The organism is Cloacibacterium normanense (assembly GCF_003860565.1).
Taxonomy (GTDB): domain Bacteria; phylum Bacteroidota; class Bacteroidia; order Flavobacteriales; family Weeksellaceae; genus Cloacibacterium; species Cloacibacterium normanense.
In genome coordinates, this window is record NZ_CP034157.1 from 1,556,385 (window position 1) to 1,614,055 (window position 57,671).

Genomic DNA, 57,671 nt, shown 5'->3' on the forward strand with positions numbered 1-57,671 from the left:
CTCAATTTCAAAAATTAATTGATTTAATTGCGAAAGAACAACCCGATTTTTTCATTACGATGGAGAGTAACTCGGATTGGGAAAAAGCAATGCGAGTAGTAGAAAAAGATTATCCATTTTCTGAAAAAGTGACTTTAGAAAACACTTACGGAATGCATTTTTACTCAAAATTGGAAATTCTAGAAGTAAAAACGCATTATTTTGTTGCCGATGATTTGCCGAGTATTGAAGCAAAATTAAAAACCAAAGATGGATATGAATTTGTATTTTTTGGTGTTCATCCTCCTCCACCAAGTCCTACTGAAGAAAAAACGTCTAAAGAAAGAGATGGCGATTTATTAAGCATTGCCAAAAAAGTGAAAAGTTATAAAATTCCCGTTTTGGTTTCGGGAGATTTCAATAATGTAGCTTGGGCATATTCTTCGCAATTATTTAGAAAAACCAGCGAACTCATAGATGCGAGAATTGGAAGAGGAATTTTCGCCACTTTTCATGCCAAACATTGGTTTTTTAGAGTTCCGCTTGATTTATTATATCACAGCAAAGAGATTTTTGTGAAAAAAATTTTCACTTATCCTAGCATTGGTTCAGACCATTTTCCATTGGGATTCAGTTTTTTTATTGACCGTGAAAATGATGAACAAAAAGAGGAAATTAAAACTTTAGAAAATGGCGAGATTCACGAAGTAAACCAACTGATTGAAGAAGGCAAAAAAGAAAAAAGCGACAACCGAGAGGAAGTCGCTACAGAAGATGAAATCTAATCACATTTTTTTCTTCTAGTATCAATGATATATTGAATTTTCCATTCATTATTGATTTTCGCGAGTTGAAAACTGTTTACTCCGCAATGCGAAAAATTACCTTTATAATAAAACTGATACGGAACCCAAACCGAAGCCATATTTCCATCAACCAAAATTTTAGAAATGGTGAATCTTTCGTCTAAATCGCCAGTTTGAGATGCGCCAACTTGTTTGGCAAAATCTTCTACTTTATCCGTTCTTATTTCTTGATTTTTCCCAAAAGTCTGCATAATAGCTGAACCTGAAAAAGCGTTTTTCACTCCAAGAGAATCAGCAGATTTCATTGCATTGAAAAGGGTTTCAATCGGCTTTACGATTTCTTTTTCTGATGCGTTTTGAGCAAAAGAAAAACTGGAAATCAGGAGAAAGAAGATTTTTTTCATGTCAAAAATATTACATATTATTTTTATATAAACGCAAAGAAGATAAAAATTTAAATCTATTTTAAGGAAGCATAGAAGCGAAATAATTCGCTTGAAGCTTACGCTTAAAAATTCGCAAAGCGAAAAAACTTTGCTTTCTTTGTTTGATTGTTGTTAAAATAAAACTTTGCGTTTCAGAAACATTTGTTCATAAATCACAAAAATTTCTTAAAAATTCAATAAATAAGTCTTTTGAGATTTTGAAAAGTTACATTTCGTAAAATTCTAAAGGCAAATCATCTGGATCTGCGATGAAAAAGAATTTTTTCTCAGTAAATTCATCTATTTTGATTTCTTCACAATTCACTCCTTTTTGCAATAGTTCTGTTCGTTTTTCTTCCACATTTTCAACTGCAAAAGCCAAATGTCTCAAACCACAACTTTCTGGCCTGGAAGGTCTTTTTGGCGGATTCGGAAATGAAAATAATTCAATAACATAATCATCACCAATCGCCAAATCTAGTTTGTAAGATTGTCTTTCTTCTCGGTAAATTTCTCTGATAATATTCAGTCCTAAAACTTCCGTGTAAAACTTTTTAGAAACCTCATAATCAGAGCAAATAATAGCAATATGATGTATTTTCATGACTTTAAATTTATCTTACTTTTTCAGCAACTTTCGTTCCGAATAATTCTATACTTTTCATCATCACCTCGTGATTAGGCGCGCCAACATCCATGTGAGCGATATATCTGGTTAAGCCAAACATTTCTTTCACCATATTGATTTTTTCAGCTACTTCATCAGAATTTCCAATAAATAGAGCGCCTTCTTTGCTTCTGCCGCCATCATATTGCATTTTGGTGTAAGCAGACCAACCTCTAGAACTGCCAATTCTGTTCATTTGAGCGGCATAATTTTCAAAATATCCATCAATTACCTCAGGATTTTCGCTGACTAAAGTGTGAGAGTGAATCCCAATTTGCATTTCTTCTGGATTGTGACCATGTCTCAGATATTCTTTTTTGTAAAAATCAATCAAAGGTTTAAACTGTCTTGGCAAACCTAATCTAGCAGCTCTTAAAACCGATTCTGGAGTTCCGCCAACTGCAATCCAAACTGGTAATTTTCCGTTGTTCGTTGCTCTAGGATAAACCGTTTGATTTTCCATAGGAGCACGAAGTTTGCCTTTCCAAGTTACGTTTTCTTGAGTATTTATTTTAAGTAATAAATCTAATTTTTCTTCAAAAAGTTCGTGATAATCATCTAAATCATAACCAAAAAGCGGAAAAGATTCAATGAAACTTCCTCTACCTACGCCAATTTCGGCTCTTCCACCAGAAATTAAATCCAAAGTAGAAAAATCTTGATACACTTTTACGGGTTCTGCTGAACTTAAAACAGTAACCGCGCTCATTAACTTAATATTTTTAGTGATAGAAGCAGCTGCAGAAAGCACCATTTCTGGGAAGAAACCACATAATCTGGACGGTGATGTTCACCCAAAGCAAATACATCAATTCCTAACTCATCTGCCAGTCTTATTTCCGCTAAAATTTCCTGTAATTTTTGTTGAGGATCAGCAAATTTTCTGGTTTCCTTATCGAAAGCCAAATCGCCAAACATTCCAACTCCTATTTCGAATTTTTTCATTTTCTAAATTTTCTTCAAAATTACCATTTTTGAGAAACGAATGAATTGATGTAAGGTAAGAAATGGATTTTTATGGTCTATAAATTTTCAAGAATACTTCCAAAAACATAAACAATAAAAGCAAATATTATCAATGATTTTGAATATTTTAGATTCTTATTAAAAATAGAAATTAAACTCAAAACAGAAACAAATGTCCATAAAATTCCCAAAACTAAATTATAAATAGTATAATTTTTGGCACTTTCATATTGCCACAATCCTGCAACGGGACCTTCTGCTCCAAAAGGATAATTTTCTACATTTTTTAAAATTCCCACTTCATAAAATTCTAACCATGAAGCAAGAGAAAAAATTAAACTTAAAATAAGTATAAAAATCAAAACAAATAAAAGTGGGCTATTTTTCATTTAGAAATTAAGATTTCTTTTAAAAACTTCCAGCTTCCAGCATCATTCTTCCAACAAATTAAAACCTCATCACATCTTTTACTACTCCTCCTTTTTGGGTATGAGGCAATAATTCTGCAGAGATAAAATCTTTTATAACTGTTGTGTTTTCGTTTTCTGGAAAAAGCAAATGAACATTTGCTCCTGCATCTAGCGTAAAAAATAATGGATGGCCTGTTTCTTTTCGGAAATTCCAGAGTTTATTAATGACTTCTAGTGTTCCCGTTTTCATTAAAATAAAAGCCGGTTCGCTCATCATCATCATCGCATGAAGCGTTAATGCTTCGTGTTCTACCAACGTAATAAATTTTTCAAGATTTCCCGTTTTCAGAATTTCCTTCAGAGGAACAAAATTATCTCTCGCCTCTTGGAAACGTCTTTCTGCGTAAGGATTTGTATTCATCAAACCGTGACCAACTGTAGAACTCACCGATTTTTCGCCTTCGTGAATAAGTAAAACCCAATCATTGAAATTCTTAAAAATCGGATGAATTTCCTCATCAGGATATTTTACAGCGTATAAATCAGAACTACCTTCTACTTCATCCGTTTTTCCCCAAACTACAAGTCCGTTGTACAAACTTCTGCAAGCACTTCCGCTTCCTAAACGCGCTAAAAAAGAGGTTTTCTTTACATCAATTTCTGTATTGGTAAATACTTTATCCAACTCCATCAAACAACTTGCAATCGCTCCAAAACCAGAAGCAGAGCTTGCAATTCCTGAACTGTGCGGAAATGTATTTTCGGTTTTAATAATGTATTTCCCTTTGAGAATCCAAGGCAAATATTGTTCAATATTTTTAAAATATTTTTCGATTTTTTCTGCAAATTTCACTTCTTCATTTCCTGCCAAAAAAGTCTGAACAGAAAAAGGTTCATCAGCAAAAATCTCCATTGAAGTTTGGGTATTGCAATGATTCAAAGTATATGAAATACTCGGATTTGCAGGAATTTGGTTGGCATATTTTCCCCAATATTTGATTAACGCAATGTTGGATGGACAAGTTGCAGAAACAACTTGATTAGATATATTGAAATGTTGATTTCCTAAAAATTGATTTTCCATAATTATTAACGCAATGACGCAAATTAATTTTTAAATAATGTATTTTTTTAAGGCGCAAGAAAATCAAAGATTTTCAAACTTCCAGCTTCTAACTCCCTACTTCCTTTCTCTTTAAATAATTTTCTAAATGAAAAGCTAAACTTTCTTCCACAGTAATGAATTGATAATTAAGCTTATCTTTTATTTTTTTATTTGATATTTTATTGAATTCGGTAACCGATTGTACGTTTACTTTATTCGCCATTTTGAGCGGAGAAATAAGCCAACCTAAAATCGTATTCAAGAAAACGCCAACTTTTAATAAATTATTTGGAACAATTTTAACGGTTGGTTTTCCTAGTTTTTGTTTGATAAAATTGGCAACGTCTTGGTATTTTTTATTTTCAGAAATTAAGATAAATCTTTCGCCAAAAATATTTTTTTCCATCAATTCAATGGAAATCTGAGCCACATCTCGAACATCTACGTAAGAAGTTCCTCCAGAAAATGTATAATCATTTTTTTCAAACTCCATAAAGAGGGTTCCGCTGCTTTCTTTCCAATTGCCAGAACCTATAATTAAACCAGGATTTACAATTACCGTGTTTAAACCTTCTGCTGAAGCTCTCCAAACTTCCATTTCCGAAAAATGTTTAGAAATTGCATACGCAGAATGGTCGATTTTCGGGTTAAAATCAGAACTTTCGTCTAATTCTCCGTTTTCATTCAATCCATCTAAAACCGCGATAGAACTTACAAAAAGGAATTTCTTCACCGAAGAATTTTGACAAGCAAATAGAAGTTGTTTGGTGCCTTCAATATTAGTTTGATACATTTTTTTTTCATCTTTAGGATGAAAACTCACTTTAGCGGCACAATGATAAACCTCTTCTACTCCATTTAAGGCGTTTTGTAGCGAATGAATATCCTCGAAATCTACTTCTATCCATTCTATGGAATCAAAATATTCATTAGGAGTTTCTGTATAAAATTGAAATGATTTTCTAACCTCCTGCAGATTGCTGGATTTTCTTTTTGTAGCGCGTACTGTTTTGCCACGTTTTAGCAGTTCTAAAACGATTACTCTTCCGAGAATTCCTGTTGCACCTGTAACTAATATCATTTTTATGAAGGGTGATGGATGTTAGATGATGGATGATTTTGGAAAATATTCCTTGCAAAAATAACATTTATAATTGCAAAAACAATTAATCCAATCCCAATAAACAAATAATCTTTTAAAGGTAAATTTTTAAATTCTGGATTTTGAATTTTATCTGTTAGCGCCCAAAAATAAATCCCAAATAAAAAAAGATTAAAAAAGATTGAGATTATTATTGTAATTTTTGCAATCTTTCTCATTGTTGATACACTTTTTTATACAAAATAAAATTTAACATTGTAATAAACACCAAAATTAACCCAGAAACTAAAAATTCTATTGGATTTAAACTTTTCATTTCATTAAATCTGTAAAAAACTGCAATTAAATAGAATATAAATAAGACTGAATTAACAATAACCGAACAGAAAAAAAATGTCTGAAATATTATTTTTAAAAGTGGCTTCATTTAGAAAATATTTATTTTCAATAAAAAATTTATTAAATCCTAAAGATAGAAAGATTTATAGAAATTTAAAGAATTTTAATTTTGCAATTTAGACGATAAAGTTTGTTATTTTTGCAAAAAGCAAAAGATATGTCTGAAATTCTAAAAAATCCACATAAAAAATTTTATTTCTTTTTAATTCTCATCACTTTGGTGAATCTTTTACAGGCATATTTTACTGAAATCACTTTAGACGAAGCCTATTACTTTCAATATGCTAGAGAATTAGACTGGGGATATTATGACCATCCACCGATGGTTGCATTGGTCATTAAGATTTCGCAGCTCTTTTTTGATGGAAATCTGGGAGTAAGATTTTTAACCGTTTTATTATTTTCTGGAAATTTATTTCTCATTTGGAAATACCTTTTGCCTCAAGATAAAGCCTCTTATGTAAATGAATTTATCATTCTATCACTAGGCTTAGTCATGATGAATGCTTATTCCTTCATCACCACGCCAGATGTTCCTTTGCTATTTTTCGGGACAATATTTTTTATTTTGTATAAAAGATTTACCGAAAAACAAAATTTCTGGAACGCAGTTTTATTAGGAATTTCTGTAGCATTGCTTTTTTACAGTAAATATCAAGCGGTTTTATTGGTGTTTTTCGTGGTGATTTCTAACTTAAAAATGCTGACAAAACCTTACATTTATCTTGCAGGAATTGTAACTTCTCTATTGATGATTCCGCATTTAATGTGGCATATTCAGCATGATTTCCCGACGTTTCAATATCATTTAGTAGACCGTTCAGAAAAGTTTAAAATCAAATATTTCCTAGAATATCTACCGAATCAGTTTGCGGTTTTCAATCCGTTTATTTTAGTTCCTTTTGTGATTTTACTTTTTAAAAATAAATACCAAAATCTTCAAGAAAAAGCCTATTATTTTGTAAGTGTAGGTTTCTTGGTTTTCTTTGCTTTAACCAGTCTTAGAGGACATGTAGAACCACACTGGACAGTTATTGCATCTATTCCTATGGTGATTTTATTTTTACAATTTATCAAAGAAAAACCATCTTGGCAAAAATATGCGCGCACTATCGTTTTAGGTTCACTGGTTTTGGTTTTCACCACCAGAGTTTTATTGCTCACAGACCTTTTACCTAAAAAACTAGAATTCACAGGTAAAGAACAGAAATACAAAGCTTTAGCTGAAAAAATAGGAAAAACTCCCGTTTTATTTACTGGTTCATTCCAATCGACTTCTTTGTACAACTATTTTACAGGAAATGAATCTTCAACTCTAGGTTCTTTAAATGTGAAAAAAACACAATTTGACATTTGGAAAAGAGAACAAAACTATTTTGGAAAAAGAGTTTTTGTAGAAAAACCAAACACACCAAGATCTCAAAAAATCATTGATGAAAACAATATTAATTTCAATGGTTTTTATGTAGAACATTTCCAAACGCCCAACCGATTAAAAATAGAATTTGAGCTTCCTTCCGAACAACTCAAAAACAATCAAATTATCCCGATTACGATTTATAATCTTACCAAAAATGCTGTTGATTTCAATCATCCTGAAATTCCAGTGACCATTACTGCTGTATTTTTGGCGCATAGAGAAACAACGGATATTCCTACAGAAATTGAAAAAATGCCAACCGTTTTAAAACCTGGCGAAAGTTTCAAAACTCAGATTAAAATCAACACGCAAAACCTAAAAGCTGGCGATTACAATTTCGGCATTACCACCAATTGTATTTTGGGAAATGCTTATAATTCGAAATTTGTAAAAGCAACGGTAAATTAAGTCAAAAACTCTTTTACCGCTTGATTGAAATCTTTTGGATTTTCGGCTTGAAGCCAGTGTCCTGCATTAGCAATAGAAACCAATTGATATTTCGGGAATTGTTGGCGCATCAATAATTCATCTTGCGGAAGAATATAATGAGATTTTGCACCTGCTAAAAACAAGGTTTCGCCCTCGAATTTTCCAAATTTTATGGCATTGGCAACGAAATCATTGTATTTTTCTGCCAAAGTATTGATATTAAAACGCCAATTGAGTTTTTTATCTTCCGTCCAATACAAGTTTTTAGTCAAAAACTGAATTACAAATTTCTCTGGAATATACTGAGATAAAACATTTTCTACGTCTTGTCTTGATTTTACTTCATCAAAATTTACCGATTGAAGCGCTTTGATAATTCCTTGATGATGTGGAGGATACGCTTTCGGAGCAATATCTGCTACAATCAGTTTTTCAACTTTTTCAGGATAAGAAATTGCGAAAGTCATCACCGCTTTTCCACCGAGAGAATGCCCGAGAAGATTGGCTTTTTCAATGCCGTGAAAGTTCATATAATTGAGAATGTCATCTGCCAAAACTTGATGATTCATCTCATCTGAATGGAAACTTTTCCCGTGATTTCTCAAGTCAATTAAATGAGTTGGAAACAATTCTCCAAACTCTTTTCCGAAACTTCCCCAATTATCTAGCATCCCGAAAAGTCCATGAAAGACAAGCAATGGCGTTCCTTTTTTTTCTTGTCCGTATATTTTTGAATGTAAAATTTGCATATTTTTTTCACGCAAAGTGCGCAAGGATTTTTTATTTATTTCTAAAGCTCGCAAAGAAAAATCAATTTTTAGAATACAATTTTTCTCGCTGATTTTGCTGATTGAGCAGATTTCTATTTTTTCAAAATTAAGGAATCTATTTTATTTGAAATTTCGTTGTGGTAAAATCTAATTCCGTTGATGTGAGGTTTGTCAATTTCAAAAAATTCTTTGGGTTGATTAGCATTTTTAAAAATTTGTTTGCCCAACTTAAAATTTACCACTCTATCTTCTTTGCTATGAACTATTAAAATTGGTTTTTTGAAATTTTTCAAATTTTGTCTGTTGTTGTAATTATTACTAATTATTAAACCTCCAATTACCTGAAAGTCAATTATTAACAAAAAAATTGCACAAAAAACTACTATTACAAAAGTTAGAAAAAGTTTATTGAGTTTCATGTTACAAATATAAAAAACCTCGTTTCAAATTGAATGAAACGAGGCAATAAAAAGTAAAAATGTAATTATTTTGTAGAATTAATTTTAGCTTCTAGGTCTCTCCAATCATAGATATGGAAGACCTTGCCATTGGTCATTGCTACAAAAATTCCCTTTGGAAATTGAGCATTGAGATTGACCGCACTAACATCTGAACCATCACTTTCTAAGGTAGAAACTGGTATTTCGGCTATCCTTCCTTTTGCAGGGTTTTCCCTTAAATAAACATTAAACATATTGGCTTGCTGATTAGAAACCAAAATATAGCCAGTCTTTTCTGAAGTGGGATAGATAGAAATTCCTTCTATATCTTCTTTGAAATCTCCCTTTCCGAAAAGCAAAAGTTCATCATTTCCTTTATTAGGGTCAGCATAGTATTGATGTACCGCAAAACCTTCATCAGAATAATAAATATATCCTAAAGCATCATCTACAGCAATACTCTCTATTTCTTTACCTCCATTGAAATTTCCGAATTTTCTTACCAATTCTCCAGTAATTTTCCCTTCTTTTTCTACCAATTTATATTGCCAAAGATAGCTTCCTGATGGACCAGTTTTTCTACCAACTATGGCATATATTTCTTGGGTTTCAGGATTTTTATACAGAGAAATTCCCATTGGACTTCTTTGCTGTTCGCCGTCAAAAACACTAAATTCTCCTACTTCTTTTAATTCTGGAAGACTATATAGTTTCACCTTGTTGGTTTCTCTTTCGGTAAGAGCGGCAATATCAATATTTTGACCATTTAAAACAAATCCGTAGCGCAAATCTACATTGTTTGGGCGCTTTAGATTTGGTACTTTATTCACAATTTTACCGGTGATATCAAAGGCAAAAAGGCCGCCATTAGTGTCTTTATCTGTTCCTATGATGATGCTTTTGGAGGCGTCTGTTGGGTGAATCCAAATGGCAGGATCATCGGTGTCAAAATTTACTTTTTCAGTAATATATATTGGTTTTAACTTGTCATTATTTAATCCTGAGCCAACTGATGAACAACTAGCTAAAATGATAACTAATGATAAATAGGCTATATTCTTTAAAAATTTCATAAATCGATAAATTAAAAATCAAACTTTAAACCAGCTGTAAACCTTGGTTTGTAATATTCCATTTGCATAGTTCTAGCAGATACCCCTTGGTAATATCTTAACGGTTGGTTGGTCAAATTATTGGCTTCAACAAAGAATCTTAACCAATCATTAATAGAATAAGAAGCATTTGCATCTAAAAAAGTTTGTTTGTCATAATATCTATCTTCAAAATCACCTCCTCCTAACTCATCTAGATAAGCTGCAGTATGATTAAGCGATATTCTGGCAGAAAATCTTTTGTTTTCCCAAGAAAGTGAAGAATTAAACATATGTGGTGCTGTCCCTGGCAACATAAGACCTTTTCTTAAATCTCCATCTGCATTGTAAATTCCTTTGGCTTCAGATTTGGTGTAAGTATAGTTAACATATACTCCAAAATTCTTTAAAAAACCAGGTAAGAAATCTAGTTGTCTTTGTAGCGCAACTTCAAAACCATATACATTTACACTTTCTCCGTTTTTAGGATATAGAAGGGTGTAATTTTGACCTGGGACTAATGAATTTGGTAAGTCTGGAAACAATTCTGAGAATTTGTCGTAGGTAAAATTTTGGTCTCTATAATCATAGATAAAATCATTGATTTTTTTATAAAATCCGCCTACCGAAAGTAAACCTACTGATTTGAAATAATATTCTCCCATGAGATCAAAGTTATGAGCAAATGATGATTTCAAATCTGGATTCCCAGCAGTAATGTCTCTGTCATCTGGAATAATACCAACGAAAGGGGATAATTTGTAATAACTAGGTCTAGCCAATGCCGTAGAATAGGCCGCTCTAACAACAATATTGGTTGTAGGGGAATACTTGAAGGCTAAGCTTGGTAAAAAGTTGGTATAATCATTTTTTATTCCTCTGGTTGCTGTTAGTTTTTCTTCGTCTTCTACCACGTTTCCAGTATAATTGGTATGGGTATTCTCTACTCTTACCCCTGCAATCATAGATAGTTGATCTGTGAAATTTTGATCCCATCTTACATAACCTGCATAGATTTTTTCGTCTGCTGAGTAATTTGCAAAAAGAAATTCTGAAGGCTTTTCGCTTTTCTTAAATAATGAAGGATTATGTAAGTCTAAATTTCCTAAATATTGATTAGATACAAAATATCCTGGACTGTACTTAGAATTCGGATTAAATTTTTCTCCTCCCCAAAAAACCAAGTCAGTTTGGTCCATTGTATTCATGTTAGAACCTGTAGGTTTGTAAGAGAAGAAATCATTGTCTCTTTCTTTGGTTTTTAATCTGGTTTTAGCTCCAAGTCTTAATCTTCCTTTTTGCCCTTCGATAATAGAAAATGGTAATCTAAAATTAAATCTAGCTGTAATTTCTTCCTCATAAGTAAAACCATTTTGGTCTGTTAGATCTTGTAATTTTAATTTATTAAGCGCAACTGGAGTGGTTGGTTTTAGAAGTGGTTCTTCTGGAGAATCAAAATTTTTATCAAAAGAAACACCACTTACTCTGTAATGAATGTATCTTTCGTCTGGTCTTTGTTCTTCAGCTTTAGAGTAAGATGCGCCCCAATTCATTTCTAATTTACTCCCCAAAACGTGTTCGCCATTTACAGCATAGTTTTGCATAATCTGTCTTTCTAATCTTGTATTATCATTAAGGTTGTTATTAACCCCTCCTTTGGTTTGATAACCTGCTCTACCAGTAAATCCAGAAATAATGGTTTTTGCTGCATCAGAATACACAGGTACTATGCTACTGTATCTTAATCTATATCTGTTTTCCCAGTCATCTCTCCAGTTATACATGGCTGAAAAACGAATTTTGTTTTTGTCATTAAATTTAAAATCCAAATCTGCTCCTACACTTTTTCTTTCTCTTTTTACATCATATTTTCTGATGTCCATTTCTTCAATATATACATTTCCTGCATCATCTTTTGCCCAAACAGCTTCTACATTATCAGAACCATAATCGTTATTATTATAAGACCCATTAAGAACCATTCCTAATTTATTATTCAAAAATCGGTTGCTGTATACAAAACTGGTATTGTAAAGTGCTTTTTCTCTAATCGGATTATAACCAGATGCAGTAGAAAGCGATATTCTCTCTTTGGCAGAAGCACTTCTTGTAATTAAATCCACAGAACCTCCAATAGCATCAGCATCTTGGTCAGAAGTAAGGGTTTTATTTACTTCTACAATTTGTATCATATCCGAAGGAATAAGATCCATTTGTACTTTTCTGTTGTCTCCTTCTGCAGAAGGTATTCTACTTCCGTTAATGGTTACAGAATTCAACTCTGGAGCTAAACCTCTGATGATAATGTCTCTAGCTTCACCTTGATCATTTTGCATCGTTACACCAGGTACTCTTTTTAGGGCATCTCCTATATTAGAATCAGGAAATTTACCAATTTGATCGGCCGAAATTACATTGGTAATATTAGCATTACTTTTTTGCTTATTCAATGCTCTTGCTTGATTTTGCAAGTTAAAACCAGTCAATTTTACTTCTTTTATTGTAACTTCCTTTTTATCAAAAACAATGTTTTGTTTTGTGTTTTTTTCTGCATCTACCACCAATTCGTATTCTCTACTTCCGTAACCAATGTAGTCAACCTTCATGGTATATTTCCCTGCTGGTACATTTAGGAAAACAAAATTTCCGTATTCATCTGAAACGGTATATATATTTCCTGGAGATAAGGTAATTTTAGCACCTGGAAGTGCAATTTTAGAATTATCATTAATATTACCAGAAACGGTTCCAGTTTGTGCATAAATAAACAATCCTGCACACAAAAAAATAGTAGTAAAGATTTTTTTCATAACTTCTTATTAAACTGACGCAAATGTAGAAGTATGAAAACAGAATAATCTTAATTGAAATTTAAAGATATATTAAAAAAATATAAATCAATCAAAAGTATAATTAAATTTAAAACACTGATAGTATGACAATTAAATAAAATTAAATATAAGGAATTCTATCAAAAATTAAAATTAATTTAAAACAAAACTATCTCAATAAAATTTAAAATTATTATTGAGATAGAAATTCTTTGACCGCAAAATTAAAATCTTTCGGGTTTTGTGCTTGTACCCAATGCCCCGAATTTTCTATGGTAACCAATTGATATTTAGGAAATTGTTGACGTATCAATAATTCATCTTGTGGAAGAATATAATTCGATTTTGCACCTGCAATAAACAATGTTTCGCCTTCAAATTTCCCAAATTTTATCGCATTCGAAACAAATTCTGTGTATTTTTCTGCCAAAGTATGGAGATTGAAACGCCAATTGAGTTTTTTATCTTCCGTCCAATACAAATTTTTAGTCAAAAACTGAATTACAAATTTCTCTGGAATGTACTGAGCCAAAACGTTTTCCACGTCTTGTCTTGATTTTACTTCATCGAAATTTACAGATTGAAGTGCTTTTATAATTCCTTGATGATGAGGAGGATATGCTTTTGGAGCAATGTCTGCAACAATGAGTTTTTCTACTTTTTCAGGATAAGAAATGGCGAAAGTCATCACTGCTTTTCCGCCAAGAGAATGCCCGAGAAGATTGGCTTTTTCAATGCCGTGAAAGTTCATATAATTGAGAATGTCATCTGCCAAAACTTGATGATTCATCTCTTCTGAATGAAAACTTTTTCCGTGATTTCTCAAATCAATCAAATGAGTTGGAAACAATTCTCCAAACTCTTTTCCGAAACTTCCCCAATTGTCTAACATCCCGAAAAGTCCATGAAAAACGAGCAATGGCGTTCCAGATTTTTCTTGTCCGTATATTTTTGAATGTAAAATTTGCATATTTTTTTTCACGCAAAGTGCGCAGAATTTTTTATTTATTTCTAAAGCTCGCAAAGAAAAATCAATCTTTAGAATACAATTTTTCTCTCTGATTTTGCTGATTGAGCAGATTTAAAATTCTCAACTATCAATTTTCAATTGATTTACCATTTCGCCAATCTCTTTAAATACACTTGAATAGTGTTCTCTAAACCCAAATACAACGCTTCAGAAATCAGAGCATGACCTATTGAAACTTCCAATAAATTAGGAATATTATCTGCGAAATATTTTAAATTATCTAAACTCAAATCATGACCTGCATTAATTCCTAAACCATATTTTGTAGCTTCTACAGCGGTTTCATAGTAAGGTTTTATAGCGGCTTCTTTGTCGGTTTCGTAATTTCTGGCGTAAGCTTCTGTATACAATTCAATTCTGTCTGTTCCTGTTTCTGCTGCAAATTTTACCATTTCTGGATTTGGGTCAAGGAAAATAGACGTTCTAATCCCTGCATTTTTAAATTCTGCAATCACGGATTTCAAAAAATCTAGATTTTTTTCACAATCCCAACCTGCATTAGAAGTGATGGCATCATCTGCATCTGGAACCAAGGTAACTTGCTCTGGTTTTACTTCTAAAACCATATCAATAAAAGGACGATGAGGATTTCCCTCGATATTAAATTCTGTATACACCAAAGGTTTCAAATCGTACACATCTTTTCTGGTGATATGTCTTTCGTCTGGTCTTGGATGGATGGTAATTCCTTGTCCGCCAAATTCCTGAATTTTGATCGCTGCTTCGGTTACACTAGGAGTTTCTGCGCCTCTTGCATTTCTGATGGTCGCTATTTTATTGATATTTACTGATAATTTTGTCATTTTCTGTTGTTGGTAATTTAATACTTGGTTCTTTTTTCTTTTTAATTGGCTCTTTGACTTACGCTTTTGCCACTTGCATGATTTCAAGGTCAAATTCTTGTGCTGCGGTAAGAATATGGTCAAAAATATCTGCCTGAATTCTTTCGTAATCTACCAATTCTGCTTTGTTGGCAAAACAATAGATTTCCAAAGGCATTCCTTGAGGTGAAATTTCTAACTGACGAACCAAAATGATTTCGTCTTGATCTACTTTTGGATTATTTTTGAGGTAATTCAACACATAATTTCTAAAAAGTCCGATGTTGGTTAACTGTTGACCATTGATAATTCTTTCAGCATGTGGAATATTCTTCTTGCTTTCTGCAATTTCGCGAAGTTTTCTATCCATATATTCAGAAATCAAGTTGATGTCTTTTACTTTTTCATAAAATTCATCATCCACAAATTTGAAAGACTTGATATTGAAATAAATCGAACGCTTAATTCTTCGGCTGCTTCCTTCGTACATTACTTGGTGATTTCTGATTTCCGTAGAAAGCAAATCATAGGTAGGAATCGTGGAAATGGTTTTGTCAAAATTGACAATTTTAGTCGTCAATAAGTTGATATCTTGAATATTTCCTTCAATATTATACTTCGGAATTCCAATCCAGTCGCCTACTTTCATATTTTTGGAAGTAGAAACGTGCACTCCAGTTACAAAACCTAAAATGGTATCTCGAAAAACCAATAAAATAACGGCTGTAATTGCTCCTAAAAAGGTAATTACCGTATTAAGGCTGATTCCAAAAATGACAAAAATTCCGATAATGGCGAAAATGACCATTCCAAAAATTCTTAAACTTTCAGAAATTGCTTTAATTGCTGTAATCCTGTATCGATCTTCTTTGTGAATGTAATATGCCTCAAAAGTTTTCACAATTCTATAAGCCAACATGGTAAAAACCAAAACTTGCCCAAACATTAATAGTCTTTCAAAAAAAGTAAAACTTTTAGGATGTCGCCAAAAAATATCATCTATGAGCCAAAAACAAAATGCTAATGAAAATAAATGTGCAATAGAGTTTTGAACCTTAGCTTTGTAGGCAAATTTTAAAAATTCATTATTAGAAATTCTGACAAAAATTCTTGAAATGAGAGTAATTGTAACTCTCAAAAGAATATCAATCACGAAAAAAAACGCAAAGAGCAAAAGCATTTTTAACCCAATTTGAAAGGGCAAAATAAGACTGTCTGTAAAATTATCTTTCACAAAAAAATGAATCTGTTCGCTAAAACTTTTTAGAAATCCCATATTAGAAATTTACGCAAAAATAAAAAATATCATTGGGAATTTGCTTTTATTTATTACTTTTAACCAAACTAATTAAAGATTTATGGAGCAAAATATTATTACCATTGTCTCTCTTATCATCATAGGAATAGGAATTCTAGGAACTTTCTTGCCTATTTTACCAGGATTAGCGGTGAGTTTTGTAGGATTAATTCTTTACAAATACGGTGCAAATCCAGATTTTTCTGTTTGGTATATTGTCATTTTTGGGATTTTAACGCTCATTTCATTGGTGCTCAATTACATTATTCCCATCAAAACCACAGAGAAATATGGCGGCAGCAATTACGGAAAATATGGAGGTTTCATTGGGACGATAGTTGGACTATTTTTTCCACCACTTGGTTTTCTTATTGGTATGTTATTAGGTGTTTTCTTAGGCGAACTCTTGCATGATAGAAACGACAAACAAAAAGCACTCAAAGCTACAAAAGGTGCTTTCATTGGCTTCATCTACGGAACGGGTTTTAATCTTATGATAGGATTGGCAATGTTTTTGGTAGTACTTATTAATATCTTCAATTCTTAAAATATGAACACTAAATTCTTAATATTAGCAGCAGCTACCTTTTTGGTAACTCAATGCACTTGCCAACAAAAATCTACAGAAATGAAAATGCCTGTAACCAGCTCTAAAGAAGTAAATTCTACCTATCCTACAGAAAAACCAGAATCTGGCGTTACTCGTTTGATAGAAAAACAAAATATCTTTTTAGAAAAAGAAAAAGTAAACATCACCTTCAATAAAGTGACCGAAGACAACAGATGTCCTATGAACGCTCGTTGTGTTTGGGCAGGTTATGCTTCCGCAGAAATAGAAGTGATGAGTGTGCATTCTAGACCTAGAAAATTCATCGTTTCTACGATAGATGATGCTGGAAAAAACCTTAAAAATTCTTTCGTTTTTAATGGTCACAAATACACGCTTGTTAATTTTTATCCCGCTAATTCTACAGAAGTAAACTTTGAAAAACTGAAAGGAAAATACGTGGTAGATATTAAAGTAGAATAATTTTTGGGCGTGTCTTTTTCTCCAAAACTTTTGCCAACAACCGAAAAAAGACCGTGCTTTCCGTTACAATCTTTTTTTCGGCGGCTTCGTCAAGCTCAGCCACAAAAAAAAGGATTTCCACTGCAATCGCTCACGCAAAAGAACGGTAAATCATAAAATTCACTACCAATTTATCGGTTTCTTATTTTTAGAAATCAGATATTCATTAATTTTAGAAAAAGGTCTGCTTCCATAGAAACCTCTGTACACCGAAAACGGAGAAGGATGCGCCGACTGAATGATAAAATGCTTCGTTTCATCTATGAGCGAAGCTTTTTTTTGTGCAAAAGCGCCCCACAAAACAAAAACTACATTTTCCTTTTTCTCAGAAATTTCTTTAATGATAAAATCTGTGAATTTTTCCCAGCCCAAATCTTTGTGAGAATTCGGTTCATGCGCACGAACTGTTAAAGTAGCATTCAACAATAAAACACCTTGTTTCGCCCAAGAATCCAGTTCGTTACTGGTTTTTTCAATTCCCAAATCGTCTTTCAGTTCTGTAAAAATATTCTTCAAAGAAGGTGGCGCTTTTACCAAATCAGAAACCGAAAAACACAAACCATTTGCCTGAAAATCATTATGATAAGGATCTTGACCAATAATTACAACTTCAACGTCCTCAAAAGGCGTGAGTTCTATCGCTCGGAAAATTTGATTTTTTGGTGGGAAGCATTTGGTGGTAGCATATTCATTTTTTACTTTTTGCCAAAGCGTTTCAAAATATTCTGTATTTTTTATTGGGGCAAGAATTTCTGTCCAAGTCATGATTTGTTGTAAAGTTGTGAATTTGTTGAGTTGTAAAATCGTCATTGCAAGAAACGAAAATCTTTTGAAATTATCTGAATTGTTCTTCGTTTATACTTCCATCATATTCTCTTGAAACAAAATCTAAAATTTTAAATCTTAATTTTGTTTTATAATTTCCTTTGTAGTGAAACATTGAAGTAATAATAATTTCGTTTGGAGGTAAACAAACTAATTTAAAAAAAGAGCCACAATTATATGGAAACTTATTTACTTCAATCCATTTTCCTTTTTTATTTTTCGCTTCTAATATTAGCGGAAAATAACCTTCTGTTCCTAAACTCAAGGTATCTTTTGAAACATTTTTAATATATATGGGAAAACTTTTATAATAGTCTAGATTAATATCATCAAAACTAATAATTGTATCTTTTTCATTGAATTCAAGAGTAATATTTCCTTTTTTAATCAATTGATACTTGTGAAAATCTTTTAAATATTTCATCAAATCTTCCCAAATCATTTCTTTTTTCAATCTATATTTTTTCCACTTCTTATCTTCATTAGAACTTACCAAAGGTTCAGGAGGAGGTGGTAAAAAAAGATTATCTAACAATTCTAAACTATCTTTTATTTTTCCAATATACATGATATTAGATGTTGCATAATCCTTTTCTTTTATATTTTTTATTTTTAAATTTTGAACACTATCTTGAATTATTGTTATGTTTTTGGAAAATGTTTGAACTTCCTTTTTACAAGAAATCAAACTTAAAACAGTAAAAATTGCTATTAGTTTTTTCATAAAATCCATTTCCTCAAATTTACAAAAATCATCGGAACGATTTTACAACTTTACAATTCAACGACTTTACATTATCTTTGCATTGTGCAAGTAACCAAAGAAAATTTACAAGAATTAGAATTCCCGAAATTGCTCGCGGAAATTTCTCCTTATGCGTATTCGCCAAAAGTGGCAGAAAAAATCCTTCATCTCAAACTTTTAAAAATAGATGAAGCAGAAATTACTTTGAAAAAAACTGCCGAATATCTCACGAGTTACGAGAGTTCAAACGCAATTCCGTTTAGTGAATACGAAGACATAGAAGCAGAACTCAAGGTAATGCATATCGAAAATTTCAGGTTAGAAAACGCTGCTTTTATCAAGATTAAAAACCTCACCGAACAAATCGGGAAATTGCAGAAATTCTTTCCCGTGCTTGCCGAAACCTTCCCTATTTTGCTGGAAGAAGTGATGCAATTGGATTTCAAAAAGGAAATTGTAGATAAAATCGACAAAGTTTTTAATCGTTTTGGCGAAGTAAAATCTGAAGCTTCTCCTATTTTAAAATCTTTGAGAACCGAAATTCAGCACGCTAAAAAACACATTCAAGAGAATTTTAGCAAAACGCTTTCTCACCTTTCTTCAACCGATTTTTTAGATGAAATTAAAGAAACGGTGATTGATGACCAAAGAGTTTTGGCAGTAAAATCTGGCTTCAAAAAACGTGTTCCTGGTAGAGTTTTAGGCGTTTCTAAAACAGGTTCTATCACTTACATTCAGCCAGAAAGTGTTTCTAGACATTATTTTAAACTTCGTGAAGCGGAAGAAGAAGAAAAGAAAGAAGTGGATAAAATTCTGCGAAAACTTACGGCAGAAATTGCCATTTTCGCACCTGAATTAGAAGAATATCAAAAATATATATTCGATTTAGATATCACCAGAGCAAAAGCCAAATTTGCAGAAAAAATTGGCGGCGTTTTGCCGAAAATCAATCGTCATAAAACCATGAGATTGGTCAACGCATTTCACCCGTTGCTTTTATTGAGAAACCGAGAAGAAAAAAAGGAAATCTATCCGCAAACATTGACTTTGACGGAGCATAACCGAATTCTCTGTATTTCTGGACCAAATGCTGGTGGAAAATCCATCACGCTGAAAACCGTTGGTTTGCTTCAACTCATGATTCAGAGTGGAATTTTGGTTCCTGTTCATCCGAAATCTGAAATGTTCTTTTTTGAAAAAATTAGAACGGATATTGGTGACAATCAATCTATTGAAAATCACCTTTCTACCTACAGTTCTCGACTCAAAAAAATGTCTGGAATTATCAGAGAAGCTGATGATAATACTTTGCTTCTGATTGATGAATTCGGAACGGGTTCTGATCCAGAATTAGGTGGCGCTTTAGCAGAAAGTTTTCTAGAATTTTTTTACGAAAAAAAATCTTTCGCGATTATTACCACGCATTACACCAACATTAAATTGGTGGTAGAACAATTGCCCAATGCGACCAATGCGGCGATGCTTTTCGATGAATATTCATTGGAACCTTTATATAAATTAGAAGTGGGACAAGCTGGAAGTTCTTTCACTTTTGAAGTGGCAGAAAAAAATAGAATTCCAAGATTTATCATTAAAAATGCTCGTTCTAAAGTAGAAAAAGACGTGGTAAATCTCGATAAAACCATCGTGAAATTGCAACAAGAAAAATTTGAGGTTGAAAAACTGAAATCTAACCTTGTCGAGCAAAAAGAATCGGTAGAAGATAAGCGTGAAAATCTGCAAAAACTGAATGAGCAACTTCAACAAAAACTGTATAATTTTCAGAAATTGTATGAAGAAGAACATCGAAAATTACAGTTTGGAAATAAAATAGAAGCCTTTATTGATGGTTATCTGAAAGGAAAATCCAGAAAAGATATCGTGAAAGATTTTGTAAAAATTCTGGAGCAGGAAAAATTCCGAAAACTAGGCTCAGACAAAGCAGAATCTGAGAAACTGAAAGTTACCAAACGTAAAGTAGAACAACAACTGAAAAAAGAAAACATACAAGTTCAAATTGCAGAAACCAACCAAAAATTGGAAGAAAAAACGCAAAAAGAACGCGCCGTTTGGATGAAAGTTGGTCAACGTGTAAGAATTGCGGGTTCTACTTCTGTGGGAACCATAGAAACCATTCACAAAAACGGAAAAGTAACCGTGAATTACGGACTTTTTAAAACGCAAATTTCTCAAGACGAGTTGGAGAGAATTTAATAATGAAAAATTAAAAACTCTCGCTGATTGAGCGAATTGGGCAGATTAATTTTTCCAATAATATGCATGATTACTAAAATCTGTATGAAAATTAATATGAAATCAAACACCATCAAAAATCGTGATTTACAAATTGCTATTGCAGTATTTTTGGCGGGATTGTCATGTTTTGGATTGTTGTATTATTATCAAGCATTGCTTCCTGATTTGGTAGAATATTTCAAAATCAATAAAGCCAAAAGCAGTTTTGCGGTTTCTTCTGCGACTTTGGGAATGGCTCTTGGTTTAATTACTTCCACTTTCTTAGCAGACCGATACAGCCGAAAAAAAGTTATCGGATATTGTTTATTTGCATCGGCAGTTTTAGCTTTTACCTCATCATTTTCTGAAAATTTCAACGTGCTGATTGCGCTTAATTTCTTGAAAGGATTTTTGCTTTCGGGTGCTACTTCGGTTTGTTTGGCTTACATTGCAGAAGAAGTTTCAGAAAACAGAAAATTAAGAATTACAGGATTTTACATCGCAGGAAATGCAGTGGGCGGAATGGTAGGAAGAGTGATTTCTTCTCAGGTTTCACATTATAAATCTTGGCAATTTGCTTCAGAATTTATTGGAATTTGGTGTCTTATTTTTGCTGTTTTATTTTTTATACTCGCTCCTAAATCACAAAATTTCAAACCAAAGAAAGAATCGTTTAAAACTTTAATAGAACCGAATTTCAAACTCATTACTCATCCCAAATTATTGCCTTATTATATTACAGGTTTTCTTTTGCTGGGAACGTTTGTCAGTTTGTACAATTACATGGCTTTTTTCTTGGTCAAAGCACCATTTAACATTTCCAGAAGCTGGATTTCTTATGTTTACGTACTCTATATTTCTGGCGTTTTTGGTTCTATGAATGTCAGTTTTTGGGAAAGAAAACTCAAAAATTCTGAAAATGTTTTAAAAACCATGAGTTTAGTCGGAATTCTAGGAATTCTCTTCTTTTTCCTGCAAAATACGATAGCTGTGATTGTAGGATTAGCCGTTTTCACGTACAGTTTTTTCGTAGCGCATACCGTTTGCAGTAAATCGGTGGGGAATTTTTCAAAAGAAAAAAGAACGGTAACCATTGCGTTTTATTTGCTGCTCTATTACTTTGGCGCAAGTACTTTAGGAAGTTTCAGCGGTGTGATTTTACAGAAATTAGATTGGCAAGTTTTCTTGGTTTTTCTCACTCTTATTTTCGGAATTATTTATTTGATTTTTGCCTTACAAAAAGAAAAAATCGAACCTTAAAAAAGATTCGATTTCTAAAATTTATCAATTTTTTCTGATTATTTAATCAATCCTAATTCTACTAATCTTTCGTGCAAGAATTCTCCAGCAGTCGTGTCTTCGTATAATTTAGGATGGTCTTCGTCAATACAATTTTCTAAACAGTTTAACGGCATTTCGCTTACTGGATGCATGAAAAACGGAATAGAATATCTAGAAGTTCCCCATAATTCTCTCTCTGGATTTACCACTTGGTGAATTGTAGATTTCAGTTTATTATTGGTGTGTCTAGAAAGCATATCGCCCACATTAATCATCAATTCGTCTGGTTGAGCAATCGCATCTACCAAATTTCCTTCGTGGTCTCTTACTTGCAATCCTTTTCCGTGAGCTCCCATTAAAAGAGTGATTAAATTAATATCACCATGAGCTGCTGCTCTTACTGCATCTTTTGGCTCTTCCGTAATTGGTGGATAGTGAATTGGTCTAAGAATACTGTTTCCTTCTGCTACAAATTTATCGAAATAAAACTCATCTAAACCTACATATAATGCTAAAGCTCTCAATACATAAATTCCAGTTTTTTCTAACATTTTATAGGCTTCTTTTCCTACTTTGTTAAATTCTGGCGCTTCTGCAACTTCTACATTTTCTGGATATTCTGCTAAATATTTAGAACCTTCTGGTAAATATTGTCCGAAATGCCAAAACTCTTTTAAATCTGCTGCTTTGAAGCCTTTTGCAGTTTCTTTTCCGAAACCTACATAACCTCTTTGACCACCAATTCCAGGAATTTCATATTTTGATTTTGCTTCTACAGGAAGGCTAAAGAAGTTTTTGATTTCGGCGTACAATTGGTCTACTAAATTTTGGTCTAAGAAATGACCTTTTAGCGCTACGAAGCCTATTTCTTCGTATGCTTTACCAATTTCATTTACAAATTTTTGTTTTCTTGTTTCGTCTCCCGAAAGAAAATCGCGTAAGTCTACGCTAGGAATTTTATTCATTTTTAAATAATTAATCGTTAATCTCCGGGATGCGAAAATAGAGAAATTTATTGAATAAGTGCTATAAAAGTTTATCTTCGTCAAAAGCCTTTCTAATCAGCACATCAAAAGTATCAAGCATATCTTCTGAAGCCAATTCTATTCTCGGACGAAGCATTTTTTGCACCTTCTCGAACTCTACTCCTGCTTCTATCCAACTCAAACCATTGTTAAAACAATTCATCACAAAAGGAATCATTCTGTCTACAGCACTTGCAAAAATGGCGGTTTCGGTTTCTCCAGCTTCAAATTCTAACCAAAGATTCATAAATTCTGATTTCATAGGTTCAGCCAAAATTCCGAAAATTCTTTCAGCAGAAGCCAGTTCACGCTCGAATTTCCCTTCATTTGCTTTTTCATCATAGAAAAATGTATCTCCTGCATCTATTTCTACCACATCATGGATAGAAAGCATTTTAATTACTCTTCCTAAATCTATTTTTTCTTTGTTTCGAGCATAGGGAAAAAGTATCTGCGCAAAAACAATTACTTGCCATGAATGTTCTGCTGTATTTTCTCTTCGGGAATTGTCATGATTAAAATTTCTACGGATTACGTTTTTGAGTTGGTCTAAAGTAAGGATGAACTCTATCTCTTTTTCTAAGTACATTTTCTATTTTTTTACAAATTTAAGTCAAATAAAAATAACGGATTTTATTTCGATTTTAGTGACAAAAGTCATTGAGGTTGTGTAATATAAGTTACACAAGTCCATTTTGTGCTGATGTAACTTTGTACAAGAAAATTAAGAATTACTCATTCTTATAAAGTTAGAAAATATGAAAAACTTAGTAATCTTAGGAGCAGGAACCGCCGGAACTATGATGGCGAATCACCTAGTAAAAAAACTGAATAAAAAAGATTGGCAAATTACTTTGGTAGATCAATTTAAGTCTCATTACTATCAGCCAGGATTTTTATTTATTCCTTTTGGAACCTATCAACCAGAAGATGTAAAAAGAACGATTGATGAATTTTTACCAAAAGGAATTCAACTTATTCGTGAAAAAATCGACAGAATAGATAAAGATACAGATACCGTTATTTTAGAAAGCGGAAGAAATGTAAAATATGATATTCTCATCATTGCTACAGGTTGTAAAATCGCTCCAGAAGAAGTTCCTGGAATGAAAGGAGACACTTGGCAAAAAAATATTTTCGATTTCTACACTTTCGAGGGAAGTTGTGCTTTGGCAAAAAAATTAGAAACTTGGCCAGGAGGAAAATTAGTTGTTCACATCACCGAAATGCCAATAAAATGTCCTGTTGCTCCGCTAGAATTTGCATTTTTAGCAGACGACTTCTTCACCAAAAAAGGAATGAGAGACAAAGTAGAAATTTCTTACGTTACTCCACTTTCTGGTGCATTTACTAAAGAAAAATGCACCAAAGCTTTAGAATATCTATTAAAAGATAAAAACATCAAGATTGTTCCTGATTTCGCAGTAGAGCACATAGAAGGAGAAAACGGAAAAATGTTCGATTACGGTGGCGAAGTGGTAGATTTTGATTTATTAGTTACTGTTCCTACCAATATGGGAGATGAATGTATTCTTCGTTCAGGTTTTGGAGATGATCTAAACTATGTTCCTACTGATAAAAATACCTTACAAAGTAAAGTAAAAGAAAACATTTTCGTAATCGGTGATGCTACGAATGTTCCTGCTTCTAAAGCTGGTTCTGTAGCACATTTCGAAGCCGAAATTCTTACTGAAAATATTCTAAAATATATAGAAGGAAAACCACTTAATCCAGAATTTGACGGTCACGCCAATTGTTTCATAGAAACAGGAAAAGGAAAAGCATTATTGATTGACTTCAATTATGATGTGGAACCATTAAAAGGAAAATTCCCATTTGCTGGAATCGGTCCGCTAAATTTATTAGAAGAAAGTGCTTTTAACCACTTCGGAAAAATGGCTTTCAAATGGGTGTATTGGAATATGCTTCTTCCTGCTAGAAAAATACCTTTCGTAACGCCTACTATGAGCAGAGCAGGAAAGAAATTTGACAAAGAAACAGTATAAAAGTGAATAGTGAATTCGCTGGGCTGTGAACGGTGAATTTCTAAAATTTCAAAAAAATTAACAAAAAAATATTATCAAAATGGAAAAAACTTATGCAGGTTTTACAATCAATGTAAACGACGAGGGATACCTTACAGACATGAACCAATGGAATCACGAAGTAGCTAAAGAAATGGCTAAAGAAGACGGTTTAGAATTAGGAAACAGACATTTCGACGTGTTAGAATATTTAAGAGACCAACAGAAAAAAGATGTAGCATTAACCATAAGAGGCGTAGGAAAATCTGGCGTAGTAGATATTAAAGAATTCTATGAATTGTTCCCAAAAGGACCACTTAAAATCTCTAGTAGATTAGCAGGAATTTCTAAACCAAAATCTTGTATTTAAAAAGGATTTAGGAATTAGAATGAAGGGATTAGTAAATTGATTTTTTTTCAAATACTAAAAACCTAATCCCTCAAGCCCTCAATAAATAAAACAAAAAAATATGGAAACTACATTATTAAAAAATCCATTAGCAGATTTAGATAAATCTCTAAAACCTATAGAAAAAGTAATGGTAATCATTTCTAAAGGAACTTTAGAAAGTGTTTACGCAGGTTTTATTTTGGCAAACGGTGCGAGAATGGAAGGTATGGAAGCAGAAATTTTCTTTACTTTCTTCGGACTAGATGCTGTAATTAAAGACAGACTAAAAGACATTCATGTGGCTACTGTGGGAAATCCTGCAATGCACATGCCTACCATGTTAGGAGGTTTACCAGGAATGGAAGCTCTTGCTACCAAAATGATGAAATCTAAAATGGAAAAACTAGACATTCCGCCAATTGATGAATTTATAGAAATTTTATCAGCTTCTGGTTGCAGACTTTGGGTTTGTAAATTGGCTTTTGAAATGTTTGATTTAAAAGAAGAAGACTTAACTCCAGAAGTGGAAGGCATCTTAACCGTAGGAGATTTCTACGCAAGAGCAGCTGGAGAAGGCACTCAAATTATTTTTATCTAAATAAAAACTTTTGTGTTGAAAAAATCCTCACCGAGAAATTGGTGGGGATTTTTATTTTTTCTAAATCCCACCAACTATTTTCAGTACATTACCTTCTAAATCAAAAAACCTCCCAAATTCGGGAGGTTTTCATTTTCAATTTTCAACTTTCAATTTTCAATTAAAAAGTCGGTTGGAAGTTTTCAGCTCCAAGTGAAGCCATATCTTCGTATGTTTTCCATCTTAAATCCACAATTTCTTGTGCTAATTGCATCAAATGTTCTGCATCTTGCGGTTGCGTTTGTTTTAGAACTCGGTAACGCAATTCGTTGTACGCATATTCTTCAAACGGAATTGTAGGACGAATAGAATCTAAGATAAACGGATTTTTATTATTTTTTCTCAACACAGGATTGAATCTAATCAATGGCCAATAACCACTTGCTACAGCCATTTTTTGTTGATTCAAACCTTTTTCCATATCAATTCCGTGTGCAATACAATGACTGTACGCTAGAATTAATGAAGGCCCGTCATAAGCTTCCGCTTCACGCATTGCCAATAATGTTTGTTGAGGATTTGCTCCCATCGCAACAGTTGCTACGTAAACATTTCCATAAGAAATAGCTTGCATCGCCAAATCTTTTTTGCCCACACGTTTTCCTGCAGTTGCAAATTTCGCAGAAGCAGCAGTTGGTGTCGCTTTAGAACTTTGTCCACCCGTATTACTATAAACCTCAGTATCTAAAACCAAAACATTGATATTTCTACCTGTAGAAAGTGCATGATCTAAACCTCCACTTCCGATATCATAAGCCCAACCATCACCACCAATCAGCCAAACAGCACGATGAACCAAATGATCTGCAAGAGAATAAAGATGTTTCGCATCTGGATTTTCAGAAAATTGCAATCTATTTTTTAGAATTTCTACTCTTTCTCTTTGTTTGATGATTTGACTTTCTAATTTTTGAGGTGCATGGATAATTTCATTGATGAAATCTTCGCCCAACTCTGGTTTCAATTTTTCGGCGTAATAATGAGCCATTTGCAATTGCTTATCCGCAGAAAGTCTCATTCCCAGACCAAATTCGGCATTATCTTCGAAGAGAGAATTGCTCCAAGCTGGTCCTTTTCCTTTAGAATTAGAACTCCAAGGTGTAGTTGGTAAATTTCCTCCAAAAATTGAGGAACAACCAGTTGCATTAGCAACCATTAATCTATCACCGAAAAGTTGAGTGAGAACTTTAATATAAGGTGTTTCTCCACAACCAGCGCAAGCTCCAGAAAACTCGAACATTGGCTCTAAGAATTGTACACCGTGAACTGTGGAATAATTTACCATATTTTTCTCGTGAATTGGCAATTTCTCGAAATAAGAAATTACTTTTCTTTGTTTTTTAAGATCTGGATTTTTTGGTAAAATATTAATTGCGCGTAATTCTTCGTTTTCCTGATCAATTACTGGACATGCTTCGTAGCATAATTTACAACCAGTACAATCTTCTTCGTACACCTGAAGCGTGAACTTGGTTTCTGGGAAACCTCTTGCATTAATAGGTGCAGATTGGAAACCTTCTGGAACTTCAGTCAATAAATCTTTGTGATAAAATTTAGAACGAATCACAGAATGAGGACAAACAAAACTACAATTACCACACTGAATACAGATGTCTGAATTCCAATGGGCTACTTTTTCAGAAATATTACGTTTTTCCCATTTTGTAGTTCCGTTTGGATACGTTCCATCAGCAGGAATAGCACTTACAGGTAAATCATCACCTTTGCCAATCATCATTTTGTAAGTGATATTTTTCACAAAATCTGGCGCATTTTCGTCAACAGTTCGCTCCTCTCCTTTTTCGGCAGTTACTGCATTTGGAATTTTAACTTCAAACAAATTCGCTAACGTTTGATCAACAGCTAAGAAATTTTTATCTACTACAGCTTGCCCTTTTTTGATATACGTTTTTTCAATTGCTTTTTTGATTTGTTTAATGGCTTCTTCTTCTGGCAAAACCCCTGAAAGTTCAAAGAAACAAGTCTGCATAATGGTATTAATTCTGCCTCGCATTCCTGTATTTTCGGCAACTTCATTGGCATCTATCACGAAAAATCTAATATTTTTTTCAATCAATTGTTGCTGAACTTGGTAAGGCAATTTATCCCAAACTTCGTCTTTAGAATAAGGTGAATTCAATAAAAATTTCGCTCCATTTTTAGCAAAACTGAGCATATCTTCATTTTCTAAAAATTTGAAAAAATGACAAGCGATGAAATCTGCTTTTGAAATCAAATAAGGTGCTTCAATCGGCTCGTGCCCAAAACGAAGGTGAGAAACGGTTTTCGCTCCAGATTTTTTAGAATCATAAACGAAATATCCTTGCGCTGAAAGTTCTGTATTTTCGCCAATAATCTTAATAGAGTTTTTATTTGCACCTACAGTTCCATCTGCTCCCAAACCGAAAAATAGAGCTTGGTTCCATCCAGAATCATCTAATTTAAAGTTATAATCTACATTAATACTAGTAAAACTTACATCATCTGTAATCCCTACCGTAAAATGGTTTTTAGAATTTTCGGTTTTTAAATTATCATAAACTGCTTTTACCATTGCTGGAGTAAATTCTTTAGACGAAAGTCCGTATCTACCGCCAATAATTTTTGGCATATTTTCTAAAGTTCCATTGGTAAGCGCTTCTGTAAGGCAAACCAGAATATCTTGATACATTGGTTCACCGTTGCTTCCTGGTTCTTTGGTCCTGTCTAAAACAGCGATTTTTTTCACAGATTTTGGTAAAACCGAAATGAAATCTTCATTTGGGAATGGTCTAAACAACGAGATTTTCAGAACACCTGTTTTTTCTCCATTTTTATTCAAAAATTCAGAAGTTGGAATCACGGTTTCTACTCCAGAACCCATAATTACGATAACATTTTCTGCTTCTGGATGCCCGTAATACTTTACAGGAGCATAATTTCTACCTGAAATTTCAGAAAATTTCTTCATTTCTTCCTTTAAAATGGTAGGAATTTTAGCATAATAAGGATTAGAAGTTTCTCTTCCTTGGAAATAAACATCAGGATTCTGAGCCGTTCCTCTTACGAAAGGTTTATCAGGATTTAAACTTCTATTTCTGTGTGCAATCACCAATTCATCATCTATCATTGCACGAATTTGGTCATCATTTAAAAGATTAATTTTATTCACTTCGTGAGAAGTTCTGAAACCGTCAAAGAAATGAATAAAAGGAATTCTCGCTCTCAAAGTGGTAGCTTGTGCAATGAGCGCCATATCGTGTGCTTCTTGAACACTTGCAGAAGAAAGCATTGCAAAACCAGTAGTTCTTGCTGCCATTACATCTTGATGATCGCCAAAAATCGACAAAGCTTGCGCTGCCAAAGAACGTGCTGCCACGTGAAAAACGGCACTCGTAAGTTCTCCTGCAATTTTGTACATATTTGGAAGCATCAGCATTAAACCTTGTGAAGCCGTGAAAGTGGTAGTTAAAGCACCTGCTTGAAGCGAACCGTGAACTGTACCAGCTGCACCGCCTTCACTTTGCATTTCTATAATTTCGGGAACGTTTCCCCAGATATTTTTAATTCCTTTAGACGCCCATTCGTCTGCCAATTCTGCCATAGTAGAAGATGGCGTAATAGGATAAATGGCACAAACTTCGTTTACTCGGTATGCAATGTAAGCAGCGGCTTCGTTACCGTCGATGGTTGCTATGATTGGATTTTTATTCATAATTGATAGTTGATGATTGTTGAATTATTTTTAATTTTTCAACCATTGATTAATAATTTCTTGATATTTTTCTAAATCTGTATATTTTCTTATTCTGATGGTTTCAAAATCTTTTTTGTAACCGTTTTCCAATTCTTTGCTATAAATTCTTGGTTCTGATTTTCTAGTGACTTTATCAAATAAATTCCAATCGTTTATAAATTGTTGAAAATCTGCATTTATAAAGAAATTTTTCACTCCTGATGAATTAACTTGTTTGTCTAATGGCAAATAATACACAAATCCGGTAAAAACATCTTCATATTTATCATCTGTTTTGGTAGCTTGCCAAATATCAAAATTATCTTTTCCGAAAGGAGAATTTTTAAAATCAAAACCTACATTTTCTTTTTTAGCTAACTTAAATGAAGCATCCCATTTTCCATTTTGAATGGGAACTTGTTCTGGACCTTGAAACATTTTTGCTTTTTCTTTATCTCGTTCATCAACTTTGTTTAATGATGCTAAATAATTTATATACACATTAGCAGTTTTTCCTTTATATTTTTTAAATAAATAGTCTCCCACATTTCTATCTTTAGTATAAGATTTTGAAAAAGCATGTCTATAATTCATAATTACTAAAGCTTTTTTCTTACTAGAGTATTTATTTAAGCTATCTAAAGTTTTAATAACATAACTAGCCATTAAACTGTCTCTTTTAACATAATTTGCCAAAACATATTTTCTCATTCCTTTCTCATCATTTCTTTCATCTATTGAAGGATTCATGCTTCCTGAAGTAAAAAGATTAATTTGCTTTTTATTCTTTAAAGTTGAATTTAATGAATTAAGCCTTCCTGTAAAATCATAGAAATTCGTATTAAGCCAATTATTTGGAAAAAAACCATTTCTGTATATTTCTGCTTGCTTAATCTGTTTTAAACTATCATTAGAAAATTTAGTTTTAATAAAATTTAAAGTATTTTGCCTATTACTGTAAGAACCTACTTCTGTAAAAATATTACCAACATTTTTATGAAAGTAAGGTGAACTTACAATATCATAAATCAAATCATATTGAGTTGTTTCTGTGTGTTGTCTTTCACATAAAATAACAACATCATACTTTTTAAATAAGTTTAAAACATAATCTTTTGCAGAAACATTTTGTTTTTCAAGAAAATTAACATATTTGGTAAGTTCAGGATTTGTTTTTTGACAAAAAGCTAGCATGCTAATCAGGAAAAACGTTAAACCTATGAATCTCTTTTTCATATTTTTAAATTTAAACTAAAGTCATTTATTTTGACTTAAAAAATCAATTAATGTTCTAAAACCATATCTAAAGCGTGACAAGGACATTGTTCTGCGCAAACACCACAACCTGTACACAAATCGTAATTGATGGTGTAACCTTCTCCTTTTCCATTTTTGGAAATCGCACCTTCGGGACACGCTCCGTAACAACTATCGCACTCGAAACAATTTCCGCAAGAGAGACAACGCTGTGCTTCGTAAACCGCTTCTTCGGTGGTATAACCTGCTACAATTTCGTCAAAAGTTTCTACCGCTTTTTCTATTTCTAAATGTTGTTGAGCTTTTGCTTCTGCATTGGTTTTGAACCAAATTTGTAGTTTTTCGATGGTAACCAAAGGGTTGTTGGCTGGTTTTTCGTAAGTAGAATTTCTGAGCCAAGCATCAATATTTCTGGCTGCTTTTTTACCGTGTCCCGTTGCAATGGTAACCGTTCTTTCACTTGGAACCATATCTCCTCCTGCAAAAATTCCGGGATAACCTGTCATCATTGAAGGATTTACCTCAACGGTTGTTCCATCCTCTTTGAAGGTAATTCCTTCTATATTTTTTAAGAAATCGGTATCTGCTTCTTGTCCGAGAGCTAGAATTAAAGAATCTGCTTCCAAAGTTTCATATTCACCAGTAGGAACGGCTTTTCCGTCCACAACTTGCATTTTTTCTACGGTGATAGAAGAAGTTTCCATATTTTTAATGGTGCTCAACCAATGGATTTTTACGCCTTCACTTAAAGCTTCATCTGCTTCAAATTCGTGAGCAGGCATATGTTCACGGTCTCTTCTGTAGATAATCATTGCTTCATCTGCACCTAATCTTTTAGCAGTTCTGGCTGCATCCATTGCGGTATTTCCACCACCATAAATGGCGACTCTTCTTCCTAAAAGTGGTTTATTATCGCTATTTTCATCTGCTTCTTTCAAGAAAGAAACGGCATCTAAAATTTTACTCGCTTCTTGAGCAGGAATATTTACTTTTTTGGCTAAATGCGCTCCAATAGCTACAAAAACCGCATCGAAACCACCATTTTCTTTTTCTTTGAGAATATCTTGAACTTTATAATTGAGGACAATTTTCACTCCGAAATTTTCAATTCTTTTAATTTCAGCTTGAAGAATATTTCTAGGCATTCTGTACGCAGGAATCCCAAAATTCATCATTCCACCAGCAACTGGGCCAGCTTCGAAAATAGTGACTTCGTGGCCTAATTTTCTAAGATGATATGCCGCCGAAAGTCCAGAAGGACCTGCACCTACAATCATAATTTTCTTACCAGTAAGTGTTTTTGGGGGATAAAATTGCCAATTATTTTTTAATGCTTCGTCTCCTAAGAATCTTTCTACCGCGTGAATACTCACCGAAGAATCTAAATCTTTTCTGTTGCAAGAATTTTCGCAAGGATGATAACAAACTCTCCCATGAATTGCAGCCATAGGATTTTGCTCGGTTAATTTTCTCCAAGCATCTTCTATTTTTCCTTCTTGAGCCAGAGAAAGCCAAGCCTGAATATTTTCGCCAGCTGGACAAGCGTTATTACAAGGTGGAAAAAAATCAACGTATTCTGGTTTACTTTTTCTAATAGAACCAGTTCCCTTGCTTTTATTAAGGTTTGCAAGTTTGGTTAAATCCGTTTTAATAAAACTCATTTTATGTGTTTATTTGATGTTATCTACATTTATAAAAAGTGACTTTTAGAAAAGATTAGTCACAAAAGTTCAATTAACAAATTTATTAATTAAAGCATAAGAACTTTGAGTTTTGTAAGCATACATTTGTCATGTTTTGGGGATTTCTGATTAAAATCATATTATTATTGAACAATTATTGAAATGAAAAAGGCTCCAATAAAAATTGAAGCCTACTTGTTAACAAAAAACTATTACTATGATTGAACTTTTGACCAAAGGTTATACCCTCCGTTTAAGTTCACGGCTCGGAAACCGTTATTTCTCATAATTCTATTGGCTAAATAACCACGCAAACCAACTTGGCAATAAATGGCATATACTTTATTTCTGTCTAAATTTTCAAGATTTGCTCGTAAATCATCTACATTTATATTAATTGCGCCTTCAATTGCACCTCCTGAAAATTCTTTAGAAGTTCTTACGTCTAAAATTACCGCATCATTTTCTTTCACAAAATCCCAAAATTCATCATAATTCACCATTTCTAAATCTCCTTTCAAAATATTTTCTGCAGCATAACCAGCAATGTTTACAGGGTCTTTCGCCGAGTTAAATGGAGGAGCATAAGTAATTTCTATTTCTGGCAAATCATAAACCGTAAGATTTCCTTTAATCGCCGTTGCAATAACGTCTATTCTTTTATCAACACCATCTTCGCCAACAGCTTGAGCACCGAAAATTTTCCCGTTTTCGTCAAAAATAAGTTTCAAAACCATATTTTTTGCTCCAGGATAATAACCAGCGTGATGACCGCGAGTTACAATGGCAGTTTTATAAGGAATTCCGAATCTTTTTAAAGTCTTCTCATTCAAACCAGTGGAAGCCACAGAAAGTTCGAAAAATTTCAAAATAGAAGAACCCAAACTTCCTGTATATTTGTATTGATTTCCTAAAACGATATTGTCAGCTACTATTCTACCTTGTCTATTCGCTGGCCAAGCTAAAGGAATCAACACTTTTTTATTGTTGATGTAATGCGCTACTTCTATTGCGTCTCCCACTGCATAAATATCAGGATTAGAGGTTTGCATAAATTCGTTCACCAAAATTCCACGAGTTTCCCCGATTTCCAAACCAGCTTCTACCGCCAATTTAGTCTCTGGTTTTACACCAATTGCCAAAATTACGGCGTCTGTTTCTAAAGAAGTTCCATCATTCAAAAAAACTTCTATAGTTTCTCCTTTATCGTTAAATTTATCTACGCCAACATTTAATAAAAGTTCGAGATTTTTCTGTTTGGCTTTTTCGTGAACGAAACTTGCAATATCAAAATCTACGGGAGCCATTACTTGATTGCCGAGTTCTACCAACTTTACAGATTTTCCAGCCTCAATCAAGTTTTCGGCAACTTCTAAACCAATGAAACCACCACCTACAACTACAAAATTCTGTGCATTTTTGGTTTTTGCCACGATTTTATCCATATCAGGAATATTTCTGAGCGTATAAATTTTATCAGAATCAATTCCTTCAAAAGGTGGTTTTATAGGTTCTGCACCTGGTGAAAGCAATAGTTTATCATAGTCTTCTAAGTAAATTTCGCCTGTTTGTAAATTTTTGACAGAGATTTTTTTCTCGTCTGTATAAATAGATAAAACTTCTGTGAAAACCCTTACATCTAAGTTGTATCTTTCTTTTAGGGATTCTGGTGTTTGTAATAAAAGAGCGTCTCTCTTGTCAATCGTTCCGCTGATATGATAAGGCAAACCGCAATTCGCAAAACTTACATATTGTCCTTTTTCAAAAATTATGACTTCGTTTTCTTCTGAGAGTCTTCTTAATCTGGTTGCTGCTGTAGCGCCTCCTGCAACTCCTCCTACTATTAGTATTTTCATCTATAAATCTTTAATGGATTAAAAAACTTCATTTCTAAAGTGAAACAAAATTGATACTGCAAAATTACGGTTGGTTTTCACCAATTTCGGTAACAGATGTTACAATGAAAAAGTGATTTTTGTCAAAAACAAAAATTATTAAAATTTACACTTGAAATTTTTATAACTGATTATCAACAACTTAAATAAATTAATAAAAATATTTACTACTTTGTATTGCATAATACTAAATTTTATATATATCTTTGCATAAGAAAATCACAAAAATCATTAAAATGAAAACTTATCAACAAAATGAAAACCAATATTACACTGGTTGCAGAGCAAAACTAACTCGCGATGGAGACAATAGAAGAATCGCTGGGGTTTGTTCAGGACTTGGAAGATATTTCGGGATAGATGTCTCTTTAGTAAGAGTTGCATGGTTCTTACTGGCATTCTTCGGAATATTTTCGGCGGGAATTTCTACGTTTATGGTCGTATTCGTCTATTTTTTACTTTGGTTACTTTTACCAAAAACGAGAACGATTCACTACTTCGAAGAAAGAAAATAGTAATATATTTTTTTGCATTACTACTTTGCATTGCATATTACTAAAAAATACCTATTTTTGTTCAACAGAAAAAAATTCGTAAAATGAATGTTATAACAAATTATAAAAACCACTAATAACTAAAAAACATGAACACAGAAAATACCAAAGCGCAAATGCGAAAAGGAATTCTAGAGTTCTGTATTTTGAGCCTTATCAATAATAAAGAAATGTATGTTTCTGATTTAATAGACGAACTCAAAAAAGGAAAGCTAGATGTAGTAGAAGGAACTCTTTATCCGCTACTTACAAGATTGAAAAATGGAGAATTTCTTGCTTACAGATGGGAAGAATCTACCAGTGGACCGCCAAGAAAATACTACCAAATCACTGAAAAAGGAAAAACCTTTTTAGCAGAATTACAAAATACTTGGAATGAATTAACAGAATCTGTAAACCAAATCACCAAAACATCATAAAAACTAAACTATGAACAAAACATTATCAATAGGACTTGCTGGTTTTTCTTTCGTAATAGAAGAACACGCATACATAAAACTGAGTGACTACCTCACTGCACTGAGAAGTTCTCTAGAGGAATCAGAAGCAGACGAAATTATGCATGATATCGAAATTAGAATTGTAGAAATTCTAAAAGATAACATGGGAAAAAGAGAAGTGGTAAATGATGATGATATAGAAAAAGTAATTGCCCAAATTGGTAAACCAGAAGTAATAGAAGAACAAGAAGAAGCTTATTTTTCTGACAAAACTGCCAATAAAAAATCAAGACCTTCATTTTCTTCGGCACAGCAAAAACAATTGTTCCGTGACCCAGAAAATATGAAATTAGCAGGTGTTTGCTCTGGTCTAGCTGCCTATTTCGGGATGGATGTAACTTGGATGAGAGTGATCTGGTTTGGTGTAGCATTTTTAGGATTGTTCACCGCTGGAATCTCTACTACCCTCATCGTATTCTTATATTTAGTATTTTGGATTATCCTTCCAAAAGCAGAAACTGCAGCAGATTTTCTTAAAATGAAAGGAAAACCCTTGAATTTTGATAATTTAAAAGAAGAATCTAGCAATATCGTAAAATTTGCCAATGAATCTACTGCAAAAGTAGGCGAAATGTACAATGAAGCTAAACCTGTAGTAACTTCGGCTGGTAGTGGATTACTAAACGTTTTAAGAGTTCTTTTCGGTGCTATTTTCGCTTTCTTGGCACTTGGAGCAATCATCTTTTTATTCTTCTTTTTCAATTTATTTGGAAATCCTGATTTTCCTGGTGTAAGTAAAATGAACTTCCTTTTTGATGACGGTGGAATGAAATATATCCTTTCTTCTCTGATTGTATTAGGAACATTATTTGCTGCGGTTCTTTTCAGCTTAATCAGCATCAAATTATTATCTCCTAAAACTAAATTAAGAAACTTAGGATATGTATTAGGTGGTTTATTCTTAGCAATTGTGCTTTTAGGAACTTATTTCGGAGTAAACATGGCAAAAATAGATATGTCTTATAAAGGTGACAAAGAAGAAACCGAAAATATTTCTATCAATGTTCAGTCAACTGATAGCCTTATCATTGACAAAAAACAAGTAAACATTCCAGCGAATTATACTGCTTATGATGATGATATTTTCTCTGACAAGAAAATGGTTTTCGAAGAAGATTATCCAAACGTAGAAGTTGTAAGAAATCCTAATATTACTCAGCCTTACCTCATCATCAAAAAATATGCGGAAGGTTATAACAAACCTCTAGAACTTAATGTTCCTGTAGAAGTGGTAGGCAACAAAATTTTATTACCAAATTTCGTAAGTTATCCTTACCAATACAGATTCAGACATTACAGTGTAGATTATGAATTGGTAGTTCCTAAAGATATGAAAGTTGCAAAAGGAAACGAACATCTGAATGTAAACGGTGACCTTAATGCAAACGGAATAGATGATGACGATGAAAATAACAACAATGAGAATGGAGATATCGTTATCGAAAAAAATAAAATAAACATCAACGGAACTACGATAGAATATGACTCTGAAAATGCTGACAGTGTAATTATCAACGGAAAAAAATATCCTAAAAAAGTTGCAGACAGCATTTTAGAAAAAGACATCAAAAATATTAACAGTCTAAAAGATTTAGAAAATTTAAAAGACCTTAATATTTCAATTAAAGATGGCGATTCTAAGATAGAAATTAACACCAAAAATAAATAGTTCTAGTTTAGTTGGGTTGCTGATGATAACAACAGAAACTTCCGCAACCCTACACTAGAAACTAAGTAGCCGAAGTGAAAGATATTTTTCAAGATTTTATAAAATTTTAACATTTAAAATATTTTAAAATTAAAAATAATTAATAACTTCGCTAGGTGAATGAAACTCACATAAAACAAACAAAAAACACTTGAAATTATGATACAATTTGTCTTAGAAATCGTGATGAAAATAATGGAGTTCATCAGCAGTCTATTTTAGAAAGATTATAATCTATAAAATAATTATATTTGCAAGTAACCTTTTTGCTAGGGTTACTTGTTTTGTTTTTTAAAGAGAAAAATATGAAATTTATTAAGAAGATTATCGCAAAGTTTATCCTTTGGGTTTGGGGTTGGAAGATTGTGTTAGAAGGTCCCGCAAGTAATTTAGACCGTTGTATTCTTGTGGTAGCTCCACACACTGCCAATGATGAATACATTTTAGGAAATCTAGCTTATTGGGTTCTTGATAAGAAACTAAAAGTTATCATAAAAGATGCTCACACAAAGGCTTGGTACGGTTTTATTGTAAAAGCATTGGGAGGAGTTGGAATCGATAGAAGCCAAAGAAATAATTTAGTTCAATTTGTAGTAAACGAATTTAAAAAAGATAATTTTTCTTTAGTCATTACACCAGAAGGAACCAGAAGTTGGGTGCCAAAATGGAGAAAAGGTTTCTATAATATGGCAATTGAAGCAAAAGTACCTATCGTTATTGCTGCTGGAGATTTTAAAACCAAAAGTATTCATTTAGGAAAACAAATTTCAGTAGAAGACATTCAGACCAGAAGCTACGAAAGCATCATGGAAGAATTACAAGAATATTACAAAAAAATCACTCCAAAATATCCAGAAAAGTGGAATCCAAAAATCTACTAATCTAAAAGTTGAATTTTTATGATGACCAACGAAGAAAAATTAGCACAGCTCAACCTTTGGAATAAAAACACTTTAATGGAAACTTTAGAAATCGTTTTCACCGATTTAGGAGACGATTATTTGGTGGGAACTATGCCCGTAAATTCTAGAGTTCATCAGCCATTAGGTTTATTGCATGGCGGTGCTAATATTGCATTTGCAGAAAGTTTAGGCTCATGTCTTTCTAATATTTTGGTAGCTCACGAAGGAAAAGCTGCTGTAGGAACCAATATCAATTCTAATCACCTGAAAAGTAAAACCGACGGAACCGTTACTGGAACGGCTAGAATGATTAGAAAAGGACAAACCCTCCATTTTTTGGAAATAGAAATAAAAGACGAAAACGGAAGTTTACTGTGTCATTCTACGATGACGAACATGGTGATTAACCGAAAAATAGAAAAGTAATGAAAGCTATTTTCAGATTACCTTTTGACGAAAAATTTATCCTGATACATCATCATGAAGCTGCAAGAAATGTAGCTTCTTTTTTTCCTTTCACCAAAGGAAAAGCCATTCATTTACAAGCAGAAAATCTAGAAGTTTGTACTTCAGAAGAACTCAAATCTTCTTTTTTTGAGGTAGAAAATTTTCCTGAAATGAATGCTGAACTAAATATTCCTCAGCATGAAGAATATCTACAAAAATTAGAAAAAGCGATTGAAATTATCAAGCAAAATAACTTGCCAAAACTGGTTATTTCTAGACCTATTGCTAAAGAAATTTCTTCCATCAATTTAGAAGAAACCTACCAACTACTTTGCAAAAAATACCCAAATACGCTTTGTTATCTTCTTATTTCTGGTGAAGAAATTTGGATCGGTGCAACACCAGAAATTTTAGGAAAATTCAATAAAAAAACACATGAGTTTTTCACCATGAGTTTAGCCGGAACCCTTCCTGTAAATGAAGAATGGAGCGAAAAAGAAATTGAAGAGCAGAAACCTGTTACCCATTATATTTCTGAAATTTTAAAAAAATATGTCACTCTGAGCGAAGTTAAAGAGTCTGAAACTTACAATCATATTTCGGGGAATATTAAGCATCTCAGAACTGATTTCACTGCTAAAATCGAAGATAATAGACTTGAAGAATTAATTGAAGAACTGCACCCTACTCCTGCAGTTTGTGGAATTCCGAAGGAATTTTGCAAAGAAAAAATTATAGAAATTGAAAAATATAACCGTGAATTTTACGCAGGTTACATTAAAATAGAAACCGAGGAAGAAATTTATTACTTTGTGAATCTTAGATGTGCAAAAATTTACAAAAATCAAGTAATCGCTTTTGCTGGTGGCGGAATTACGGCACTTTCTTCGCCAGAAAAAGAATGGCGAGAAACCGAACTGAAATCTCAAGCTATTCTTCTTCATTTACAATAAAAAAATCCGCTTCTAGAAGCGGATTTTTCCTTAACTATTTTTCTGCGAAAGTTTTTTCCAAGTGTTCATGACCAGAGTAACTAAAATTCCTATAATAGATGCGACTATAGAGAATAAGAATTTATTGTTTTCTGAATGCATAAAACCTAAATTCCAGTCGATTGCATAAAGATTTACTCCTAAAAATATAATAAACAGAACTAAAAAAACTTTGTAAAAGGTTGTCATTGGTATGAGATTTATAATTTAATATTTATAATTTTAAAAATGTACGTAACTAGAAAATAACTGCGCAAAGTTAGCGGTAAATAATTTAATAGAAATCGCTAAAAGGATAATTCCAAAAACTTTTTTGAAAATCATCAGCGTAGCATCTCCTATTTTCTCTTCTAAGAAATTGGCAGATTTTAGAACGATGTAAACCAAAATGGTATTGAGCAAAATCCCTAAAATAATATTCACTACATGAAATTCTGCACGAAGGGATAAGGTAGTTGTCAACGTTCCAGCTCCGGCTACTAAAGGAAACGCAATCGGAACGATAGAAGCAGCCTTCACGTTTTCTACTTTGTGAATTTCTATTCCCAAAATCATTTCCAAAGCAATAATAAAAATTACCAAAGCACCAGCAATTGCAAACGAATTCACGTCTATCCCGATGAATTTTAGCATTTCTTTTCCTACAAAAAGAAAAACAATCATCAATGCTCCAGAAACAATCGATGCTCTTTCTGCATCAATATGCCCGAATTGCTTTCTAAGAGAAACAATAATAGGAACAGAACCTAAAATATCAATTACTGTAAACAAAACCATAAAACAAGTCAAGGTTTCTTTAAAAGAAAACGATTCTAACATAGTGTGATTTTTTTATTATTTTCACAAAAGTATGAAATACTTTTATTATTCCATAATTTCAGAATACATAGCAGTTATAGAGTTGTAAAGCTCTTCTAAATGAGAGTTATCATGAATAGGCGAGTATTTTTCTATTGAAATTTGTTGCTCTAAATTTCTGAAATCTTCGGTGAACTGAGAACCTTTGTAATTTTCTAAAAATGCTTTCAATCCCATTCCAAATTTTTGCTGAATATGCTGTTCTGCATCTTGTTGCAATTCTTCATAAGTAGCAAAAAATGCTGAATAGTCTCTGTTAGACAAAAGCGTTTTCAGATATTCTAAATTCGCTTCAAAGCCTGGTTTTAGAAGATTTTTAATTTTTTCTTCCTCTTCTCTAATCGTAGTAATGGGTTTATTTTCTACAGTAACCAAAGCTTTTTTCTTTGGTCTAATCCACAAGAAGAAAAGGAAAGTTCCCATCACAAGAACTGCCAAACCAGAAAATAAATTTTTAAAATTAAAACGGTAAGACTGTGTGTGTTTTTCTTTTTCGATAACAGGCAAAGGAACACTGTTTAAAACATTAGCAGTGTAATCATCTACAATGTCAATTGTTGATTTCTGCGCCGCAATTTGAGCTGAGTTCAGAACATTTAATACAATACTTTTCACGCCCAAATCTATGTACTGATTCAGTTCTGGATTGAAAAATGAAAATGGTTCAGTAGAAATATTGATTTTCCCTTCATGTTTAGGAATCACCACATATTTTGCGGTAATCGAACCTTTTACACCATTTTTATTGGTGGATAATTTGCTTATAATCTGAGGTTTGAAAAAAGTATAATCTTTAGATTCCAATAATTTTGGCAATTTATCTTCGTCTAAATTTCCTAAACCAGAAATTTTCACCAAAACATCAATCGGTTTATTTACTTCCAGAGGTTCTGTTTTTGCAATTTCTTTAATGGAAACCTGAAATTTTCCTACCGCATTTTTAAAATTCTCTGGAGAATCTTTCGGCAAAGTTTTTACATTAATTTTAACCTTATTCGAAACAATTTTATTGATTTCTGGCGTTTTCACCATTGCCGAAACAGGCTCTATTTCTACATTACCAGCTTCTTCTGGGAAAATAATAAACATAGCAATCACTTGCGAAGCCATTTCGCCATTTACATTTTCTATATCTTGTTTTTTGTAACTGATAGGCTTAATTCTCGCATTATTCTGTTGCGGAAATTTTATGTTTTCTAACTTTCTGAAGTTATCATAATTCTTACTATAAGCTCTTAAAACCGCTACAGTTGGCTGATTTTCATAAACTTCCTTATCTTGAACTTCTACATTCAAATAAACGTCTTTAGAAAGATATTCGGTTTCAGCTCGTGACGTTTCTTTCACCAGAATGTCAAAAGGTTCTGATTTATATCTTTTTCCATTTACAGTAATTAAAGCAGAACCAATTTTCACTCTTCCCGTAACTTTTGGCTGAAGATATAATTGATATATAAGTTGATTTACTCTAATTCCTTTTTTTTGGTCAATGAAAGTATTTTGCTCTGATGCGCTTCCCACAATATCAAATTTAGACAAATCCATAAGTTGAAGAGGACTTTCTTGTACCATGTTTTCGCCTACCACTTCTTGTACAATGGTGAGAACAACGGGTTCATTTTGCTTCGGTTCTTTGGTGTTGACATCGGTCAAAACGGTAACTTGTCCGTAAGAAATTGCAGACATTACAAAAAATAATATGTTGAGAATTTTTTGCATTAATTACCAATCTTTTGTATTGCTTTCTGGTGAATAGTAACCATTTTTATTGAGTAATTTTTTGGCGGTTTCTCTTTCTTGATTTGCACTTCTTTGCAGAATTAATTTTTGCAAATCTTTCGGAATTTTATTCTGGTCATTAGGATTTTGCGGTTCGTTTTTCTGATTTTGTTTTTCCGCTCCTTGATTTCCTTTTCCTTTATTTTGGTCACCTATATTACCGTTCGGTTGATTTTTAGTATTGTTATTTTTATTTTCATGATTTTGGTCTCCTTGCTGATTTTGATTATTATCTTGGTTTTTATTTTGGTTATTTTGTTGATTTTGCTGTTGGTTTTGTTGATTTTGTTTATTGTCTTTTTGCTTTTGCTTCTTCTTTGCAATTTGTAAATTTTTTAAAATCGCTTCATTATCTGGATCGAATTTCAAAGCATTCTTATAAGCATTAACTGCTTTTTCGCCATCACCATTTTGAAGATGAGCATTTCCTTCGTTGTAATAAGAAGCAGCTTTTTCATCTTTATTATTGGTGATTTTTTGAGCTTTTTGATATTCGGCAATCGCTTCGTCGTACTTTTTTATTTTGTACAAAGAATTGCCCAAATTATAATGCGCACCAAAATCTTTTTCATTTTTTTTCACCGCTTCCGAAAATGTAGAAGTAGCTTCGCCATACTTTTGTTTGTCGAAGCTTCGGTTTCCTCTGAAGATTAGGGTGTTTAAACTTTCTTGGGCCTTAACGGCAATTAGACCAAGAAAAAATAAGCTAATATGTACAAAAAACTTTCTCAACATTTGTTGGTACAAAAATATCGCTTTAATTCTTAAAATTAAATCCTAGAAATGTTAAATAATTGATAAAAAATAGTTTTTTGAGACTAAAATTCAAGGTTTTGCGTTTTCTAAAGTTTTCATTTTTAAAAATTGAAATCTTTTTTAGGATTAAAAAGAAAAATAATCACAAATATAAAAAGCGAAATGCCTAAAAACCACTGGTAATAATGCACCGCAGATTGTGTATTTACCAATGTTTCCGAAGCTCCTTTTTGGTTTCTGAGTTGCAAAACAATTTTATTCACCGCTGCTTCCATATCATTTCCGTCTACATATTCACCATTGGTATCAAAAGCGAGAGACATCAATGCTTCTGTTTGTCTTTTGGTAATAATCGTTTCGCCGAGAACATCTGTTTTATAGCCCATTAATTGCCCAAATTCATAAATAGGAATTGGCGCTCCATCATCTTTTCCTATTCCTACGGAATTGATGGTTATTCCTTGTCTCAATGCTTCATCTATCGCCGCTTTGTCATTTCCTTCATTGTCTTCGCCATCACTAATTAATACGATTTTTCTAGCACCTTTCGGAACATTTTTAAATTTTTCTGTGGCTACTTCTATTGCTTTTAGAAAATCTGTCCCTTGTTTTCCAATCGTAGTGGTTTCTATCGCTCCAATATACGTTTCGGCGGCAGAATAATCTGTAGTAAGTGGCATTATAGATTGTGCATCTCCTGCAAAAACTACGATTCCTACTTTGTCATCACCCAAATTTTGTATGGTATTAATCAAAATATTTTTCGCTTGTTCTAATCGAGAAGGTTGTACATCTTGCGCGTTCATAGAGTTAGAAACATCTAGCAAAAAAATTACAGAATTTACTTTTTGTTGGATTTTCATCTCTTCTTTTCCTCCTAGAAAATCTACCATTGCTAAAATCAAAAACACAAAAGCCAACAAATATAAAACTGGAAAAAATTTAGAAAATTGATAATCTTTCGGAAACAAATCTTCTTGAAATTGAGTTTCAGCAAAGATATTTCTCCTTTCTGATTTCCATTTTTTGAAACCAAAAAGAAGCCACGTTATTACTGGCAAAAGCAATAACAGCAATAAATACCAAATATTTCCTAGACTAAAATTCATTTCTATTTTAATTAAAAATTCTGAAAATTCTCCATCTTAAAACTGCATCTATCAATAAAAACGCCAAGGCAATCCAAAGAAAAACCCTGAAATATTCTTCGTAATTGTAAATTTTATTGGTCTTAATTTTCGATTTTTCTAAAGAATTAATCTCGTTATATACATTTTCTAAACTCGTATTAGAAGTGGCTCTGTAATATTTTCCACCTGTTAAAGTCGCAATTTCAGAAAGCGTAGCTTCATCAATCTGTACTTCTTGCTCGAAAAATTCAATTCCAAAAGGTGTAATCTGCGGAAATAGCGCAAAACCATTCGTTCCGATTCCTATCGTGTACACTTTAATTCCGTAGGATTTTGCCAATTCACCTGCAAACTGTGGTGGCATCGCATTCGGAACCGTATTTACGCCATCAGTCATTAAAATAATGATTTTTGACTTTGATTTACTGTCTTTCAAATGATTAACCGCTACAGAAAGTCCTTCTCCAATTGCTGTTCCTGTAAGTTCTTCACTAGGACTCATGTCTCTAATTTCATCTAAAACCACTTGATGGTCAGAAGTGAGCGGAACTTTTGTAATTCCTTCTCCCCAATATTCTACAATTCCTATTCTATCGCCTTCCCTTTTTTTGACAAAATCCGTTGCAATTTTTTTCAAAGCTGTAATTCTATCGGGCTCTAAATCTTGAGCCAACATACTGGGCGAAATGTCAATTGCCAAGAAAATATCAATCCCTTTGGTTTCGTCTCTATCGCTAAAAATGGTGTAAGTTCTAGGTCTTGCCAAAGCAATAATCAGCGCAGAAAGAATGATGTATTTAGAAAATTGTAAAAATTTTTGAACCCAAGAAAAACTTCCTGCTATAGACATATTTTGGGTAGTCGGAACATTAATTCCCGAATTTTTCTTCTTGCTAAAATCCCTTATCAAAAGTGGAATAAAAAGCAAAAAGAGCAATAAAAAATATGGACTGTCTATCTCAAAATTCATCTTAATGTACTTCTCTTAAATGTTCTGCTTCAATATCTGTAACCGAACGCTCTACAAATTCATAAATCTCTAAAAAATCACGCTCCATTAATTCTTGATTCGGAAGGATTTTAGCAAATTTCACCAAATCTCCTCTCAGAAAAACCTCTTCCACTATTTTTTCATTCTCAGGCGAAATTTTATTGGTATGTTTCATCACATCGATTAAATCATCGGTCAGTAAAACATCTGCAGGTATATGATATTGTTTTACCAAAAATGCTCTGGTTATGTCTATCAACTCTACATAAAACATTCTGTAATTGCCTTTTTCTGCGTATTTCTTCTTTTCTAGATTTTTTAGATCTTGTAATGTTTTATGAATCGGACTTTTCTCTTTTCCTGAATTTCTGAAAACGCCATTTTTGAAGAAACTTAAAAATAAAAACAGGGAAGTAAAAATCACCAAACCTCCTAAAATATACCATTTGTACATTTCCCAATAATCGCTGAAACCCAAATCAACTTGCTTATTGTTCATAATATCGTTGATTTGATCATCTGCATTCACAGGATTATAAACCGTGATTTCATAGGGAATCGTTTTGATGGTTTCTGCTCCATTTATCGAAAACTCAAGTTCTGGAATGGTAAATTTCCCTTCCTCAAAAACCTGAAATTCTACAGTTCTGGTGTATTGATCGTATGTTTTATTGATTTCGTCTTTGGTTTCTTCTAAATGAAAAGGCAAAAGTTCATTTTTAGGTTTAGAAATCACATCTTTTCCTTCTAAACCATTGATGGTTACTCGAAAGGTTGCTTTTTCGCCTAGCGCAATTTTTTCTTTAGATAAATTAGAAGAAAGCGTCTGTGCAGAAAAACATTGAGCAACAAAAACAAACAACAAAGCCAATTTTTTAATCACTCCAAAAGCAACAAAAGGCCATTTAAACCTTTTTAGATTTGGCGAAACTTTATCGAGTTGTCTGTCTATATATTGATTGAAAATTTTTAAAAAATTTTTCTTCATTAATTGCTATTTTCTATTTTTTCTGAAAATAATTATACAAAATTTTGGTATAATCTTCCTCTGCTTTTACTTCTACAAAACTTGCAGAACTTTTCTCAAAAACTTCTCTCAGATGTCTTATTTTTTGTTTCTGAGCTTCTGCATAGTTGTAACGCCATCTTTGGTTAGACGTATTTACCCAAATTTGTTTTCCTGTTTCAATATCTCTGAAAAAAGCGTAACCTACATCTGGAATTTCATTGTCTTTTTCGTCAAAAACTCTCAAACCCAGTAATTGATGTTTTTTGGAAGCGATTTTCAATAATTTTTCGTCAAATTCATCTGCAAAATCCGAAAAAAGAAACGCTAGAGATTTCTTTTTGAAAACATGCATCATATATTCTAAAGCCGCATCTATATTGGTTTCTGCCTGCACATAATCTGCGGTCAAAATCGTAGAAATTATCGCTAAAATGTGTTTTCTGCCTTTCTGTGGCGGAATGACTTTATATACTTTATCCGCAAACAAAATCAGCCCTACTTTATCATTATTTCCTGCCGCCGAAAATCCTAAACTCGCCGAAATTTCTGCCACCAATTCACGTTTCAGTTGAATTTTTGTTCCATAATTCATAGAAGCAGAAATATCTACCAAAATCATCATGGTGAGTTCACGTTCTTCTTCCATCACCTTTACATAAGGTTCTTTGAAACGTGCGGTTTTGTTCCAATCAATTCTGCGAATATCATCTCCAAATTGATACGGACGAACTTCTGCAAAAGCCATTCCTTGACCTTTAAAAGCACTGTGATATTGCCCCATCAAAGTATTTTCCGTTCTCTTTCGAGTACGGATTTCTATTTGTTTTACTTTTTTGACGATATCTTTTATTTGCACTTTAACATTCATTTAAAACATCAAAAACATTAATTAATAGTGATTAATTTTCTAAAACCTTCACTATAATTTTCTGGAGTTAATATAACTTCTTTGTTTAAAATTTTTGAAATTGATTTTAAATATTCTATTATTAAATTATGTTGCTCAATAGTTTTAACTTCTTCTGGAAAGAAATCATTTTCAATTTCATCAATTGAAAAAAAATAACATTTCAATAAAACTTCTCCAACTAAAAATTCTGCACTTATTGAATTTTCATAATTGTTCCAATATTTTGAGACTTCGTCAAAATTAATTTTAGACTCAATTTTCTTATTTCCCTGATTATCAAAATATTCAAATTTCACCTGATAATTTTCGTTAATAAAATCAATCCATTTCTTCCAATCTTCAATAGTGGAATCAAGTACATAGATATCTCTTAAAGAACCATCAGAATAATAAATGTCCGTTTTGATTTTTTCCCAAATCATAATTCAACGTTAAGGAGCAGAAACTTTTCCCAAAATTTTATCTACAATTGCATCTGCATCTACATCTTCTGCTTCCGCCTCGAAGCTTAAACCAATTCTGTGACGAAGAACATCTTTCGCAATTGCTTTTACATCTTCAGGAATGACGAATGCTCTTCCTTTCAAAAATGCAAAAGCTCTGGAAGCAATCGCCAAATTAATAGAAGCTCTAGGTGAAGCCCCAAAACTGATGTAATTTTTAAGTTCAGAAAGTCCATATTTCTCTGGAAATCTGGTCGCAAAAACCATATCGAGAATATATTTCTCAATTTTTTCGTCTAGATAAATTTGATTGATGATTTTCTTAGCATCTACAATTTGTTCCAAAGAAATTACAGGTTTTATTTGTGGAATATCCGAAGTAGAAACCATTCTCATGACTTGTCTTTCGTCTTCAAATTCAGGATAATCAATTTTACATTTCAGCATAAAACGGTCGGTTTGCGCTTCTGGCAAAAGATAAGTTCCTTCTTGGTCAATTGGATTTTGAGTTGCCAAAACCAAAAATGGCGTTGGCAATTTCATAGTTTCATCACCAATTGTCACTTGTTTTTCTTGCATTACTTCCAAAAGTGCAGATTGCACTTTTGCAGGAGCACGGTTGATTTCATCCGCCAAAACAAAATTTGCAAAAACAGGACCTTTTTTAATGGAAAAATCGTTTTCTTTCACATTATAAATCTGCGTACCGATAACGTCTGCAGGCAATAAATCTGGCGTAAACTGAATTCTAGAAAACGCTCCATGAACCGCTTCTGAAAGTGTTTTGATGGCTAAAGTTTTTGCCAAACCAGGAACACCTTCCAGCAAAACGTGACCATTTCCTAGCAGACCAATCAAAAGTCTGTCTACCATGTATTCTTGTCCGATAATTGCTCTGTTAATTTCCTTTTTCAAAAGTGAAAAGTAAACGTTCTGTTCTTTTACTTTTTCGGTGAGTTGTTTAATATCTTCGGCTTGATTAAGTTCTTGCATAATTTTTTGAAAAATTAGACTGTAAATTTCACGATTTTCAAGGAATTGGCAACACAATTAATGCCAAATTTTGGTTAAAGTTTGTTAAAAAAAGATGGAAGTCGGAAGTCAGAAGTCAGAAGTTAAAAAATTGACAATCTTTTTCCGCGCAAAAACAATCATTAAAATATTGATTTTCAATAAATTAAAACAACAAAAAAACTTTAAGAATATTTTATAAAAAACTTCCATCTTCCAACTTCCATCTTCCGTTCAATTTCAGTATTTTTGGAGATTAAAATCAATTTTAAATGAATACTCATTTTCAAAATCATAGAGCAGTAAGAAAAAACCTTCTGAATATTTTACAAAATACGTCTCACAAAGACTTGTTGACCATTCCAGATGGTTTTAACAATAATATTTATTGGAATATTGCACATTGCGTAGCTACTCAGCAACTTTTGTGTTATTATTTAAGCGGAAATCCTTTTAGAATAGACAAATATTGGGTAGATACTTACAAAAAAGGCACTCTTCCTAATCTGGATGTTTCTGAATCTGAAGTGGAAGATTTAGGTTTCCTACTCATCGAAACTTCTAAAATTCTGATGAAAGATTATGATGATGATTTTTTCCCAGATTACACCGCTTATTCTACAAGTTTTGGAATTGATTTAAAAAATATTCAAGATGCAATTATTTTCAACAATATGCACGAAAGTTTACATTTTGGATACGCAATGGCTCAAAAACGTGCTTTAGCGGGAGAACAGTTTTAGGTTAAGGTTAAGGTTAAGGCAAAATTTAAATCTTGCTCTGTGAGAGCAAAAAGTTTGTACAATACAGTAGAAAAATATCATTTTGAGTTCCGTAGGAACGACACAAATAGAATTCAAATTTAAAAATCAAAAAATTGGGAGAATTTAATAAAAAATATAACTCAGGCGAGAGAAGAAGTTTTGGTTCAAAAAATTTCGATAGAAAACCTCGTTTTGAGAATAATAGAAATTCAGATAATGAATCTAAAAGTGAAAAAGAAGATTTCATTTTCGGTTTGAGACCTGTAATGGAAGCGATAGAAGCTGGGAAAACCATTGACAAAATTTTTGTGCAAGGCGGTTTGCAAGGTGAGATTTATTCAGAATTAAAAAAATTACTGAAAAAATACAACATCAGACCAAACACGGTTCCGGTAGAAAAACTGAACCGTTTTACCAGAAAAAATCACCAAGGTGTAGTCGCATTTATCTCAGAAATTCCGTTTTATAAAATCGAGGATTTGTTGCCACAGATTTTTGAAGAAGGAAAAGTTCCGTTTTTGTTGATTTTGGATAGATTGACAGATGTAAGAAATTTCGGTGCGATTGCCAGAACTGCAGAATGTGTAGGAATAGACGCAATTGTAATTCCAGACAAAGGTGCTGCTCCTATCAATTCTGATGCGATAAAAACTTCGGCGGGAGCTTTGTATAATGTGAAAATTTGTAAAGAAAATAATTTGGCTCACGTAGTAGATTTTCTTCAGCAGTCAGGAGTTACCGTTTTTGCAGCCACTGAAAAGGCAGAAAAAATGATTTATGACGCTCATTTTTCAGAACCTTGCGCCATCGTAATGGGAAATGAAGAAACAGGAATTTCTAAAGAAGTAATGCATCATGCTGATGAAAAAATAAAATTGCCGATCACTGGAAAAACACAATCTCTGAACGTTTCTGTAGCTTGTGGAGCGATTCTTTATGAAGCAGTGAGACAGAAAATGGTGGGAGAATTGTAAAAAAAAGAATTTTCAAAAATTCCTAAAAAAACCAAATCGTGAATATTAGCCCTGATTAAGCGATATGTTTGAGCTCTTTTTGTTTTTTCAGATGTTTCCACTCTGATCAATATGATAAAAAAAACAAAAAAGCGAGTCGCGAAAGCAGGACTAAAAGTGAATAAAAAGGCAAGATTCTTGCTTCAAATGATACAAAATAATTAAAATCAATGAAAAAAATTACAGCAATTGCGCTGCTTTCAATAGCAATCGTTTCTTGTCAAAAAGAAACAAAAACCGTAACCAAAGTTGACCCTAAAACGGGGAAAACCATCACCGTAGAAGTTCCTGTGGAAGATAAAGAAACGGCAAAAGTAGAAAATCCTGCCATCAAAGATTCTCTAGGTGTTTATCACGCAACTTTTAAATTAGAAAAAGGAAAAACGTATCCTTTCAGCACTTATCAAAGAGATGTGCAAACGCTTTCTGACGGAAAACAAAATATTTCTGGAACGAATGAATCTACAGACGAAATGACGTTTACTGTAGATAATATCGATGCAAAAGGAAACTATGAAATTTCTATGACGCTGGTTGGGAAAAGAATGTCTGCGACTTCTCAAGGAAAAACCCAAGCGATAGACACGAAAGGAAGCGCTCCTGAAGATGCTCAACAAAAATTTATGTGGGCAGTACAAAAAGCACAAACAGGTAATAAATTAAAAATTACCATGGACAAAACTGGGAAAATTCTTTCAATTACAGGTTTTGAACCCGTTTATAAAAAAACCAATGATGCGGCTGCTTCGGTGATTAAAGATGCTGCTCAACTTAAAAATTTCATGGAAGGATTTAAATTGAGTTTCAACGAGAAATTTTTAAAAGAACAATTTGGAAAAAACCTAAATATTCTTCCAGCAAAAGGCGTAAAATTAGGCGGAACATGGACACAGTCTGACAATGTAACTCCAGATGGAAGTGTAAAAATAAATACCACTTATACTCTAGCAAAAGTAGAAGACGGAATTGCAGAAATTACCATAAAAGGAGGAATCCCTAGAAAAGCAAAAACACAGTCTAAAAACGGAATGACGCATTCTGTAAGCATAGAAGGTGTACAAACGGGAACCATAAAAATAGACGCCAACTCTGGTTGGATTCTAGGCTCTAAAATCCAAATGAACACTACGGAAAAAGAAAGTTTGAGCGACGGAAAACAATCTCAAAGCATGTCTAAAAAGACCAACTCTTTAGTTACAATCAATCCTAGTTATAAATTTTAAAAAATGGCACTGGTTAAATATTTATTCGAATTAGTTTTAGCAACCATCATTATATTCTTTGTTTGGAATATTTTGAAAAGGATATTCTTTAATCAATTTTATAAAAATTTTCCTAGTCTTAATCCTAGAAACAGAGAAAACGTTTCGCCCAAACCTGCAAAACCTACTAAAGAACAAGTAAAATGGGATGCAGAAACTGTGGAATATGAAGAAGTAGAGGAGAAAAATCAGAGGTAAAGGTAAAGGTAAAGGTAAAGGTTGAGGAAAAGAACTCAACAATAATTTGGAATTTATTCCGAGAAAAAATGAAATAAATTAATTTTTGCAAAATATGCTGAAAAATAAAAACATTCTTTATATCGTCATTTCATTGGCGATTTTTGTAGTTTTAGCTTTAGTTTATAACAATCCTATCATTTCTGGGAAACAACTTTTGCAACATGACATTGTACAATACAAAGGTGGCGCAAAAGAACTTCTAGACTACAGAGCCGAAAATGGCAAAGAAACCTATTGGAGTGATGCCATGTTTGGCGGAATGCCTACTTATCAGTCGGGTTCGCAATTTAGAGGAGATCTCATCAAAAAAATAGATGACACACTGAACTTTTTGCCAAAACCTGCTAATTTTATTTTTCTGCTTTTTGCCGGATTTTTCTTACTCGGTTATGTTGCGACTAAAAATTGGAAATACGCTTTGTTAGGTTCCACTTTTTTTGGACTTTCCACGTATTTCTACATTATCATCGCAGCAGGTCATAATGGTAAAGTAGCCACTTTAACTTATTTTGCACCACTTTTAGCGGGAATTTTACTCGTCTATATTCGTAAAAAATATATTCTTGGCTTTATTGTCACTGCACTTTTCATGGGCTTGCAAATTGCCGCTAATCACCCACAAATGACGTATTACCTTTTCTTGGCATTAGGATTTTTATTCTTGTCTGAGTTGGTAAGAGCAGCTACAGGAAAAACGCCATGGAAACACTTTTTCATTTCTTCGGGAGTTCTAGCTTTGGCGATGATTCTTGGAATTGGAATGAACAGTCAGAGACTTCTTGCCAATTCTGAATATGTAAAAGAAACCGTTCGTGGAAAACAAATTCTGAAATCTGAGCACAACGCTGCGGATAATGACGGAATGAAAAAACAAGAAATTCTGAACTGGAGCTATGGTAAACTAGAAACTTTAAACTTATTCATTCCAAGAGCAATGGGAGGAGCAAGCGATGAAGAAGGCTCAGACGAAATGATGAAAAAAGTTCAGGAATTGGTACAAGAAAATGTAACCTCACAAGAAGAATATGACCAAATTTCTAAAGGATTTGGAGGAAGTTTAACGTATTGGGGAGACCAACCAGGAACTTCTGGACCGGCTTATCAAGGCGCTATTGTGGTATTTTTAGCCATTTTAGGATTTTTCTTCGGGTGGGAAAAATATCGTTATTGGATTTTAGGCGCATCTGTACTTTCTGTGCTTTTAGCTTGGGGAAGTAATTTCATGCCGCTGTCTGAATTATTCATCAAATTTGTTCCGTTTTATGACAAATTTAGAGCACCAAGCTCTATCTTAGTTGTTGTGGAATTATTGTTCCCACTGATTGCAATCATTGGATTATACAGATTTTTCAACGATGAAAAACTTACAGAAGAATACAAACAAAAAGTTTTAGTTTACGGAAGTTCTGCAGTTCTAGGAATTACTTTATTTTTGGTAATTTTCGGGAAAAGTTTACTTGGATTTTCTACTTCAAACGAAACTGCTTATTTGCCTCCTTATTTATTAGATTATTTGGTTGGCGAACGTTTCACGATGTTTAGAATCGATGCCATTAAAGCCATGATTTATGTTTCTATCACTGCTTTAGCACTATATTTTGCATTGAAGAAAAAATTATCTCAAAACATTGCTCTAATCGTTATAGGATTGGTAAGTTTATTTGATTTATGGTCTGTGAACAAGCGATATTTAAACAGTGATAATTTTGTTGATAAAGCTTTTGCACAAACTCCATTTGTGACCGAAAATTCAGATTATTTAGCTGGAAAAGCGGGCGACAATCCACTTTTAAATGATTTGCTTTCTCGAGCGAATATGAATAAAACTTTAGAAGAAATCACCGAAAAAGATAAAACCCATTACAGAATTTTCAACCAACTTTTAGGGCCTTTTAATGAAACCAATACTTCTTATTACAAAGCTTCTGTTGGTGGTTATCACGCTGTGAAATTGAGAAGATATGACGATTTAATCAATCATTATTTTTATGCTGAAGACAGTTTGAAGTCTGCTCAAATTCCTCAAATTCTCAATTTATTGAACACCAAATATGTAGTTGGCGGAACTTTGGAACAACCTCAAGTTCAAATCAATCCGAATGCAAATGGAAATGCTTGGCTGGTTTCTGATGTGAAATTTGTGAATACACCGAATGAAGAAATAGATGAAATAGGAAATATTGATTCTAAAAAAACGGCGGTTATTTTGAAGGATGATCAAAAATATTTTGAAGGAAAAACTTTAGCAGCTGATTCTACTGCTTTTGTAAATTTAACGAAATATCAAGCCGATGAACTAGAATATAAAACACAGTCTAAAACGCCACAATTGGCTGTTTTTTCTGAAATTTATTATCCAAAAGGCTGGAAAATGTTTGTAGACGGAAAAGAAGTTCCATACATCAAAGCTGATTATTTATTGAGAGCCGTTTACGTTCCAGCGGGAAATCACACGGTAAAAATGATATTCGAGCCAGAAGTGATAGCAAATGGAAAAACGATTTCCTTAATTGCTTTTGGTTTGTTTGTATTGCTTTCTTTGGTGGGGATATTTTTATTAAACCGCAAAAGCGACAAAAGAAATAATTGAAAATATAGCCATTAAAAAGTAAAAAAAGAGTTAATGATTACGCAACAATATCTTACCGATTTAACATATAAAATTAATGGAGCTTGTATTGAGGTTCATAAAATTTTAGGTGCAGGTTTAGCAGAAGTTGTTTATCACAAAGCTTTAGAAGAAGAATTCAAATTAAGAAATTTAAATTTCAAGTCAGAATTTCAAATTCCTGTTTTTTATAAAGAAAAGAAATTAGATTGTGATTTTAAATGTGATTTTCTGATTGAAGATTTAATCGTTTTAGAGTTAAAATCTGTCTCTAACATTTTAGATGTTCATAAATTTCAAGTTTTGAATTACATGAATTTACTTAAAGTACCGAAAGGAATTTTAGTAAATTTTAATGTTAAAAATCTTTATCATCATGGACAAGAAACATATATTAATAAATATTACGATGAATTAATGTAAAATCTTTTTTTACTTTTGAATAACTTATAATACATAGAAAATCTTTTGTCGCTTTTGCGGTTTAAAAATTATAAACTTGAAACAAAAAAAAACACTCATCATCTCTTATTACTGGCCTCCAGCTGGAGGACCGGGAGTTCAACGTTGGTTGAAATTTGTAAAATATTTGCCTGATTTCGGTTGGGAACCTACCGTTTTTATTCCAGAAAATCCTAGTTATCCAATTGTAGATGAAACCTTGCAAAAAGACGTTCCCAAAAATCTCAAAATGATTAAAACCAAAATTTGGGAACCTTACCAATTGGCAGAAAAATTCGGGAAAGACAATAAAAAATTCAAAGCGGGACAGTTTGATGTAGGTGAAAACCAATCTTGGAAAGCCAAATTTTCGATTTTTGTTCGTGGCAATTTCTTTATTCCAGATGCAAGAGTTTTTTGGGTAAAACCTTCCGTAGAATTTTTAGAAAAATACTTGAAAGTCAATCACTATGATGTTTTGGTAACTACTGGACCTCCACATTCTTTGCATTTGATTGGGTTAGGCTTAAAGAAAAAATTTCCAGACTTAAAATGGATTGCAGATTTCCGTGATCCATGGACTGAAATTTCGTATTACAAACACTTGAAACTGACTAAAATTGCCGATAAAAAGCATAGGAAATTAGAATCTGAAGTGTTCAAAAATGCAGATATTACTTTGGCAACAAGTTATACCGATGCTGAAAATTTCAGAAAAAAAGGCGCAAATGCTTTCTGCATTACGAATGGATTTGATGTAGATGCTTCGACTACGCTCAGCATGACAGAAGAAAACTCTAAAACTCTACTACTCTCCAATTCTACCACTAAATTCACGTTAAGTTACATCGGTATTTTAGAACAGCTTAGAAATCCTGAAATTTTGTGGGAAACTTTAAATGTTTTGGTTCAAGAAAATGCAGACTTCAAAAACGATTTTGAGTTGAAATTTGTAGGGAGATTAGACGATAAAATTTTACAAAAAATAGAAAGTTCAGCTCTTAAAAATAACTTAACGAATTTGGGTTATCAAACGCATGATGTTGCGTTAAAACACATGCAAGATTCATCAGTTTTATTGATGACCAATTTTCCTCAAGAATCTTCAAAAGGGATTATTCCAGGGAAAATTTTCGAATATTTGGCAACGGGAAAAACGATTCTTTCTTTCGGTCCAAAAGATGCAGATGTAGAAAAAATATTGAACGAAACCAAAGCTGGAAAACATTTTGGCTATGATGAAAAAGAGAATCTAAAGAATTTTATTTTAGAATCTTACCAAAATTGGAAATCAGGAATGCTGAACCAAAACGCTGAAAACATTGAGCAATTTTCTAGAAAAAATTTGACTCAGAAACTAGTCGATTTAATGAATAAATGGTTTTAAAATGAAATTGGTATCCGCTTTTTTACTTTCGCTATTTTTAGTTTCGTGTTCATTGATGCAACCGAGAACAGCTAGAACTTCATCTCAACTTTCTGAAAAAGAAATCATTACAATTACGCAACTCATTGGCAAAGAGAAAATTACAAAAGAAGTTTACGAAAATTTCTATGCACAATATCAGAACAATCTTTTCGGAAATATTGCCAAAAGAAAGCAAAAACACATTGAAATTTGGAAAAACATTCTTGCAAAACAGAATATCACCGTTCTAGAAAATGAAAGTTTAGAAGAAACAGAAAACCTTAAAAACCAACTACTTTCAGAAGCAATAGATGAAACTTTGGCGCTGAAAACTGCTATAAAAATAGAAGAGTTGAATCTCAATGACATCTATATCGTAAGAAAAAATAGCCAAAAATCAAGCATTAGAGAAGCAGCAAATGGTATAGAATGCGGTACTAAGAATCATCTTTTTGTTTATTACAAAGCTTTGAGAGAAAAAGGCGAAAAATACACCCATCAATACATTTCGGGCAAAGAATTTAAAAATGTTGTGAATGGTTCTGTGAATTCTTGCAGCATAAAATACGACTAAAAAAATCGGGAAGATTGCTCTTCCCGATTTTATTTATTTTGAATTGATTATTTTGTATTAATCTAGCCAACCCATTTCTTTCATCCAGTCATCATTATAGATTTTCCCTACATATCTAGAACCGTGATCATGAAGTAAAACTACTATGATATCATCTTTGGTAAATTGATCTTGCATTTGCTTAATCGCAGCAATCGCACTTCCTGCAGAATAACCACAGAAAATCCCTTCTTCTTTAGCTAATTTTCTTGCATAGATCGCGCCATCTTTATCTGTAACTTTCTCGAAATGGTCTATCACAGACATGTCATAGTTTTCAGGCAAAATATCCTCACCAATTCCTTCTGTAATATAAGTGTAAGCATTTTCTAAGTGAATTTCTCCCGTTTCATGAATTTCTTTCAAAATAGAACCATAAGTATCTACACCAATAACTTTGATATCTTTACTTTTTTCTTTGAAAAACGTTCCGCAACCTGTAATCGTGCCTCCTGTTCCTGCTCCTACTACAAAATGAGTCAATTTCCCTTCAGTTTGTCCCCAAATTTCTGGTGCCGTAGATTCATAATGCGCTGCTCTATTAGAAAGATTATCATATTGGT

56 protein-coding genes (2 of these 56 cut by a window edge) are annotated in these 57,671 nt (G+C 32.8%); 23 read left to right on the top strand and 33 right to left on the bottom strand.

What is annotated here, in order from left to right; genetic code table 11:
- On the top strand, positions 1–764 hold the 3' portion of the coding sequence (locus EB819_RS07175) for an endonuclease/exonuclease/phosphatase family protein (protein WP_245993098.1). It extends 289 nt beyond the left edge of the window; the window shows 764 of its 1,053 coding nt (coding positions 290–1,053); its start codon lies off the left edge, out of view; it ends in the stop codon at positions 762–764.
- Here the strand turns inward: EB819_RS07175 and EB819_RS07180 are convergent.
- From EB819_RS07180 to EB819_RS07210, 8 genes are all read right to left on the bottom strand, one after another.
- Complete coding sequence (locus EB819_RS07180; protein ID WP_069796983.1) at positions 761–1,189, bottom strand: nuclear transport factor 2 family protein; 429 nt, start codon at positions 1,187–1,189, stop codon at positions 761–763. The genes EB819_RS07175 and EB819_RS07180 overlap by 4 nt on opposite strands.
- A 247-nt stretch (positions 1,190–1,436) precedes the next feature.
- A complete protein-coding gene (gene gloA2 / locus EB819_RS07185; protein WP_069796985.1) occupies positions 1,437–1,814 on the bottom strand; it encodes an SMU1112c/YaeR family gloxylase I-like metalloprotein in 378 nt (125 codons plus the stop codon).
- 10 nt (positions 1,815–1,824) lie between these two features.
- On the bottom strand, positions 1,825–2,586 hold the full coding sequence (locus tag EB819_RS07190) for an LLM class flavin-dependent oxidoreductase (RefSeq protein WP_317126153.1): 762 nt from the start codon (positions 2,584–2,586) through the stop codon (positions 1,825–1,827).
- Entirely contained in the window at positions 2,586–2,822 is a 237-nt protein-coding gene (locus EB819_RS12960; RefSeq protein WP_317126154.1) for a hypothetical protein, read from the bottom strand. The genes EB819_RS07190 and EB819_RS12960 overlap by 1 nt, the downstream gene beginning before the upstream one ends.
- A gap of 77 nt (positions 2,823–2,899) precedes the next feature.
- Complete coding sequence (locus EB819_RS07195) at positions 2,900–3,232, bottom strand: hypothetical protein (RefSeq protein WP_069796987.1); 333 nt, start codon at positions 3,230–3,232, stop codon at positions 2,900–2,902.
- 58 nt (positions 3,233–3,290) lie between these two features.
- A complete protein-coding gene (gene mvaD / locus EB819_RS07200) occupies positions 3,291–4,337 on the bottom strand; it encodes a diphosphomevalonate decarboxylase (protein WP_069796989.1) in 1,047 nt (348 codons plus the stop codon).
- Between the two features lie 88 nt (positions 4,338–4,425).
- Positions 4,426–5,439, bottom strand: a complete 1,014-nt coding sequence (locus EB819_RS07205) for an NAD-dependent epimerase/dehydratase family protein (RefSeq protein WP_069796992.1) — start codon at positions 5,437–5,439, stop codon at positions 4,426–4,428.
- 2 nt (positions 5,440–5,441) lie between these two features.
- Positions 5,442–5,678, bottom strand: coding sequence for a hypothetical protein (locus tag EB819_RS07210; protein ID WP_069796993.1), 237 nt, complete (start codon positions 5,676–5,678; stop codon positions 5,442–5,444).
- A 338-nt stretch (positions 5,679–6,016) separates the two neighbouring features.
- Here EB819_RS07210 and EB819_RS07215 point away from each other — a divergent pair, with 338 nt between their 5' ends.
- Positions 6,017–7,687: an ArnT family glycosyltransferase gene (locus EB819_RS07215; protein WP_124878702.1), complete on the top strand. Its 1,671-nt coding sequence runs from the start codon at positions 6,017–6,019 to the stop codon at positions 7,685–7,687.
- Here the strand turns inward: EB819_RS07215 and EB819_RS07220 are convergent.
- The 6 genes from EB819_RS07220 to EB819_RS07245 form a co-directional block, all read right to left on the bottom strand.
- Entirely contained in the window at positions 7,684–8,457 is a 774-nt protein-coding gene (locus EB819_RS07220) for an alpha/beta fold hydrolase (protein ID WP_069796998.1), read from the bottom strand. The genes EB819_RS07215 and EB819_RS07220 overlap by 4 nt on opposite strands.
- A gap of 505 nt (positions 8,458–8,962) precedes the next feature.
- A complete protein-coding gene (locus EB819_RS07225; RefSeq protein WP_069797002.1) occupies positions 8,963–9,991 on the bottom strand; it encodes a phytase in 1,029 nt (342 codons plus the stop codon).
- An 11-nt stretch (positions 9,992–10,002) separates the two neighbouring features.
- Entirely contained in the window at positions 10,003–12,819 is a 2,817-nt protein-coding gene (locus EB819_RS07230; RefSeq protein WP_069797003.1) for a TonB-dependent receptor, read from the bottom strand.
- A gap of 214 nt (positions 12,820–13,033) precedes the next feature.
- A complete protein-coding gene (locus EB819_RS07235; protein ID WP_069797004.1) occupies positions 13,034–13,810 on the bottom strand; it encodes an alpha/beta fold hydrolase in 777 nt (258 codons plus the stop codon).
- A gap of 143 nt (positions 13,811–13,953) precedes the next feature.
- Positions 13,954–14,673 (bottom strand): pyridoxine 5'-phosphate synthase, encoded by a 720-nt coding sequence (locus tag EB819_RS07240; RefSeq protein ID WP_069797005.1) that lies wholly within the window; start codon positions 14,671–14,673, stop codon positions 13,954–13,956.
- 58 nt (positions 14,674–14,731) lie between these two features.
- Positions 14,732–15,967, bottom strand: a complete 1,236-nt coding sequence (locus EB819_RS07245; RefSeq protein ID WP_069797006.1) for a mechanosensitive ion channel family protein — start codon at positions 15,965–15,967, stop codon at positions 14,732–14,734.
- 82 nt (positions 15,968–16,049) lie between these two features.
- Here EB819_RS07245 and EB819_RS07250 point away from each other — a divergent pair, with 82 nt between their 5' ends.
- Positions 16,050–16,535 carry a DUF456 domain-containing protein gene (locus EB819_RS07250; protein WP_069797007.1) on the top strand — a complete coding sequence of 162 codons (486 nt, stop codon included), beginning with the start codon at positions 16,050–16,052 and terminating at the stop codon, positions 16,533–16,535.
- A gap of 3 nt (positions 16,536–16,538) precedes the next feature.
- Positions 16,539–17,018, top strand: a complete 480-nt coding sequence (locus tag EB819_RS07255; protein WP_069797008.1) for a hypothetical protein — start codon at positions 16,539–16,541, stop codon at positions 17,016–17,018.
- A gap of 162 nt (positions 17,019–17,180) precedes the next feature.
- Here EB819_RS07255 and EB819_RS07260 read toward each other — a convergent pair whose 3' ends face one another.
- Positions 17,181–17,822 carry a uracil-DNA glycosylase gene (locus EB819_RS07260; protein WP_069797073.1) on the bottom strand — a complete coding sequence of 214 codons (642 nt, stop codon included), beginning with the start codon at positions 17,820–17,822 and terminating at the stop codon, positions 17,181–17,183.
- Between the two features lie 70 nt (positions 17,823–17,892).
- Positions 17,893–18,606: a hypothetical protein gene (locus EB819_RS07265; RefSeq protein ID WP_074650885.1), complete on the bottom strand. Its 714-nt coding sequence runs from the start codon at positions 18,604–18,606 to the stop codon at positions 17,893–17,895.
- A gap of 84 nt (positions 18,607–18,690) precedes the next feature.
- Between EB819_RS07265 and EB819_RS07270 the strand changes: the two genes are divergently transcribed.
- Positions 18,691–20,841, top strand: coding sequence for an endonuclease MutS2 (locus EB819_RS07270; RefSeq protein WP_069797010.1), 2,151 nt, complete (start codon positions 18,691–18,693; stop codon positions 20,839–20,841).
- An 84-nt stretch (positions 20,842–20,925) separates the two neighbouring features.
- On the top strand, positions 20,926–22,122 hold the full coding sequence (locus EB819_RS07275; RefSeq protein WP_069797011.1) for an MFS transporter: 1,197 nt from the start codon (positions 20,926–20,928) through the stop codon (positions 22,120–22,122).
- Positions 22,123–22,160: 38 nt separating this feature from the next.
- Here EB819_RS07275 and EB819_RS07280 read toward each other — a convergent pair whose 3' ends face one another.
- Together EB819_RS07280 and EB819_RS07285 are read right to left on the bottom strand one after the other, a co-directional pair.
- Positions 22,161–23,108 (bottom strand): isopenicillin N synthase family dioxygenase, encoded by a 948-nt coding sequence (locus EB819_RS07280; protein WP_069797012.1) that lies wholly within the window; start codon positions 23,106–23,108, stop codon positions 22,161–22,163.
- A gap of 61 nt (positions 23,109–23,169) precedes the next feature.
- Positions 23,170–23,757, bottom strand: coding sequence for an HD domain-containing protein (locus EB819_RS07285; protein WP_069797013.1), 588 nt, complete (start codon positions 23,755–23,757; stop codon positions 23,170–23,172).
- 169 nt (positions 23,758–23,926) lie between these two features.
- Between EB819_RS07285 and sqr the strand changes: the two genes are divergently transcribed.
- From sqr to EB819_RS07300, 3 genes are all read left to right on the top strand, one after another.
- Positions 23,927–25,174 carry a type III sulfide quinone reductase, selenoprotein subtype gene (gene sqr / locus EB819_RS07290; protein ID WP_069797014.1) on the top strand — a complete coding sequence of 416 codons (1,248 nt, stop codon included), beginning with the start codon at positions 23,927–23,929 and terminating at the stop codon, positions 25,172–25,174.
- 79 nt (positions 25,175–25,253) lie between these two features.
- Positions 25,254–25,562 carry a TusE/DsrC/DsvC family sulfur relay protein gene (locus tag EB819_RS07295; RefSeq protein ID WP_069797015.1) on the top strand — a complete coding sequence of 103 codons (309 nt, stop codon included), beginning with the start codon at positions 25,254–25,256 and terminating at the stop codon, positions 25,560–25,562.
- A gap of 100 nt (positions 25,563–25,662) precedes the next feature.
- A complete protein-coding gene (locus EB819_RS07300) occupies positions 25,663–26,181 on the top strand; it encodes a DsrE/DsrF/DrsH-like family protein (RefSeq protein ID WP_069797016.1) in 519 nt (172 codons plus the stop codon).
- A gap of 160 nt (positions 26,182–26,341) precedes the next feature.
- Here EB819_RS07300 and nifJ read toward each other — a convergent pair whose 3' ends face one another.
- The 4 genes from nifJ to EB819_RS07320 form a co-directional block, all read right to left on the bottom strand.
- Positions 26,342–29,914 carry a pyruvate:ferredoxin (flavodoxin) oxidoreductase gene (gene nifJ, locus EB819_RS07305; protein WP_069797017.1) on the bottom strand — a complete coding sequence of 1,191 codons (3,573 nt, stop codon included), beginning with the start codon at positions 29,912–29,914 and terminating at the stop codon, positions 26,342–26,344.
- A 30-nt stretch (positions 29,915–29,944) separates the two neighbouring features.
- Positions 29,945–31,171, bottom strand: a complete 1,227-nt coding sequence (locus EB819_RS07310; protein ID WP_124878704.1) for a hypothetical protein — start codon at positions 31,169–31,171, stop codon at positions 29,945–29,947.
- Positions 31,172–31,218: 47 nt separating this feature from the next.
- Positions 31,219–32,853: an NAD(P)-binding protein gene (locus EB819_RS07315; RefSeq protein WP_069797019.1), complete on the bottom strand. Its 1,635-nt coding sequence runs from the start codon at positions 32,851–32,853 to the stop codon at positions 31,219–31,221.
- A gap of 236 nt (positions 32,854–33,089) precedes the next feature.
- Positions 33,090–34,730 carry an FAD-dependent oxidoreductase gene (locus EB819_RS07320; RefSeq protein ID WP_069797020.1) on the bottom strand — a complete coding sequence of 547 codons (1,641 nt, stop codon included), beginning with the start codon at positions 34,728–34,730 and terminating at the stop codon, positions 33,090–33,092.
- A 275-nt stretch (positions 34,731–35,005) separates the two neighbouring features.
- On the opposite strand from EB819_RS07320, the gene EB819_RS07325 reads away from it, so the two are divergent.
- The 6 genes from EB819_RS07325 to EB819_RS07350 all read left to right on the top strand — a co-directional run bounded on the left by EB819_RS07325 (position 35,006) and on the right by EB819_RS07350 (position 39,833).
- Positions 35,006–35,284, top strand: a complete 279-nt coding sequence (locus tag EB819_RS07325; RefSeq protein WP_069797021.1) for a PspC domain-containing protein — start codon at positions 35,006–35,008, stop codon at positions 35,282–35,284.
- 128 nt (positions 35,285–35,412) lie between these two features.
- Positions 35,413–35,742: a PadR family transcriptional regulator gene (locus EB819_RS07330; RefSeq protein WP_069797022.1), complete on the top strand. Its 330-nt coding sequence runs from the start codon at positions 35,413–35,415 to the stop codon at positions 35,740–35,742.
- 10 nt (positions 35,743–35,752) lie between these two features.
- On the top strand, positions 35,753–37,492 hold the full coding sequence (locus EB819_RS07335; RefSeq protein WP_069797023.1) for a PspC domain-containing protein: 1,740 nt from the start codon (positions 35,753–35,755) through the stop codon (positions 37,490–37,492).
- Positions 37,493–37,845: 353 nt separating this feature from the next.
- On the top strand, positions 37,846–38,412 hold the full coding sequence (locus EB819_RS07340) for a 1-acyl-sn-glycerol-3-phosphate acyltransferase (protein WP_083250132.1): 567 nt from the start codon (positions 37,846–37,848) through the stop codon (positions 38,410–38,412).
- A gap of 21 nt (positions 38,413–38,433) precedes the next feature.
- Positions 38,434–38,859 carry a PaaI family thioesterase gene (locus EB819_RS07345; RefSeq protein ID WP_069797024.1) on the top strand — a complete coding sequence of 142 codons (426 nt, stop codon included), beginning with the start codon at positions 38,434–38,436 and terminating at the stop codon, positions 38,857–38,859.
- Entirely contained in the window at positions 38,859–39,833 is a 975-nt protein-coding gene (locus EB819_RS07350; RefSeq protein ID WP_069797025.1) for a chorismate-binding protein, read from the top strand. The genes EB819_RS07345 and EB819_RS07350 overlap by 1 nt, the downstream gene beginning before the upstream one ends.
- A 30-nt stretch (positions 39,834–39,863) precedes the next feature.
- Here EB819_RS07350 and EB819_RS07355 read toward each other — a convergent pair whose 3' ends face one another.
- The 10 genes from EB819_RS07355 to EB819_RS07400 form a co-directional block, all read right to left on the bottom strand.
- Positions 39,864–40,061 (bottom strand): hypothetical protein, encoded by a 198-nt coding sequence (locus EB819_RS07355; protein WP_069797026.1) that lies wholly within the window; start codon positions 40,059–40,061, stop codon positions 39,864–39,866.
- Between the two features lie 33 nt (positions 40,062–40,094).
- Positions 40,095–40,691 carry a MarC family protein gene (locus EB819_RS07360; RefSeq protein ID WP_124878706.1) on the bottom strand — a complete coding sequence of 199 codons (597 nt, stop codon included), beginning with the start codon at positions 40,689–40,691 and terminating at the stop codon, positions 40,095–40,097.
- Between the two features lie 45 nt (positions 40,692–40,736).
- Entirely contained in the window at positions 40,737–42,449 is a 1,713-nt protein-coding gene (locus EB819_RS07365) for a BatD family protein (protein WP_069797028.1), read from the bottom strand.
- Positions 42,450–42,452: 3 nt separating this feature from the next.
- A complete protein-coding gene (locus tag EB819_RS07370) occupies positions 42,453–43,244 on the bottom strand; it encodes a tetratricopeptide repeat protein (RefSeq protein WP_069797029.1) in 792 nt (263 codons plus the stop codon).
- A gap of 122 nt (positions 43,245–43,366) precedes the next feature.
- Entirely contained in the window at positions 43,367–44,374 is a 1,008-nt protein-coding gene (locus tag EB819_RS07375; protein ID WP_069797030.1) for a vWA domain-containing protein, read from the bottom strand.
- 7 nt (positions 44,375–44,381) lie between these two features.
- Positions 44,382–45,365 carry a VWA domain-containing protein gene (locus tag EB819_RS07380; RefSeq protein ID WP_069797031.1) on the bottom strand — a complete coding sequence of 328 codons (984 nt, stop codon included), beginning with the start codon at positions 45,363–45,365 and terminating at the stop codon, positions 44,382–44,384.
- A gap of 1 nt (position 45,366) precedes the next feature.
- Entirely contained in the window at positions 45,367–46,266 is a 900-nt protein-coding gene (locus EB819_RS07385) for a BatD family protein (RefSeq protein WP_069797075.1), read from the bottom strand.
- Positions 46,267–46,387: 121 nt separating this feature from the next.
- Positions 46,388–47,251, bottom strand: coding sequence for a DUF58 domain-containing protein (locus EB819_RS07390; RefSeq protein WP_069797076.1), 864 nt, complete (start codon positions 47,249–47,251; stop codon positions 46,388–46,390).
- A 29-nt stretch (positions 47,252–47,280) separates the two neighbouring features.
- Complete coding sequence (locus EB819_RS07395; protein ID WP_069797032.1) at positions 47,281–47,727, bottom strand: hypothetical protein; 447 nt, start codon at positions 47,725–47,727, stop codon at positions 47,281–47,283.
- Positions 47,728–47,736: 9 nt separating this feature from the next.
- Entirely contained in the window at positions 47,737–48,741 is a 1,005-nt protein-coding gene (locus EB819_RS07400; protein WP_069797033.1) for an AAA family ATPase, read from the bottom strand.
- 290 nt (positions 48,742–49,031) lie between these two features.
- Here EB819_RS07400 and EB819_RS07405 point away from each other — a divergent pair, with 290 nt between their 5' ends.
- From EB819_RS07405 to EB819_RS07440, 8 genes are all read left to right on the top strand, one after another.
- Complete coding sequence (locus EB819_RS07405; RefSeq protein WP_069797034.1) at positions 49,032–49,502, top strand: DinB family protein; 471 nt, start codon at positions 49,032–49,034, stop codon at positions 49,500–49,502.
- Positions 49,503–49,789: 287 nt separating this feature from the next.
- Positions 49,790–50,497: a 23S rRNA (guanosine(2251)-2'-O)-methyltransferase RlmB gene (gene rlmB, locus EB819_RS07410; RefSeq protein WP_069797077.1), complete on the top strand. Its 708-nt coding sequence runs from the start codon at positions 49,790–49,792 to the stop codon at positions 50,495–50,497.
- A 209-nt stretch (positions 50,498–50,706) separates the two neighbouring features.
- On the top strand, positions 50,707–51,759 hold the full coding sequence (locus EB819_RS07415) for a DUF6263 family protein (RefSeq protein WP_069797035.1): 1,053 nt from the start codon (positions 50,707–50,709) through the stop codon (positions 51,757–51,759).
- Positions 51,760–51,762: 3 nt separating this feature from the next.
- Positions 51,763–51,996, top strand: a complete 234-nt coding sequence (locus tag EB819_RS07420) for a hypothetical protein (RefSeq protein ID WP_185097657.1) — start codon at positions 51,763–51,765, stop codon at positions 51,994–51,996.
- 94 nt (positions 51,997–52,090) lie between these two features.
- The gene (locus EB819_RS07425) at positions 52,091–54,628 is read left to right on the top strand and encodes a YfhO family protein (RefSeq protein ID WP_069797036.1); all 2,538 of its coding nucleotides are present in this window, start codon (positions 52,091–52,093) and stop codon (positions 54,626–54,628) included.
- Between the two features lie 33 nt (positions 54,629–54,661).
- On the top strand, positions 54,662–55,069 hold the full coding sequence (locus EB819_RS07430) for a GxxExxY protein (protein WP_069797037.1): 408 nt from the start codon (positions 54,662–54,664) through the stop codon (positions 55,067–55,069).
- Between the two features lie 76 nt (positions 55,070–55,145).
- Positions 55,146–56,474, top strand: a complete 1,329-nt coding sequence (locus EB819_RS07435; RefSeq protein ID WP_069797038.1) for a glycosyltransferase family protein — start codon at positions 55,146–55,148, stop codon at positions 56,472–56,474.
- A gap of 1 nt (position 56,475) precedes the next feature.
- On the top strand, positions 56,476–57,069 hold the full coding sequence (locus EB819_RS07440) for a DUF2202 domain-containing protein (RefSeq protein ID WP_083250127.1): 594 nt from the start codon (positions 56,476–56,478) through the stop codon (positions 57,067–57,069).
- A 57-nt stretch (positions 57,070–57,126) separates the two neighbouring features.
- On the opposite strand, the gene EB819_RS07445 is transcribed toward EB819_RS07440, so the two are convergent.
- A protein-coding gene (locus tag EB819_RS07445) for a PLP-dependent cysteine synthase family protein (RefSeq protein ID WP_069797040.1) crosses the window boundary here: on the bottom strand, positions 57,127–57,671 show its 3' portion. It continues 439 nt past the right edge of the window; only the last 545 of its 984 coding nucleotides appear in the window; its start codon lies off the right edge, out of view — the gene reads right to left on this strand; the stop codon is at positions 57,127–57,129.

Bases quoted from the DNA above. Each gene is read 5' to 3' on its own strand.
- EB819_RS07235 (WP_069797004.1), bottom strand. From the start codon at position 13,810: ATGCAAATTTTACATTCAAAAATATACGGACAAGAAAAATCTGGAACG.
- EB819_RS07310 (WP_124878704.1), bottom strand. From the start codon at position 31,171: ATGAAAAAGAGATTCATAGGTTTAACGTTTTTCCTGATTAGCATGCTA.
- EB819_RS07430 (WP_069797037.1), top strand. From the start codon at position 54,662: ATGATTACGCAACAATATCTTACCGATTTAACATATAAAATTAATGGA.
- EB819_RS07320 (WP_069797020.1), bottom strand. From the start codon at position 34,730: ATGAAAATACTAATAGTAGGAGGAGTTGCAGGAGGCGCTACAGCAGCA.
- EB819_RS07355 (WP_069797026.1), bottom strand. From the start codon at position 40,061: ATGACAACCTTTTACAAAGTTTTTTTAGTTCTGTTTATTATATTTTTA.
- EB819_RS07440 (WP_083250127.1), top strand. From the start codon at position 56,476: ATGAAATTGGTATCCGCTTTTTTACTTTCGCTATTTTTAGTTTCGTGT.
- EB819_RS07325 (WP_069797021.1), top strand. From the start codon at position 35,006: ATGAAAACTTATCAACAAAATGAAAACCAATATTACACTGGTTGCAGA.
- EB819_RS07295 (WP_069797015.1), top strand. From the start codon at position 25,254: ATGGAAAAAACTTATGCAGGTTTTACAATCAATGTAAACGACGAGGGA.
- EB819_RS07420 (WP_185097657.1), top strand. From the start codon at position 51,763: ATGGCACTGGTTAAATATTTATTCGAATTAGTTTTAGCAACCATCATT.
- EB819_RS12960 (WP_317126154.1), bottom strand. From the start codon at position 2,822: ATGAAAAAATTCGAAATAGGAGTTGGAATGTTTGGCGATTTGGCTTTC.
- EB819_RS07220 (WP_069796998.1), bottom strand. From the start codon at position 8,457: ATGCAAATTTTACATTCAAAAATATACGGACAAGAAAAAAAAGGAACG.
- EB819_RS07225 (WP_069797002.1), bottom strand. From the start codon at position 9,991: ATGAAATTTTTAAAGAATATAGCCTATTTATCATTAGTTATCATTTTA.
- EB819_RS07400 (WP_069797033.1), bottom strand. From the start codon at position 48,741: ATGCAAGAACTTAATCAAGCCGAAGATATTAAACAACTCACCGAAAAA.
- EB819_RS07265 (WP_074650885.1), bottom strand. From the start codon at position 18,606: ATGAAAAAACTAATAGCAATTTTTACTGTTTTAAGTTTGATTTCTTGT.
- nifJ (WP_069797017.1), bottom strand. From the start codon at position 29,914: ATGAATAAAAATCCAATCATAGCAACCATCGACGGTAACGAAGCCGCT.
- EB819_RS07205 (WP_069796992.1), bottom strand. From the start codon at position 5,439: ATGATATTAGTTACAGGTGCAACAGGAATTCTCGGAAGAGTAATCGTT.
- EB819_RS07210 (WP_069796993.1), bottom strand. From the start codon at position 5,678: ATGAGAAAGATTGCAAAAATTACAATAATAATCTCAATCTTTTTTAAT.
- EB819_RS07345 (WP_069797024.1), top strand. From the start codon at position 38,434: ATGACCAACGAAGAAAAATTAGCACAGCTCAACCTTTGGAATAAAAAC.
- sqr (WP_069797014.1), top strand. From the start codon at position 23,927: ATGAAAAACTTAGTAATCTTAGGAGCAGGAACCGCCGGAACTATGATG.
- EB819_RS07395 (WP_069797032.1), bottom strand. From the start codon at position 47,727: ATGATTTGGGAAAAAATCAAAACGGACATTTATTATTCTGATGGTTCT.
- EB819_RS07365 (WP_069797028.1), bottom strand. From the start codon at position 42,449: ATGCAAAAAATTCTCAACATATTATTTTTTGTAATGTCTGCAATTTCT.
- EB819_RS07380 (WP_069797031.1), bottom strand. From the start codon at position 45,365: ATGAATTTTGAGATAGACAGTCCATATTTTTTATTGCTCTTTTTGCTT.
- mvaD (WP_069796989.1), bottom strand. From the start codon at position 4,337: ATGGAAAATCAATTTTTAGGAAATCAACATTTCAATATATCTAATCAA.
- EB819_RS07260 (WP_069797073.1), bottom strand. From the start codon at position 17,822: ATGACTTGGACAGAAATTCTTGCCCCAATAAAAAATACAGAATATTTT.
- gloA2 (WP_069796985.1), bottom strand. From the start codon at position 1,814: ATGAAAATACATCATATTGCTATTATTTGCTCTGATTATGAGGTTTCT.
- rlmB (WP_069797077.1), top strand. From the start codon at position 49,790: ATGGAAGCGATAGAAGCTGGGAAAACCATTGACAAAATTTTTGTGCAA.
- EB819_RS07285 (WP_069797013.1), bottom strand. From the start codon at position 23,757: ATGTACTTAGAAAAAGAGATAGAGTTCATCCTTACTTTAGACCAACTC.
- EB819_RS07335 (WP_069797023.1), top strand. From the start codon at position 35,753: ATGAACAAAACATTATCAATAGGACTTGCTGGTTTTTCTTTCGTAATA.
- EB819_RS07360 (WP_124878706.1), bottom strand. From the start codon at position 40,691: ATGTTAGAATCGTTTTCTTTTAAAGAAACCTTGACTTGTTTTATGGTT.
- EB819_RS07415 (WP_069797035.1), top strand. From the start codon at position 50,707: ATGAAAAAAATTACAGCAATTGCGCTGCTTTCAATAGCAATCGTTTCT.
- EB819_RS07250 (WP_069797007.1), top strand. From the start codon at position 16,050: ATGGAGCAAAATATTATTACCATTGTCTCTCTTATCATCATAGGAATA.
- EB819_RS07350 (WP_069797025.1), top strand. From the start codon at position 38,859: ATGAAAGCTATTTTCAGATTACCTTTTGACGAAAAATTTATCCTGATA.
- EB819_RS07375 (WP_069797030.1), bottom strand. From the start codon at position 44,374: ATGAATTTTAGTCTAGGAAATATTTGGTATTTATTGCTGTTATTGCTT.
- EB819_RS07195 (WP_069796987.1), bottom strand. From the start codon at position 3,232: ATGAAAAATAGCCCACTTTTATTTGTTTTGATTTTTATACTTATTTTA.
- EB819_RS07230 (WP_069797003.1), bottom strand. From the start codon at position 12,819: ATGAAAAAAATCTTTACTACTATTTTTTTGTGTGCAGGATTGTTTATT.
- EB819_RS07180 (WP_069796983.1), bottom strand. From the start codon at position 1,189: ATGAAAAAAATCTTCTTTCTCCTGATTTCCAGTTTTTCTTTTGCTCAA.
- EB819_RS07330 (WP_069797022.1), top strand. From the start codon at position 35,413: ATGAACACAGAAAATACCAAAGCGCAAATGCGAAAAGGAATTCTAGAG.
- EB819_RS07315 (WP_069797019.1), bottom strand. From the start codon at position 32,853: ATGAGTTTTATTAAAACGGATTTAACCAAACTTGCAAACCTTAATAAA.
- EB819_RS07425 (WP_069797036.1), top strand. From the start codon at position 52,091: ATGCTGAAAAATAAAAACATTCTTTATATCGTCATTTCATTGGCGATT.
- EB819_RS07255 (WP_069797008.1), top strand. From the start codon at position 16,539: ATGAACACTAAATTCTTAATATTAGCAGCAGCTACCTTTTTGGTAACT.
- EB819_RS07275 (WP_069797011.1), top strand. From the start codon at position 20,926: ATGAAAATTAATATGAAATCAAACACCATCAAAAATCGTGATTTACAA.
- EB819_RS07190 (WP_317126153.1), bottom strand. From the start codon at position 2,586: ATGAGCGCGGTTACTGTTTTAAGTTCAGCAGAACCCGTAAAAGTGTAT.
- EB819_RS07240 (WP_069797005.1), bottom strand. From the start codon at position 14,673: ATGACAAAATTATCAGTAAATATCAATAAAATAGCGACCATCAGAAAT.
- EB819_RS07300 (WP_069797016.1), top strand. From the start codon at position 25,663: ATGGAAACTACATTATTAAAAAATCCATTAGCAGATTTAGATAAATCT.
- EB819_RS07215 (WP_124878702.1), top strand. From the start codon at position 6,017: ATGTCTGAAATTCTAAAAAATCCACATAAAAAATTTTATTTCTTTTTA.
- EB819_RS07280 (WP_069797012.1), bottom strand. From the start codon at position 23,108: ATGAATAAAATTCCTAGCGTAGACTTACGCGATTTTCTTTCGGGAGAC.
- EB819_RS07370 (WP_069797029.1), bottom strand. From the start codon at position 43,244: ATGTTGAGAAAGTTTTTTGTACATATTAGCTTATTTTTTCTTGGTCTA.
- EB819_RS07245 (WP_069797006.1), bottom strand. From the start codon at position 15,967: ATGGGATTTCTAAAAAGTTTTAGCGAACAGATTCATTTTTTTGTGAAA.
- EB819_RS07405 (WP_069797034.1), top strand. From the start codon at position 49,032: ATGAATACTCATTTTCAAAATCATAGAGCAGTAAGAAAAAACCTTCTG.